Source organism: Corynebacterium sp. H128, from assembly GCF_037482625.1.
Taxonomy (GTDB): Bacteria; Actinomycetota; Actinomycetes; order Mycobacteriales; family Mycobacteriaceae; genus Corynebacterium.
Map to the genome: position 1 here is coordinate 56,131 of NZ_JBBHKW010000009.1, position 50,119 is coordinate 106,249.

Here is a 50,119-nt window from a genome sequence, read left to right on the forward strand (position 1 = left end):
GCGTACTGCTTAGAAGTAGTCCCACCTGCGGAGAACAATGCAATATCAATGCCTTGCAGCGACTCCTCAGTCACCAGCGCCAAATCTTCAACAACTACATCGGTGCCACGGAACGGCAACATCGATCCCGCCGAACGAGCGGAAGCGAAGAAGCGAACCTGATCACAAGGGAAATTGCGCTCCTCGAGGAGCGTGCGCATGACGCGACCGACTTGGCCGGTTGCGCCGACAACTGCGACGACAGTCATGGGAAAGCCTTTCTAGAATGCGAGATTTCCATCTTCAGATGCTGCAAGGTGTGGACCAGCTGAGTATGGAAGTTCGAGACGGTTTTTAGCGACCACTACCAGCGTAGACAGTGGCTTCCTCTTCGCCCCCAAGCTCGAAAGCTTCGTGGAGAGCACGAGCGGCTTCTGGCAACTCCGACTCGCGAATCAGGACAGAGATGCGGATCTCGGAGGTTGAGATGAGCTCCATATTGATGTCTTTATCGCGTAGCGCCTCGCAGAACGTCGCGGTAACCCCCGGGTGAGACTTCATACCGGCGCCAACAAGGGAAACCTTGCCGACTTGGTCGTCGTACAACACATTTTCCCAGCCCTCTTGAGTCTGAAGCGTCTTGAGGAGTTCCATGGCGCGCGGGCCATCAGAGCGAGGGCAGGTAAAAGTGATGTCGGTTTTGCCGTCTTCCACCGAGGAGATGTTCTGCAGCACCATGTCAATGTTGATTTCGGCGTCGGCAATCGCGCGGAACACGGTTGCTGCAGCACCTGGCGAATCTGGAATACCGAGGATGGTGACTTTTGCTTCGGAACTGTCGGTGGCGACGCCGGTCAGGATTGCTTCTTCCACTGGGATTTCCTCCATAGATCCGGCGATAAGGGTGCCGGGGTCATTGCTATACGACGAACGGACGCGCATCGGCACGTTGAATGCGCGGGCATACTCAACGCTGCGCAGGACAAGAATCTTCGAGCCGACGGCCGCGAGTTCCAGCATCTCCTCAAAGCACAGTTGATCAAGCTTGCGTGCGTTAGGGACGATGCGTGGATCGGCGGTGTAGACCCCGTCGACGTCGGAATAGATTTCACAGACGTCGGCCCGCAACGCAGCTGCGAGGGCGACGGCAGTGGTGTCGGAACCGCCACGACCCAGGGTGGTCACGTCCTTGGACTCGCGGTTGACACCCTGGAAACCAGCGACGAGGCAGATCTTGCCTTCGTCGAGAGCTTCCCGCACGCGCCCCGGAGTCACATCGACGATTCGCGCATTGCCATGACGCTCCGTAGTAATGACGCCTGCTTGAGAACCAGTAAAGGACTGCGCCTTCGCGCCGAATGACTCAATAGCCATTGCCACCAGGGCATTCGAGATGCGCTCGCCGGCAGTGAGCAGCATATCCATCTCACGCGCTGGAGGCACTGGGTTCACCTGGGCGGCAAGATCGAGCAGCTCATCGGTCGTGTCCCCCATCGCGGAGCACACAACTACGACATCATTACCAGCCTTCTTGGTAGCGACAATCCGCTCCGCCACCGCCCGAATCCGTTCTGCGGACTCTAGCGAAGAGCCACCGTACTTTTGCACTATGAGTGCCATGCGTCGCCACCTTTCCTTATCCGTTGGAAACTATCGTACCGCGTCCACCTTTTTAAGCAATCCTTACGTTAGTTAACATTTAGTTAATCAATGCCTGTACCGGGATTTTCCCATTTTCCAGTACCCTAGAATGCGTGCAAAATAACCTTCTGGCGGTGCTCTTCGCACTACTCTCAGCCCTCACCATCGCGTGGGGGACTGTTGTGCGCCACCGCATCGCCGAAGCTGCACCTCAAGGCGGGAAATCGCCAATCCTCTCCGCAATGAAACGCCCCCTCTGGTGGGCTGGCATGTCCACGGCCATCATCGCCTACTTCCTACAAGTGGTAGCCCTCGGTTTTGGGCCATTGCTGGTGGTACAGCCCATTTTGGTGATGTCGCTGATGTTCACTCTCCCCCTCTCCGCGCGTTACGACGGCCGGCGCATCACCGTCTCAGAGATGTCGTGGTCCACAGTTCTTACCCTCGCAGTGACCATCCTCGTCCTTCTCGGACGCCCCCTGCCCGGCATCTCGCACCCGCCTCTCGAGCGCTGGTTCATTCCTGTCGGCGTCGGCGCCCTAGCCCTGTTCACACTCGATCGCTTCGCTGCGCGCCAGATCAGGCGAGAAAAGGCGCTGATCCTCGGAATCGTCACGGGCGCGGTCTTTGGCTACGTGAGCGTGTTCTCAAAGGCAGTGGCAGACATCTTCGTGCTCCAGGGAGTAATTGGCCTATTGAACAACTGGGAGCTCTACGCACTGATTGCAGCATCGACGCTCGGCACCATCGTCCAGCAGTCGTCGTTTAACGCCGGAGCCCTGAAAAACTCCCTGCCCGCGATGAAGAGCGCCGAACCCGTCGTAGCGTTCTCTTTGTCCTATCTGGTGCTGGGTGAGAAGTTCCAAGCCACTGACCTCGAATGGTTGTGGATGGCCCTCGCGCTGGTGGCCATGATCTTCTCCACCGTGATGTTGTCCCGGCGCGAGGTTGGTTAACGCTATGCTTGCAGTCCGCTATGGCTCGAAGTCGGATCATGGAAGTCGGATTTCGGGGCCACAGTCTTGCAAATAGCGGTCCCCGACCCGATTACTGCCGAAATCCGACTTTCATGAGCCGACTTTCACGAGAAGGCGTAGCCACCGAACCGAAGGCGGAGGCTACCGGGTTAGGGGTACTGCGGGCGTCGAGAAGCGCGGGCCAAATAGTCCCGCAGTTCCGGAATGAACCGCCCTTCCCGGAGCATCCCCCAATCGACTCGGAAAACTGAGAGCCCGAGCCGCACCAACTCTCGTTCGCGACGTACCTGCTCCGCAAGCACCAATTCCTCCGGCCCGTAGCTGCCGGAATACTTGATCGCGCCATCTACCTCAATGACCAGCCAACCATCCAGCACCATGTCCACAACGAAGCGCTCTCCCTTCGTCATGAAATCCTGCTGCGTTAACAAAGACGCGTACTGAATATCCGACTCGAGCAGTTGCGCCCGCGCCCAAGACTCAGCTGCGGATCCGATCTTGGAGCGAGCCTCATTCACAACTCTTCTAACCCTGCTCACACCTTTGGTGTGGCCAATCGTGCCCAGCTCGTCCCGCAATACCCGACGCGCCTGTGCCTCACGATTCATGAACCCATCCGCTACCGCCAATGCCTGCGCAAAACTGTGCCAACGTGCGGAATCAATCACCGTACGGGCGAGAGTGGTCACCCGCACCCCAAAATGCCAGGTGATCGCCTGCTCGGGCAGATAGTTCGAGCGATACACCACTGATTTCGGCCACTTCGATCGCGCAGAAGGCTTCCTATTACCTGGCAGGATCAACTCTGTCGGTCCTCGATAGGACAGCACCGGCAACCCCCAAAGACTGGCGGCAGACAGACCACACACCACCGCCTTCGAACTGCTCATACCCGCAGCGACAGCCTCTGCCCGCGCACGATCCCACGGCGCAAGCGACCCGTAAGCCTTTGGGTCGGCGTATATGTGGCCCGCAAGCTTCACGACGTCCCCAGCATTGACTCCCCGCCAGAACGAGCTCTCCCCCAGATTCATTTTCCTGCGGTCAATAAACTTCATGATTCCCCCCCGGTCTCATTGTGACCACAGCTTATGGGAGTTCAGCGCCGAGGTACAGTGCTGCGCAACGTTAGTCGGATCATGAAAGTCGGATTTCGGGAGTTTTAGGCGTGTCAGGCCTCAACGTTGGCAGCATCCGGCCCGAAATCCGACTTTCATGATCCGACTTTCGCGAGAAAGCAGCCGCCCGCTAGATGGCCCACACCGTCGCGATCAATGGGTGCACCGAAATCACAGCGCCAAAGACCACCCAAGAAACCGCCAGCAGGGCAAGGCGCAGCCGGTCAAAGGAGCGTGCAGCGCCAATTGCCAGTGGCAGGAGACAAATGATCGCCGGAAGTAATAGGCGCGGGCGTGAGGTGATGGTGCCGTCGGAAAGCAGCACGTTAGCCGTGACACCGGCTGCGAAGAGCCAGACCAGCCAGGGCAATTTACGAAATGCGAGCACCACCGAAAGAGCGGCAACAATCATCGCGAGTCCGACCACTATCAGCCAGGAATCACTGTTCCGGTTGAAGGACCAGGACAGGAAATCCAGGGAGGCCACACCGAAGTCAAAGGCGGATCCCCAGCCCTTTTCTTGTAACCCGAAGTAGCCGCCAACATCGGCAGTATACGAGTTAGCGAAGAGAAGATAAGCGACCATGCCGAGGGGGGACAGCACGACGCCAAGCCAAGCGCGCCAATCTTTGAGCGCGTACACGATCACTGCGATGAAGAACACAAGCCACAGGTCAACGCCTGTTATTCGGGTAAGGCAGGTGAAAAACACCAGCCCTCCAGCTAGCACCCACCGGTGGCTGAGCATCGCCCACAGCGCCCAATAGGCGAAGGCTGCGAACAGCGCTTCGGTGTAGGGCATGTTGTAGGTGAGACTCATGGGGGCACCGGCAAGGAGAACTCCCGCAGCAGCCGCGCCCCACGTTCCAGCGCCCATGTACCTGGCGATCGCTATGACGGCAGCGACCATCGCGGTACCGGCAATGGCATTGACTAGAAGTGCTGCTCCCAAGAAATCGAGCCCCGTGACCTCACGCACGGTGCGCAGCAGCAGGGGGAAGAGCGGAAAGAATGCGAGGCGTGCCTGGTAACCATCGAGCGCATTCGGGTCCATGTTCTCGAAGTAGCCGCCGTTGGCCACTCCGATGTAATGGACTGCATCCCAGCGGGTGAGCACTCTGTCGAGGGGGATCCCCTTGGCGTCGGCAAGCAGGTGTACAACAAAGAGTCGGATCGCGGTTACCCCCGCAAAAACGGCGGCCGCCAGCCCCCAGTCAGCCAGCATGTTGCTGCTGGTGAAGCCCACTTTCTTCCGTGCGGGCACAGAGGCTGCATTTTCGACGACCATAGTTATCAAGCCTAACCCAATCCACAAAAACCGATGACGCAGGGCACAGTTTGCGGTAGCGTGCATTACATGCAGCGAGCATTCCTCCTTCTTTGCCGCGGCGGGCTTTAGGTCAACGAGATGTGGCCGGCGCCCCGTCGCGGAGTTTGTCGTTGCCAGCCACGCCCCACCTGAACCCACTCGAGGAATTTAGCTATGTCATTCATCTCCGCACCCGCTCAGCTGACCAAACCTAGCGGCGAAATCCCCGCCGACCAGCCCACTTGGAATAGGCAGCGCCCATCGGCCATGCCAAGTGACCGCTACCAGCCTTATGACGTAGAGGTCCAAGATTTCCAGCTTCCTGACCGCACGTGGCCGGAGCAGCGCATCACCAAGGCCCCGCAGTGGTGCGCGGTGGATCTGCGCGATGGCAACCAAGCACTGATTGACCCGATGAGCCCCGAGCGCAAGCGCCGCATGTTTAACCTGCTGGTGAACATGGGATTCAAGGAAATCGAGGTCGGCTTCCCGTCCGCGTCCCAGACCGACTTTGATTTCGTGCGCGAGATCATCGAGCAGAACATGATCCCGGAAGACGTCACCATCCAGGTATTGGTGCAGGCACGCGAACATCTAATCCGCCGCACCTTCGAAGCCTGCGCCGGCGCGAAGAACGTGATCGTGCACTTCTACAATTCCACCTCGATCCTGCAGCGAGAGGTGGTGTTCCGAAAGGAAAAGGAGGCCATCAAGCAGCTGGCCACGGATGCCGCAGAGCTGATCAAAACGATCGCCCAGGACTACCCCGACACCAACTGGCGCTGGGAATACTCCCCGGAGTCCTACACCGGCACCGAGGTCGAATACGCAAAGGAAGTCTGCGACGCCGTCAGCGCCGTCATGCAGCCCACCCCGGACAACCCGATCATCATCAATCTGCCCTCCACGGTGGAGATGACCACTCCGAATGTCTACGCAGATTCCATCGAGTGGATGTCCCGAAACCTGAATAATCGCGAATCCATCATCCTGTCCCTGCACCCGCACAATGACCGTGGCACCGGTGTCGCCACTGCGGAGCTGGGATACCTGGCTGGCGCCGATCGCATCGAAGGCTGCCTCTTCGGCAACGGCGAGCGTACCGGCAACGTCTGCCTGGTCACACTGGGGCTGAATATGCTGACTCAAGGTGTGGACCCGTGCCTGGACTTCTCAGACATTGACCTGATTCGTCGCACCGTGGAGTACTGCAACCAGCTGCGAGTTCCTGAGCGCCACCCTTACGGCGGCGACCTGGTTTTCACCGCCTTTTCCGGCTCTCACCAGGATGCCGTCAACAAGGGGCTGGAAGCGATGCAAGCTCGCAACGACAACACCTGGGAGGTTCCGTACCTGCCGATCGACCCGAAGGATGTCGGCCGTTCTTACGAAGCTGTGATTCGTGTGAACAGCCAGTCCGGCAAGGGCGGTGTCGCCTACATCATGAAGACCGACCACGGCATGGAACTGCCGCGACCGATGCAGGTGGAGTTCTCCTCAGTGGTACAAGCCGTCACTGATGCTGAGGGCGGGGAGATTAACTCCAAGAACATGTGGGACATTTTTGCCACTGAGTACTTGGATCGTTCTGAGCACTTGGTACTGGAATCCATCCACGTCGACGGCGCGCACGTCACCGCCACCGTGCTTATCGACGGCAACCGCCGCGAAATCTCAGGCACCGGCAACGGCCCCGTCGCGGCGTTCGCACACGCGCTGGAATCCATCGGCATTGATGTAGAAGTGCAGGAATACTCTCAGCATGCTCGCACTGCCGGCGATGATGCCGAAGCAGCCGCTTTCGTCTTTGCTACAGTTGGCAACTCTGAAGCTTGGGGCGTAGGCATTGATTCCAATATCACTGAGGCATCGCTGAAGGCGATCGTCTCCGCAGTGAACCGGGCTTAGTGCCCACCAATTTGAGGGATCCTGCCCCGCTTCGGTGATATCCGCGCGTTTAGCAGTGCGGGTTTCACCGGTAAGCGGGGTGTTTTCCGACATAAGGGCAGCAAAGCTCTCTTTCCCGTCTACGATGTGTAACTAATGACTACTCAAGACACCCAAACCCCGGAGGAGCGCGAGGCTGCGAAACAGGCGCGCCGCGAGGAGCGCGAAGCCGCCATCGCCGCCGCCCCCTATGCCGTCGTGCACGTGGAAGCCACCGGGATCCACCCCTCGACCTCCCGCATGGTCTCCTTAACCATCCTGACTCTCACCCCCGAGGGCGAGATCGTGGATGAATACTTTGAGATTTTCAATCCCGGCGGCGACACCGGTCCCCGCCATCTCCACGGCATCACCGATGCGGAATTCGAGCAAGCCCGCACCGTAGAGCGTTCGCTGCGCAAGATCAACACGTTGTTGGACGGGCGCACTCTCATCATGCATAACGTCCCCCGCACCTGGGGTTTCGTCCTAGGTGAAGCCAAGTCGGCGTTGCGAACAATGCAACGCCGCCAGCGGAACCGGAACCGGAATCGTCGCGGACGTCGTCGCGTCGGCAGACCTCCCCGCCCCATTGCGCTTATCGATACGCTGGCCTCCGCACGGCGCCTCGGGCTGCCGCTGGAGGACTCGCGGGTACGCGCAGTAGCCAAGGAACTAGGAATCGATGCGCCTTCTCCTATCGCATCCGTGGCGCGCGCCCAGCAGCCCGCGACGGCGACTTCCCAGGAGACCGCCGAACTCATCGTGGATATTTATGAGGCCGAGGTTGCGCGCGGGCAGATTGCATCATACGACCCCAGCACCCTGCGCGCCGATAGATTCGGTCTGCAACGCTCCATCGTGCGTGTCGACGCCATGGAAGCCGCCGCCACGACTGAAAACCCCGGCACATTCACCCCAGACCACGGCCTGAAGGCCGGGATGGAATTCGTGGTCAGCCCGGACATCGAGCTGGACCCCGATGTCATCATCGCCCAAGGCGTGGCTGCCGGCCTGAAATACAACGAGAAGGTGACTCGCCAAACCAGCTTGTTGGTGTGCAACCGCACCTCAGTGCTGCGTGGCAAGGCGATGCACGCGGACCGCAAGCAGATCCCACTGATTCCCGACGCGGAGTTCCTGTCACTGTGCGAGCAGTCGGCTTCCTAGCGACTAGAATCTTCCCCATGAAACTTCCCGCTCCCCTCGCACGCGCCCGCACGGCGCTCGCAATGACGGCTGCAGGCGCTGCTACCAGGGCGTCTCAAGCCACCGGCCGTGGCGCCGGCGGCATGATCGGTGGCCTCATCGCAGGCGCAATCGATCCAACAATCATGGAGCAACTCGGCAACAACCGTCCGGTAGCTTTGGTCACTGGCACGAATGGCAAGTCCACCACCACGCGCATGCTCGTCGGGGCGTTGCGTTCGCAGTACACGGTTGCCACCAATGACGGCGGCGACAACATGGACGCAGGCATCATCGCTGCGCTACTCAAAGGCAAGGAAGCCAGCCACATCGTGCTGGAATGCGATGAGCTGCACGTTCCTGCCGTCGCGAAGCGGCTGCGCCCCAGCGCGCTGGTCCTGCTCAACCTCACCCGCGACCAGCTAGACCGCGTCGGCGAGATCAATAAAATTGAGCGCACGCTACGCCAGGCGGTAGCGGACAACCCTAAGATGATGGTGATCGCGAACTGCGATGACGTTCACGTCACCTCTGTCGCCTTTGATGCCCCCAACGTGGTGTGGGTTGCGGCCGGCGCGGGATGGACTGGTGATTCCGTGAGTTGCCCGCGTACCGGTGGCCACATCATCCGGGAAGGAGACGACTGGTACGCCGCCAAGCAGCTTCCCGACGGCCGCGAGTTCCGTCGCCCTACCCCAACCTGGGCCATCACTGATGACGGAATCGAACACGCCGGCACCACCACCGCCCTCGCCCTGAAACTCCCGGGTCGTGCCAACCGCGGCAATGCCACCCAGGCCATCGCCTGCGCAACCGAAGCCTTCAACATTCCGCTAGCATCGGCTACCTCCGCCACCGAGGCCGTAGATAACGTGGCTGGCCGCTATTCCACCATCTCCTTCAAGCAGTGGGAAGTCCACATGATCCTGGCGAAGAATCCGGCCGGTTGGCAAGAGGCCCTGTCCATGCTGGATCGCACTGCTGATGGCCTGGTCATCGCGGTCAACGGGCAAGTTGCCGACGGCGAAGACCTATCGTGGCTCTGGGATGTTTCCTTCGAGGACTTCAAAGATTCCTTCGTCCACGCGGCCGGCGAACGCGGCACCGACTTAGCCGTCCGATTGACTTACGCCGCCATCGAACATTCACTGTCCAAGGACCCCATTGAAGCCATTCGCGCTTGCCCGCCGGGCCGAGTTGAAGTCCTAGCTAACTACACCGCTTTCCGCGATCTTAAGAAGGCTCTGTCATGATCAACATTGGCCTCATTCTGCCCGATGTGCTGGGAACCTATGGCGATGACGGCAACGCCCTCGTGCTGCGTCAACGCGCCCGCATGCGTGACCTCGACGCTGAGATCGTCCGGATCGGCCTCGGCACACCGGTCCCCGCCGGCCTCGACGTATACTGCCTCGGAGGCGGCGAGGACACCGCACAGATTTTGGCGGCAGAGCATCTCATCACTGATGGCGGACTGCGGCGAGCTGCAGCAGCCGGGCGGCCTATCCTAGCCATTTGCGCTGGCCTGCAAGTACTCGGAGAATCCTTCCGCGCATCTGGTCGCATTATCGACGGCGTCGGCCTCATCGATGCCACCACCTCCATCCTCGGCAAACGCGCCATCGGCGAAGTAGTCTCCACCCCAACGGGAGCTGGCTTCACCGCGGATTTGAGCGAACCACTGACCGGATTCGAAAACCACATGGGCGCAACGGTACTGGGTGCGGACGCTGCCCCACTGGGTACTCTCACGCGAGGGGTCGGCAACTGCGATGAAGTAGGTGCCGCCGATCTGGAGTCCGCAGCTCAGCAGCGGATGGCCGAAGGCGCGGTCCAAGGAAATGTGGTGGCAACCTACATGCATGGCCCAGTTCTGGCTCGAAATCCGCAGCTCGCAGACCTACTACTGGCACAGGCCATGGGTATCTCGCTAGCGGAGCTCGCTCCTCTCGAATTGCCAGAGGTGGCACAACTGCGCTCGGAGCGACTGCGCTAATTGGCTGCGGGCGGCTGTTAGATCTTCAGCCGCCCCGACAGGGCGCGGGAGAGCGTGAGCTCATCCACAAACTCGAGATCGCCGCCCAGCGGCATGCCGGAAGCCAAGCGCGAGACGGTCAGCGACGGGAAATCACGCAACAACCGCGCCAAATAGGAAGCTGTGGCCTCGCCCTCGGTATTCGGGTCTGTAGCCAAGATGACCTCCGCAATATCTGGTGCGGAGTCAGAGGTATCCGGCAGCACACCGGCAATACGCTGCAACAACGGCGCGATGTGGAGGTCCTTGGGACCAACATTGGCCAGCGGATCCAGCGCCCCACCAAGTACATGGTAGCGACCGTGATACTCGCCGGTACGCTCGATGACCTGGATGTCTTTGGGCTCCTCCACCACGCAAATGGTGGTGGAATCTCGGCCGGAATCAGCACAGATGCGGCAGAGTTCTTCACGCGAGATATTGCAGCAGATGCGGCAGAAAGTCACGCCATCGCGCACCGCATCCAGCGCTGACTGCAAGCGCGAAATATCCTCAGGCTCTACCTGAAGGAGGTGGAAAGCAATGCGCTGCGCGGATTTGGGCCCAACCCCGGGGAGCCTGGATAGCTCGTCAATGAGATCTTGGAGTGGGCCTTCAAACACCTGCGCAGCTGCTTTCTAGTGGTAAAACAATGGACGTCAATAAGCCCTAAAGCTTAGCCGAGCATGCCACCGAAAGGATCGCCACCCATGCCCTGGGACAGCGGACCCATCTTCTGCTGTGCGAGCTCGCCGATCTGGCGGTGGGCATCCATGAACGCGCCCTGAACGAGGTCCTGCAGAGTGTCTACGTCCTCAGGATCAACGACCTGTGGATCAATCTCCACACCGGTCACGTCGCCGGAGCCCTGCAGGGTCACCTTGACTAGGCCGTTGCCAGCCTCACCCACAACGGTGGAGGCGATGAGCTCGTTCTGAGCCTGCTGCAGCTGAGCCTGCATCTGCTGGGCTTGGGCGATGAGCTGGGACATATCTGGCTGAGACATCTAAAAACCTTTCGTTGCTTTAATTAATCCCCACTAGTCTAGCGATAACCCCAGACCGCTGCCGATCTGGGCATTGCTGCGCGAAGCACTACAGGGGACGAGCACCAAGCTGGGATTGCAACATATCCATCGCGATCGTCTTGGCATCCCGATGATCATAGTTTGCGGGGCCACTGGCGGCCTCGATCATCTCTTCCTCTTCCGAGTCCTCGGGTTGTTCAACTTGTGCCGGCACAGCAGCACGTTCCGCAGGCGGCACTGGGGATGGCGCAGCTTCGACCGGCGGCGGTGCCCACTCTGGCTCGGCGTCCGCTTCATCCGGTTCCGGAGGCAAGGGCACCCCACCGCTGAAACTGTGTTTCATCGCCTCCCGGCCCCGCTCAGCGGCTTCCTTCCACTTCGGTTTCGGTTTTGCTACCGGCTCCGGAGCCTTCTGGGCAGGCTTATCGACGGCCACAGCCTCCGGCTCCCCACCGCCAAGCGGCGCAGGTGTGCCCCAACCAGATGCTGGTGCCGCGGCAGGCTCAGGCTCTGGTTCTTCGGCTGGTTTCGTCTCCTCTGGCTTCCAGGTAACTCGCTGCGGCTCGCGCGCAAAACCGATTGCTTCAGGACTCGTTCCCACCTCAACACGCACCGTGAGGTCCAGGTTTGTCACGGTCTTGAGTGCTTTTGTCAGCGCAGCGTTGTTTGTAGCGGCGTTCAGCCGAGCTGCGAGCGCGCCGGTATTGTGCCCGATGAGCAGCTCGCCGTCCCGCACCCCAAGCACCTTTGCTTCGGTGAGCATGATCTCAGCGACCGGGTTATGCTGCCCAACGATCTTGCGGATTTCCTGCCATTTGGCACGGATGACATCGCTCGAATCTGCAGTCGGCTGTGGCTGAGCTACGGGGGCTACGGGCGCTACGGGGGCTACCGGTGTTGTCGGTTCCGGCGCGGCAGGTTGCGCCGGTTCCGCAGGAGGGGCGGTATGGACCGGCTGAGTTGGAGCAGCAGGTTGCACCGTCGTGGTGGCACTTGCTGCGGCTTTCGCAGCCTCGCGCTTGGCACGCCATTTTGCCGCGCCTTGCGCAGCACCAACCTCGGCGGGCGCAGCCGAAGCAGCGGTAGGTGCTGGGGCCGATGTTGCCGCCGGGGCAGCCAGCGATAGCATCATCCGGGCACACATGATCTCCAAGAGCAGCCGGGGCGAGGTGGCACCACGCAGCTCATCCACCTGGTCATTGACCAGCGCGGCGAGAGAAGAAAGGCGTCGGGCGTCGAAAAGCGCTGCCTGTTCGGCCAATATCGGCTGGTGGTCCGCAGGCACATCGACTAAGCCGAGGGAGATGGCATCGGGTACGGCTTGCAGCACCATGAGGTCGCGCAATCGGTCGAGCAGGTCGTGTGCGAAGCGACGCGGGTCATGGCCTGCGTTGATGACATCGTCCACGGTGGTAAACAGCGCGGCCTGATCACCAGCGGCCACCGCAGAAATAGCGGAATCGATAAGGGAAGAATCAGTAACGCCCAGCAGTGGCACCGCCATCTCATAGCTGAGCCCCTCCGGCCCGGAACCAGCGATAAGCTGATCCAGGATCGAAAGCGAATCACGCGGAGAGCCACCGCCGGCACGAATGACCAGTGGGAACACTGCATCTGCCACGGTCACGCCCTCGGATTCACAGGTGCGCTGCAGCAGACCACGCATGTCCGGCGGTGTGAGCAAGCGGAACGGGTAGTGGTGCGTGCGGGAACGGATCGTACCGATGACCTTCTCGGGCTCCGTGGTGGCGAAAATGAAGATCAGGTGCTCCGGCGGCTCCTCCACGATCTTCAGCAAGGCATTCGAGCCTTCCTTAGTGATCATGTGGGCTTCGTCGATGATGAACACGCGATAGCGTGACTCTGCAGGGGCGTAAAACGCACGGTCACGCAGCTCACGCATATCTTCAACACCGTTATGGGAGGCAGCGTCCAGCTCGGTCACATCAAGGTTCCCTGGTCCGCCCGGCGCGAGCGAGACGCAAGATGGGCAGACTCCGCACGGGGTGCTAGTCGGCCCTTCGACGCAGTTGAGCGAACGCGCCAAAATTCGCGCCGATGAGGTCTTGCCACAGCCGCGGGGCCCCGAAAACAGGTAGGCGTGATTAATCCTTCCGCTATCCAGTGCGACGGAAAGCGGTCGGGTTACCTGTTCTTGGCCGACAACCTCTGCGAAGCTGGCCGGCCGATACTTACGATAAAGAGCCACGCCCTAAACACTACCGCGTGGCCCAGATTCCGGGCAGGCTGAACTCACCGCTGCAGATCCAAAATGTCCACGCCCTCCGCGACCAGCGCAGATTGCAGCTCAGCCAGGCCATACGCTTGCAAGTGAGCCAGTTCCGCATCAGTGATCGGCAGCACTTGCAGCATCAGCACTAGCTTATCGACGCCATCTGCACCGGTTTCCTTAAAGTTCGGCACATCTCCGCCCCACGGGAACGGCACCACTAACAGGCAGTGCGAGGTGGTTATTCCAACGTTCGCCAGCGCCCCAGCACCGGGAACCAGCACTCCTGGCTGTGGCTGGATCGCCATGCTCTTGATGAGCCCCGCCGTTGATTCGAGGAGCTCCGGCAGCCCCGTCGCCTGCTGCGCAACAGTGAACAGCTCGACCCGGACGTCCCGCCCATCGGCTTCCAGATGCGTGTCTACCTGCTGAAAATCCAGCGTCACGGCGATGTGCTGGCCGTCAGCGGCGAATGAGGCTACGTGAAAATCACCGACTTGATCGATGTCCATCTCCCCAGGGAACAGTCCATCGATCCAGACGGCAGCTTCTTGCAGATTCAATTACTTATTCTCTAGTGCGGCTAGCAGGACACAGGTGGCAACGCCATCCATAGCGATTTCCAGCTCCTCCACCGGCGGCAGTGAGGGCGCTAGGCGAATGTTCTTGTCCTCGGGGTCTTCCTTATGTGGGAAGGTCGAGCCTGCAGCGGTCAGCACAATGCCGGCTTCCTTCGCCAGCTCAATGACGCGCTTGGCGGTACCCGGAACCACATCCATGGAGATGAAGTACCCGCCAACCGGCTTCGTCCATTCGGCAACCCCGTATGCGCCGAGCCGGTTTTCTAGGATATCCAGCACCTTCGCAAACTTTGGCGCCAAGGACCCAGCATGCTTGCGCATGATCATGCGTACTCCCTCAGCATCTCCGAAGAACTGCGCGTGCGCCAGCTGGTTGATTTTGTTCGGCCCAATTCCACGCACAAAGGCATGTTTGTTGTACCAGTTCAAGTTCTCATCACTGGCGTTGAAGAAGGCCACGCCAGCGCCTGCCTGCGTGATCTTGCTTGTCGACGACATCGCCCAGAATCGGTTACCACCCTGCTTCACCACATCCACAACCTGCGGAAATTCCTCCGTGAGGGTGTGAATCGCGTAGGCGTTGTCCCAGATGATGCGGAAGTCCGGTGCTCCAGTTTCCATGGTGGCTAGGCGATTGATGGTCTGGGTATCGAACGTGACACCGGTCGGGTTGCCAAAGATCGGCACTACCCACATGCCCTTGACCTGCGGATCCTGCACGAGCTCTTCAACCAAGTCCATGTCCGGGCCGGCTGGAGTCATAGGCACGGTGATCATTTCGAAGCCGAAGTGCTCGGTGATGGTGAAGTGACGGTCATAACCCGGTACTGGGCAGATCCACTTGACCTTCTCCTCGTCTTTCCATGGCTTTTCAGAGTCGTTAGTGCCCCACATGTAGGCCCAGCTGATCAGGTCGAACATGACGTTGAGGCTGGAGCTGTCCGCCGCAATGAGATTGTTGACGTCCACACCGAGCACCTCTGCCCAGATCTCACGGAGACTACGCAAGCCAATAAGGTTGCCATAGTTCCGGCAGTCGGTGCCATCCTCATCGAGGAAGTTCTCACCTGGAAGGCTCAGCAAATCGGCGCAGATATCTAACTGCTCACTCGACGGCTTGCCACGGGTCAGATCCAGCTTCAAATTTCGGGACTGTAGCGCACCATATTCCGCTCGGATCTCCGCCTTCAGCTCGCTCATCTGCTCAGCAGTCAAATCTTGTAGTGCCACGTCGGTACGCCTTCCCTTATGAGGTGTGTTTAACCGAGTCCCACTTTAACCCGCAGCAGCCACCTAAGGAAACGAAAAAAGGGCAATCTTCCGATTGCCCTTTTTTGCTAAAGAATTTAAGGGGACCCCGCGCACCCGTAAGAGCTCGCTGACCCTTGCTGCATTCCTGCCCTGGGGGAGTTCACAAGATAGACGCCGCACGGGATCCTGCCGTAAACCTTAGCCGTTCTTCGGGTTTGCGGCCAAACCGCCCAAACTGACCAGCTGTTTTGTTTCTTTGCCCAAGGTTTAGTACAGTTCTTCTTCGTAGCAAACACACGTTGTTTGTCGCGCTGGAGGATTCGACTAGCGGCCTATGTCACACGCCTGGAACGCGTGCGGGGAGAAATCCCCTCAAGGGTTCAAATCCCTTATCCTCCGCAGAATTTCAGTTGGGAAACCGGTTTGAAATGGTTAGTAAATGACCGTTTCAGGCCGGTTTTTCTGCGTCTCGATAGCGAATTTGCACAGCTCAGCGATCTCCGCTGCAGTATGGCGGTGACCGGCGGTATGCACTACCAGCCCCTGCAACCTAGCCACTTCCAAGCGCATCGCTTCCTCTTGGGGCGAATCTGCAAACTTTAAGGTCGCACCAGGGAGAAGCTCTGCTTTGAACAGCGGCGCCGTGGCCGAAACGTCGAAAAGCGCGATGCTTTGCCACGGCAAAAACACACCGCGGGTGAACAGACCGGCTGCATCAATGCGGATCACCTGATCGTCGCGGTTCTCGCAGCCAGTCCGCCAACAGCGCCAGACAAAGAAGGCAGTCACGGGTAGGAGCATGCCACCCATCATCAGGCCGAACAGTCCCATTTCGTAGTACAGCACACCGCTAGCCAGCAGGTTTCCAAGAGTCATAGTCGCCCCCAGCATGACAATGACGTTGCGGTTTGGCACCTCACCTTGAAGAATCACAGTCTCACCGGCACGGATCCGATCAAAGTAGCTATTCATGTTTTCCTCACTTCTTGCGGTTGATTGCTTCGTAGGTGAGATGCGCGAGCGTGTGAGAATGTTCCCGCATTGTTACAACCGCTCGAAGTTGAGGTCGCAGCACTCATAAGGGAACGGTCCAGCACACTCATGACGTGCCCACTTCAGGAACGCAAGGAGAGTCGTGTGCCGCACGTTCAGGTCATGGGTGAACAGCCGCAACATTCGCGAGTCATTGGCTGCTGTAGCGAGCTTGACGCCTTCCGCAGCGCCGTCATCCCACACCGCCTGCAGCACGCGGCTCTTCGGGGGCAACGTTATTTCCGTGTGGTAGTTCCTGGTTCGCCTTCTATAGCTCACCCGGAACGTGCTGAGCGCTGCGACCATCTGCCACGGCACACGAACATGCGCCATCTCAATTCCCGACCGCGTCACCCGCATACGGTGCACATCGCGGTAGCTCCGCCGAAACACCGTCACCAAAAATACCGCGAAGAGGAGAAACCCCAACGCACCCCAGAGGGCAGCCCAGACGTGGCCTGCCGCAGACTCGGCCCCACTAATGCCCACCCACGCCACACCCGCGCAGAGGGCGCCGAATGGGATGCACATCATGATTTTGAGCCACCAGCGCACGCCAAAACCGAAATTCACCTCACCTTGCTCGGTGAAGCGCTGTTGAAGATTCTTGAGAGAATTCATGTGCATCCTTTCGTCTTAGATTGGATGCACGGACCCGCAGGCAATGTTCCCGCTACGTGTAGTACCGCCCCATGAACTCCTGTTTGAACTCCCAGTAACTTCCATCCGCCATGGTCTCACGGATGCGATCTACGAGCGTGATCATGAAGTACAGGTTGTGCATGGTGCACAGCGTGCCTGCGAGAAATTCCTTAGCTTTCAGCAAGTGGTGGATGTATGCGCGGCTATAATTCTCCGACACATAGCCACCTAACTCTTCGTCGATGCCGGTGAAATCGCGTTTGAAGCGGGCATTGGTGAGTGTCATGCGGCCATCCAGCGTGTACACCCCGCCCCGCCTGCCCAGCCGAGTCGGCGCAACGCAGTCAAAGGTGTCGGCACCAGCCTCGACGGCGGTAAAGATGTCGTCAGGCTCGCTGATGCCTAGCAAGTGCTTTGGCTTCTCGACGGGCAGTTCATCATTTACCCAGCCCACAATGGTGCCCAGGTTCTCCTTCTCCAAGGCGCCACCGATGCCGTAGCCGCCGAAGCCCCGTTGGCCGTTGCTTTCCGCTTCCTTGCTCAGCTCGACGAGACCGCGGGCAGCTTTCCTTCTTAGATCTTCGTATTGCGCGCCTTGCACCACTCCCCAGAGGGACTGTAGTGCTTTGCCTTTTCTCGCTTCGGTGAGACGATTGTGCTCATCAATGCACCGCTTAGCCCAACGATGGGTGCGGTCAACGGACTCTACCTGATACTGCTTAGTGTCCACGATGGTGGTGAGCTCGTCAAAGGCGAACATGATATCCGCACCCAGCTGGTGCTGGATCTGCATAGACACTTCCGGCGTGAAGCGGTGCTTTGAGCCGTCGATGACGGAGCGGAAGTCGACACCATCTTCGTCGACATGCGCCATGCGATCTTTGCTACGCGCCTTCACCTCCCCCTCGGCGATGTTGGCATCCATGGAGAGCACCTTCTTAAACCCAACCCCCAGGCTCATCACTTGGAATCCGCCTGAGTCCGTGTAGGTGGGGCCGTGCCAGTTCTCGAACTGCGCTACTCCCCCTGCCTCATCGACGATGTCCGGACCTGGCTGCAAGTACAGGTGGTAGGCATTGGACAGGATGGCCTGCGCCTTTGTTTCCCGGATCTGTTCAGGGGTGAGCGTCTTTACCGTCGCCTTCGTAGCCACCGGAATAAACGCAGGCGTCTGGATATCACCGTGTGGAGTGTGGATGATACCCGTGCGGCCATGCTTGGTGCTATCTAGAGTGGTGCGCAGCTCGAAGGTCGTGTCAGTCATGGTTAACGATTGTATCTGGATGGATGCCTTCTTTAGGCACTGCGAGCGCACCGCAGAGAAAGCAGCGCCCCTAAGCGCGTGCTCGCAACTCCTCGATTTGGAGTTCCGCGAGTCGCTCCTCTTCAAGGCGACGCCGCTCCCATTCCTTTTCCAGGGCTGCACCTTCGATGTCCAAATGTGGCAACAGCCGGTCGAGCCACCGGGGCATCCACCAGGTTGCGCGACCCAAGAGGAACATGGACGCTGGTACGAGCGCCATCCTTACAAAGAAGGCGTCGAATAGCACGCCGGCGCCGAGCGCGAATCCGAAGATCTTGATGAAGGGCAGTGGCTGGTCAATGAAGGCCACGAAAACAGCGATCATGATGAGCGCCGCGGATGTGACCACGCGGGAGCCGAGGGTGTAGCCCTCGATCACGGATTCGTCGACTGCCGAATAGCGCGAGCCTGGCGTCGGCACGCCGCCGTGGTGCGCATAGTATTCGCGCATGCGGGAGACGAGGAACACCTGGTAGTCCATCGCGAGACCGAAAGTGACGCCGATAAGGAAGATCGGCATGAAGGAGATCAGCGGCCCTGGGGTTTCCACCAGACCCCACAGCCCCTCCTGCCAGACCATCACCGTGACGCCGAAAGCCGCGCCAACAGAGAGCAAGAAACCCAGGCCAGCGATCAACGGCACCATCAGCGAGCGGAAGACCATCAGCAGCAAAATCACCGCCAGGCCAACGACGACGCCGAGGTAGATCGGCATGGCGTCGGAAAGCTTCTGGGTAACATCCCGCTGGATCGGGGTCAGTCCGGTGATACCGATGGTGATGCCCGTAGCGGACTCAGCTTCAGTCTGAGAGGCACGGAGCGAGTGCAGCAGCTTCGTGGTCATCGGGTCATTCGGTCCGGCGAACGGGGTGATCATCAGCTGCGCTGCAGTCCCGTTCTCAGACATGCCTACGATCTGAACATGCTTGATATCAGCATTGGTATTGAAGCGTTCAACCACGTAGGAAAACGCGGCGGTGGCTGCGGCCTTCTTCTCGTCGAATGGCTTCCCCTCCGCCGCAGCCATGTCGCGCTGGGCTCGCACCAGTGGCTGCAACGCTGGTGCTTCCGGATCGACATCTGCCGCATCGACCACGCCGAGCATCAGCGAGTTGTGGCCGTCGCCAAAGCCCTCGGTGAGCAGGTCGGCGGACTTACGCTGAGTCGAGCTGAGAGAAGAGGTGGAGTCATTGGGCAAGGAAAGCTCCAGGCGCAGCGCCGGGAGAGTCAACAAGCCGAGGCCAAGGATCACCACTGTGAGGACCAATGCCGGGACTTTCTGCACGAAAGTTACCCAAGCGTGGCCCTTGGACAGCCGGGTTCCGCGGCGCGGCTCCTCACCTGGGCGACGCGGATTGCCAGCCAGCCACGGGATCTTGGCTCCGAAAGCGTACTTACCCATCACGCCTAGCATCGCAGGAACCAGGGTCAGCGCCACCAACACTGCGATAAACACCGTCAACGCCGCCGAAAGGCCCATGTAAGTCAGGAAAGGAATTCGGACCAAGGAGAGTGAAATGAGGGCAATGATGACCGTCAGCCCTGCAAAAACCACTGCGGAACCAGCGGTGCCGACGGCAATGCCCGCGGCATCCGGACGCGGCGACTTGCGATACTCTGCCCGGTACCGCGCCAAGATGAATAACGCGTAGTCAATGCCCACAGCCAGGCCAAGCATTACCGCGAGTACCGGGGTGGTGTTATTCAGCGTGACAAAACGCGTGGCCAGGACAATGGACAGCGAACCGATACCAATACCCACCACAGCGGTGATCAGCGGCAGACCCGCAGCTGCGAGGGAGCCGAAGGTGAAGATCAGCACGATGAATGCCACGCCCAAGCCGATAATCTCTGAGGTGGTCTTAATCTCCAGCGGGTCGCCAAAGGCAGCACCGCCGCCCTCGACGATGAGATCTTGGGACCGGCCAATCTCCAGCGCTTCCCGGATTGTGGCACGGTGCTGTTCTGTGACATCGGTGGGGGAAGGTACGTCGATACCGAAAGTGGTGAAACCGATGCGCCCGTCCTCGGACATGAGAGTGAGGTTCGCGGCGTCGGCACGCGCGGTCTCCTCCGGTAGCCCCGAGGCAACCTCCTGATCGATGATGCCCTGCTGCAACTGCGGGTTGAGCTTGACCGGGTTACCGAAGCGCATCGTGTCATTCATGTCCGGGATGCCGGCTTCAATGTGTGCCACCACGTCGTCGATAGCAGCCACGTACTGCGGCTCTGAGAGACGGTGACCTTCGGGAGCGGCGAACACAATGTTGACACCCGCGTTGTCGAGGGGGTTCTTCTGCTCCGGGAAGTTCTTAATTAGCAGTTCAGCAGCTTCTTGGGAAGGCGTCCCTGGAATGGAGAACTTGTCTTCGAAGCCTTTCTGCAAACCCAACGCAGATCCGCCGACAGCTACCAGCACGACTAGCCAGATGGCGACCACTGACCATTTATGCAGGTAGGACCATCTGCCAATTCGAAACAAGAACTTCGCCATGCGGGTCTCCTATGGATCTGGATGCACTTTCGACCTTATAACGAAAACACCCCGGAAGAATCCGGGGTGAATTTCACTTTGGCGGTGGCGGCGGGATTTGAACCCGCGGTTGGGGGTTACCCAACACTCGCTTTCGAGGCGAGCACCTTCGGCCGCTCGGACACGCCACCGCGAATTAGATTAGCGGGTGCGCACTGCAGCGACCAAATCGCGTTTTAGTCGTCCTTCTTGAAAGCGCCAAGGATCTTGTCGCCGGCTTCCTTAGCAGCGCTCTTGATGTCGGACTTAGCTTGATCAGCGCGACCTTCGTTAGCCAGCTTCTCGTTTCCGGTTGCCTCGCCGATTTCTTCCTTGGCGTGGCCTGCTGCGTCTTCGAATTTGTTCTTGAAATCAGACACGATGGTCTCCTTTGCGTTGGGAACTGTCGAGCCTAACAGAAACGAAAAAGTCCGTCAGAAGTGTTGCGCACTCCTGTTCAAGAACACCGCCACGTACTTCAACTCTGTGCAGTTGGGCTGGCACGCGCAGGACGTCAATAAGAGAGCCGCACGCACCCGTCTTGGGTTCCCAGGAGCCAAAGACCAGGCTTTTCAGCCGCGCACCGAGCAGCGCACCGGCGCACATCGTGCAGGGTTCGAGCGTGACTGCGAGGGTGCAGCCGCTCAAGCGCCAGCCATCGCCATGCTTAGCGACGGCTGAACGAATTGCTAACACCTCCGCGTGTGCGGTCGGATCTTGGTCGGTTTCCCGGCGGTTCGTGGCATGAGCTAGCTCGCGGCCATTGGCGTCGAAAAGCACGGCCCCTACCGGCACATCGTCTGGGGGCGTGGTGCGGGCCACCTCGATGGCGCGGCGCATCATCTCCTCGGCCGCGAGCTCCGGCAGCGGTTTGGGCAAAACCATTAGTCCAGGTCGAGGGTGTCGGCGAATTCATCGCCGCAGCCGAGCTCGTCTGCGATGCGCTGCAGTTGCTCCGAGGCCCATGCTTCATCGTCATCGGCGATCACGGACATGACCTGCTCGGAGGCCCCCAGGTCTTCAAAGATGTCGAAGTCACCTTCTGGATAGGAGTCTTCCTCCTCAGCTGGGGTCTCTGCACCCACAAGTTCGAGGGCAGAGGCAGCGTAGTCATCATCCAGGGCAGCGGTCGCATCAGAAAGCAGCACCTTCACCCGTCCCGGAGTCGGACGCACGATGATGAAATAGTCATCTTCCACACAGATCAACGCGAAGGCGGGTCCTTCTGCGCGCAGCTTGCGAACTGCAGAAACTGCATCGGCAACGTCTTGGAACTCATCGTCATACTCGGCGACGGTCCACGTGCCCTGAACCGAGGTGACAGTGACCGCAAAGCTCAGATCTTCATGGGTGCTCATAGCCTGTAACCGTAGTCGGTGTCACACGTTTTGTGCCACACTTGAGTGGTGACTAACGCGAAGATTTCCCGACCAGTATGTATCCTCGGCCTCGGACTTATCGGGGGCTCGCTGCTCCGCGACCTTTCCGCCGCCGGCGTTGAGGTCTTCGGCTTCAATCGTTCCCCCTCCGGCGCCACCGCCGCCGCGAAGGAAGGATACGACGTCACCTCCGACTTCATCCCAACCCTGCAACGAGCGGAGGCCACCGGTGCCCTCATTGTGATGGCCACCCCGATGCCCGCCATCGCCTCCCTACTCAGCGCCATCGCCGAACACGCCCCCAGCTGCGGGATCACCGATGTAGTCAGCGTCAAAGCTGAGGTATACAAGCAAGTCTGCGAAGCAGGCATGCAAGACCGCTACGTGGGCAGCCATCCTATGGCTGGCACCGCAGACTCCGGCTGGCCCGCCTCCATGACCGGGCTGTTTAAAAAGGCAGCATGGGTGGTCACCTTCGACCACGCCTACGATTCCCCCTCCGACAGCTGGGTCGAACTATGGCTCGATGTCGTCCAGATGGCGCTGCTCGTTGGGGCGGAAGTTATCCCGGCGCGGGTCACCGCACACGACCAAGCCGTAGCGCGTATCTCCCACCTGCCGCACATCTTCGCGGAAGTCCTCGCGATCACCGGCGACAACGGTGGCGCACTGGCGCTCTCCCTCGCCGCCGGGTCCTTCCGGGACTCCACCCGCGTTGCTGGCTCCACCCCGTCCCTGGTTCAGGCGATGTGCGAAACCAACCACGAGGCTCTCCTCCTGGCCCTTGATGAGGCGCTCGCTCTGCTTTCTGATGCGCGCGCCCACCTGGCTTCCCCGGAGGATGACCTCGGCATGCTTATCGACGCCGGGTACCGCTCCCGAATCCGCTTCGAAGCCCGTTCCGCATCCTCCGCAATCACTGGGATCTCGGGACGCCCAGTCCTCAGACTGCACCCTGGAGCCAAGGGGTGGATCTCACAGCTCGAGCAGGCCGAGAATCTGGGCGCCCGGATCGAGGTCTTTTAGAGAACAGCCGGAGACTACTCGGCGCTGCGGCTGGTGCCCATCTCGGCGTCGATACGCAGCAGTCCGGAACCGTCGTCGCCGACGATACGCAGGCGGTCCAGGATTTCCTTAACGGTGGCAACTTCTTCAACCTGCTCCGCAAGGAAGGAATCGATCAACGGGCGAGAATCATAGTCCTTGACCTCGAAGCCCAGCTCGGCCAGGTTGCGGATCTTGTCGGAGATTAGCTCCTCGTGTGCCAGTGCGGCTTCAAACACCTCAACAACGCTGGTAGCGGAGACCTGTGGCGCGTTGATGGTCTGGATCTGTGGCACTACGTCGCGGGCAGCCAGGTGATCCGCAAACATCTGGGCGTGGGTGTTTTCCTCGGCAGACTGTGCACGCAGCCAGTCACGGATGCCGGCCAAACCAAAGCCATCAACAACATAGGACAGCTGGAGGTAGACCAGGGCAGCTTCGAGTTCAGCAGTTACTTGTTCGTTGAGGGCCGCAGCCAATTTATCGTTGATTTTCATGTTCGCTAGGCTACACGAAAACTATCGCTTACAGCGAAAACGAAAAAACTCCGTGCCTGTGGCCGGAGTTTTCTTTTGGTGCGCCCGGAGGGATTCGAACCCCCAACCTTCTGATCCGTAGTCAGATGCTCTATCCGTTGAGCTACGGGCGCATGTTTTCAGCATTGCTGCTGTGCAACGAGAATTTACTCTACACACCGAGGTTAATTTTTGGCAAATTTGCAGGTGGCGGCTATTTTGCCTCGTAGCTTGAAAGCAGTAGCTCACTGCGCTTTTACTAAACCCAATGACCTCGAAGCCAGCTGATTCAAACTCTGAAGCCTTTTCAGTGATACATATCCCTCGAGAGACAATCAAAGTATTTGGTTAGCTGTCATTTAAGATCGTATTATTGATACGCGGCAAGCTTTCCGCCGAAATCTTCCCCGAAGGATACCTATGAAAAACACCATGACGTTTGCATTCGCTGGCATGTTTGCCGCGTTTATCCTTGCCTCAACCTTTGTTCCAGATTGGCTACTCATCGTTCCTGGAGTTCTCATTCTCTCCGAGATAGCACTGAAGACTCGTCAAGAGCGCACACAGCGCCGAGAGAGCTAAGGAAGCCTTAGCAAATAACAGAGACAACCAAGCTCGCGCACCTCATCGACGGCACGCCACATATCCCCCGCTTTGGATCGCCCAATAACGGGCAGCACGATCACGGCAACGTTTTGATTCCAGTGCAAGCCCCTCAAAAGCAAAGAAGTCTCGAGACATCGAATAGGAACGATGTCTCGAGACTTCACATGGTGCGCCCGGAGGGATTCGAACCCCCAACCTTCTGATCCGTAGTCAGATGCTCTATCCGTTGAGCTACGGGCGCAAAATTCCACCAGGCCCGGTGAAATCCCCTGTTTCTAAAAAAACAAGGTGAGCGGAGATGACAGGATTTGAACCTGCGGTCCCAAGAAGGGACAACTCCTTAGCAGGGAGCCCCATTCGGCCACTCTGGCACATCTCCAGCAGTTATCACACGAGGTGCGAAAACCTTAAGCAATCCTACAGGGCACCTACGGGAACTTCCAAAACCCAGAGTAGGCTTATGTTCATGATCCGCGCTGACCTGTCCAAACTGCAGGCGTACAAGCCTGGCAAGAAGCTCCCCCACGCCCTGAAGCTCTCCAGCAATGAGGTGACCGCAGGCCCGTTGCCTGCAGCGCTGGCGACTATGCAGGAGGCGTTGGCGGAGTCGAACAGGTATCCAGACATGGGGTGCATGGCGCTGCGCGAGGCCTTGGCCACACATTTGAGCACTAGCGTGGCCCATATTGGCGTCGGCACTGGCTCTTCTGCCCTATGTCAGCAGTTGGTCCAGGCCACCGCACTGCCAGGCGATGAAGTGATGTATGCGTGGCGCAGCTTCGAGGCCTACCCACTCTTCGTGGCGATCACTGGAGCCACCTCGGTGCAGGTCCCGCTTGACGACGCCCACCGCCACGACTTTCCGGCGATGCTGCGCGCGATCACTGAGCGAACGCGGTTGATCTTTGTATGCAATCCTAATAATCCCACCGGTACCACCATTACTCATTCCGAATTCGTCGAGTTTATGGATCAGGTCCCAGCACAGGTCACCGTAGCTTTAGACGAGGCCTATTTCGAGTACAACCGGGGCGATGATCAGCCGGATGCTGCGCAGCTAGTGCAGCAGTATCCAAACTTGGTTGGCTTGCGCACTTTTTCTAAGGCCTACGGATTAGCTGGCGCGCGAGTTGGCTACGCCGTTGGCAACCCGGAGATCATTGCGGCGATGGCCAAGGTTGCGGTTCCGTTTGGAGTCAGCAGCGTCGCACAGGCGGGAGCCTTGGCCTCCCTGCAGGCGCGGGATGAGCTGCTGGCGCGCACCGATGACGTCGTCAAGCAGCGTGCTCGAGTGCAGGAACATGTAGCCGCGGTGCCCTCGGAGGCTAACTTCTTGTGGGTTCCACGCGTGGATGCCGAGCAGCTTGGCACAGAGCTTGCGGCTGCTGGCGCTGTGACGCGTGTGTTTCCCGGCGAAGGCGTGCGCATCACTGTGACCAATGAGGAAGAAATGTCCGAGTTTCTGCGCATTTGGGACAAAGTTGTGAATAAAACACAATAGGCGATCACCCCCTCGAACTGAACAGACCAGCACTTATAGCTGTTGAGCATGAATGACATTTGGGCTTGGAGGGGAAATGCTAACCAAAGAAATGTACGGTAAATCTGACCACTGATTTACTTAGGAGCAATAACCGTGCATTCCAAAATGTCAGCCCGACTCTTCGCAGAGTTCCTCGGCACCTTCGTCCTCGTCTTCGGCGGCTGCGGTTCCGCAGTCTTCGCGGCATCCGTCCTGACTGATGACAAAGCCGTCAACATGGGCATCGGCTTCGTGGGAGTCTCCCTCGCATTCGGTCTCACCGTCCTCACCATGGCCTACGCTGTCGGCCATATCTCCGGCGGCCACTTCAACCCGGCCGTGACCTTGGGTGCGGTGCTCGCTGGCCGTATCGAGCCGAAAGCAGTGCTGCCGTACTGGATCACTCAGCTCGTCGCTGGCGCTGCTGCCGGTGGCGTTCTCTACGCAATTGCTTCCGGCAAGGAAGGCTTCGACGCTGTCGCCTCCGGTTTTGCCACCAACGGCTACGGAGACCTCTCCCCTAATGGTTACTCTCTCGTGGCCGTCCTGATTGCAGAGCTCGTCCTGACCGCGATCTTCCTCTTTGTCATCTTGGGTGCCACCGATGATCGCGCACCAGAAGGCTTCGCGCCGATCGCGATTGGCCTTGCGCTGACCCTGATCCACCTGGTTTCCATTCCGATCTCCAACACCTCCGTGAACCCGGCCCGCTCCTTGGGTGTGGCGCTGTACGCTGGCTCCGAACCACTGACGCAGGTGTGGGCGTTCTTCGTTGCACCACTGATTGGCGCCGCAATCGCTGGTATCTCCTACAACATCGTCTTCCCTAGCGACTCTGATGACCTCCTAGAGAAGTAGCACAACAGATAAGCCTCTGCCCTGAACATGTTCTCAACGAGAAAGTCCAGGGCAGAGGCTATTTTTGACCCTTGCAGTTACCTAATGGTCACCTGACGGGACTTGATGTTCTCCAGTGCGCGTCGAGCATCCGCAGACAGTTCCTCATCGGAGTCCATGGAAGCGGCAATCTTCTTATCCAGCTTCTCTAGAATCGGGCCGTAGGTCTCATGGGAGACTCCGACCGGCAGGTCCCACACTGGGACGGCAACACCGTGGGTACGGAAAACACCGGCGAATTTGGTATCTTCACCGAGATTCAGGGCACCCGCTGCAGAGATGCGAGCAAGGGCGCGCAGGAGCTTTTCTTCCTCATCGGGCCGTACCCAACGAATGTGGGCCTTCTCGCCTGGATCAATCCACCACGCCACGCCGGCAAAGTCACCCTCTACCTGGTAGGACGGCATGATGGTGTCATTGGCGGCCTGCAGGGACTGGGCGGTACCTGGATCGAGCTGGGTGCCTTCTGGTAGCCACCAATTGAAGTCTTCACGCGCGGTTACGTCGAGTTCGCCCGCTGCATCGAGCAACGAGGTCAGCTCCGGCTGTGAACCGTCGTTTGCGGTGCTTTGCAAGGTGTCCCCTGGCTGCGCATCCTTCGCCCAGGCGATTGCGTATGCGAGGTCTCGGCCCGGATTGTGGGTGTGGGATTGGGTTTGCAGCGCCACATAGGCGGTGCCATCTTCCTGCACAATTGCGCCTGCGGCACCTGGGAGGACAGTGGCAACGTAGATGTCGCGCTCGCAGTCTTTAACCGGGAGCTTCGCAAATGCGGCCGGAACGAATTCCTGGAGAGCCACTAGGTCGGCCTCCATTGTCAGTCCGGCGTATGGGCGTGGGTCGCGTTCTAGGGCAGCACGCTCGGCGGCGCGGGCGGCGAGCTTTGCTTGACGACGGCTCATGCCCTCCGGCAACTGCTCTTCGTTCTTCTTCTTTTTAGCCATGCCCCTAAGATACCGTGCCCAGCGCCAATGCTGGGTAATTAGTTGCCATCATGTCGACACCGTGCTCGCGGGCCCAGATCATGTCCGCGGGATCATCAACGGTCCACAGATACATCCGCTGCGCTAGCTGCAAGTCCGCTGGGTTCGCTCGAGCAGCGTCAATAGAGATTCCGATGCCCATTGGTTGGCACCAGCGGGCGGCGGCGCGCCAGGTCAGCGAAGGGGTGTCCTCGCGCAGCAAGATCCGGTCCAGTTGTGGTGCTAAGCGCTCGAAGTTGCGGATTGCAAGCGGGCTGAAGGAGATTAGGTGGATGCGCGGATCTTCTAGAAGACCTGCATAGCGCAGCCGGTTGGCTACCTGTTCTTCAACCATCTTGCCGTAGCGGCTGGGGTGCTTAGTTTCTATGTACAGGTGCCGGTCAGGGTACTGGGTGACCAGCTTTAGCAGGTCGTCAAAAAGCAATGGTGGTTGCGGATACTGGGCGGTACCGAAGTTGAATTCGCATAACTCGTCATAGCTGAGGTTTTCCACTTTTCCGGTGCCGTCGGATACGCGCGCGATCGAAGAATCATGCACGCAGACCACAGCGCCGTCGCTGCTGAGGCGGACATCGCATTCAACGGCCGGGGCGCCCTGCAGCAAGGCCTGCTCAAACGCGATGTGGGTGAGTTCCGGGTAGGCGCCGGAATCTCCACGATGCGCAATGATCTGCATGTGTCCCGCCTTAGTCGTCCCAGGAATGGATGTGGCGCAGCAGCATCCGGTTCTTACGCTGTGAGCGTCCCAGACGGCGGCTGAGTTTATTCAGGATCTCGATCGCATCAGTGATGTGCGGCCCCTTGTTCAGCATCACGGACTCCGCCCGCAACGCGAACGCAGCGTCGGTCATCTCCGCGCGGGACGGCAGCCCATTCTTCGCCATATTTTCCAAGATCTGCGTACCCACGATCACCGGGATATGCGCAGCTTCGGCGATCACCATGAGCTGCCCAGGCACCTCAGTCATGCGGTCGAATCCCAGTTCAACCGCAAGGTCTCCGCGCGCAATCATGATTCCGAAGTTCGGATGGCGCATCCCTTCCAACAAGATTTCAGAAATGTTCTCGAAGGCCGGTACTGTCTCAATCTTCAAGACCACACCCAGCTGACGAACCCGCTCCCCCAGTTCCGGGGACTCCTCATCGAACTTGTTGGCAAGACGATCCATTACCTTCCACAAGTAATGCACGTCCGCGACGCTGCGGATGAAAGAAATAGCCGCAATGTCACCATGTCGGGCCACAAACTCAAGGTGTTCTTCATCCTCGGCGGTGATGCTCGGCAACGACAGCTGGGTATCCGGCAGGTTGATGCCCTTGTGAGCTGCCAGTTTCACGCCACCCTCTTTGGCCCGAGTGATCTCCAAGACTGCTTCCTGGCCGCCGTTCGGGCTTTGCCTACGCTCTACCACTACGGCAGCAATGGAACCGTCGTCGAAAAGCACATTGTGCCCGACCTCCAGCGCGGCGACAGCTTCTGGCAGGCTGCAGGAAATCGTGGAGATTTTGCCGGGCGCGATCTCGCACACTACATCTTCACTGGTCAGAATCAGTTTGTCCCCAACATGCATTCGCAGCGCCTGCACCACATGGGGAATCCCGTGGGCACGCGCACGCTCATAGTCGCATTCGAGCAGCGTCCCCTCAGCGATGTAGGCGTTCCGATCCCCTTCAGCTAAAACCGCACCCTCTCGCTTCTCGACGACCTGAAACTCCCGCTTAGAGCCCCGGCTGTCATGCAAGGAAATGATGCTGTCTACCTGCAGGCCTTCCAGCCATTCCTTCGCCACCTGCACGGGCAGCGCCGGACGCCCCTCGAATTCTGGCGCCTCCGGCCCATCCTCGCCCACTGCGGTTAGCCACAGTTTGGACTTGCAGAGCACCTTGCCGGCATCATCACGGGTAACTCGAGCTCGCCCCACAGCAGGGCCCGGCGCGATCTCTCCCGTGCGGATCTTAGGTCCCGCCAGGTCCATATTGACGCGTACTTCACGTCCTGCGGCTGCCCCAGCACGGTGAACATTCGCGATCATGCGCTGCCACACCTCGGGTCCGTCATGAGCACAGTTGATGCGCGCAATGTCCATGCCGGAGTCAACAAAGGAAGCGACCATGTCAAAGTCCTCCGCTGCCTCCGTCGGCAGGGTCACCATGATGCGAGAGGGTGTGTTCTCATCGGTAGGGCCCAGTAGGCGTTCCGTGTGCTCTTCCAGGATTTCGTCGGCACGAGCGAAACTATCGGCGATCGTCTGAAAGTCATAGGGCGCTCCGCTGCCTTCCAGCATGCCGACCACATTGCGAGCCGCCTCCAGCTTGGCCTTCACCCCCACCTCAATGGTGGACATGCGAGTAACTCCTAAGTCCGACAAGTGCGCTTGTAGCCGTCGCAGATCCTGGGAACGCAGGTACTTGTAGTGCACGAGGTTGCGGGCACCTTCAGCGTGGGTTGGCGCTACCCGGTCGATCTCCGCCTTTCGATGCTCGGCGCATTCGCTGATTCCCTGCAGCAAAGAATCAATTTCCGGTACTAGCTGCTTCTTAGCCATTTAAAACTTCCCAACACTGCTGTAGCTGTTAAAACTTAACACCAATTATTCTGCCCTGAACCGCGCGGTTTGGCAGCACGAGACAGCTTTGACTCATTCGTGGCGGACGCCGTGGCCGTCGAAAAGCGCGGTTCCAGCCGGGCGGATCGCCGATCCAGCAACTGTCACATCATCTACTCGCATGAAACGCATACTGACCTGTGTGGCGGTGATTCGCACCAAGCTGTATCCGTGCGCATCTAAGTCCACATGTTTGACGTGGGGATTGGTGCGCAGCAGGTGAGCTTCCGCCTCAGTACTCACGGGGGAGTTCGCTGGCACGCCGAGTCCATCGTCAATGTTCGCGGCGGACACGGAAGTGCACACGAGCTCAGCGCCGACTCGCACCCCCTCATACTCCAACTCCGCTGCCCACTCGGAGTGGATGTCGCCCGCCAGAAAAACGGTGCTGACATCCGGGTGCTCGGTTTTACGGCGATGCAGGGACTGGAACAACCGCCGCCGGTCGGCCACATAGCCGTCCCACTGGTCGAGGTTATACGGAACCCCTTCACAACCCTCCCCGATCAGGTTCTGCACCGCATTTCCAATCGTCGAATCCATTTCGAGCAGGCTGATCGGAGTGAGCATCACGGAGGTGCCCACCACATTCCACGTAGTTTGGGGGTTCTCCAGCTTCCTTTGCAGCCACGCGAATTGTTCAGCCCCCATGATGGTGCGCTCTTCGGACAAGGACCGCTTGATGTTGAGCTTCTCGGGACGGTCACGATAGCTACGCAAATCGAGCATTGTCAGCTCTGCCAGAGTGCCAAAACGCAAGGAGCGGTAGATGTGCCCGCCTTGCGACGGCGCCTGCCCCCGCACCGGCAGCCATTCCAAATACGCCTGCATTGCCGCAGCCCGGCGCAGCTGCCAGTCCCCATTCCAACCGGTATGCCCCGGCGCGCCATGCTCCCAGGCATTGTTCGCAATCTCATGATCGTCCCACATCACTACCCAAGGCGCGGCTGCGTGGGCTGCTTGAAGTTCAGTGTCCCGCCGGTAGCGGCCGTAGCGAGTGCGATAGTCCGCCAAGCTCACGATCTCCCAGGTCGGTTCATGGCTCCGGACTACGCCATACTTACCGGCATGAGAACCAGAGGCATATTCATAAATGTAATCCCCTAAATGGACAACCACATCGATGGCATTATCCGCCGCGCGATGTGCGATATCCGAATAGGCAGAGAAATAGCCAGATTCAAAGTTGGCGCACGAGCATACCGCCACATTCAATTCCGTTGGGGTGTCTTCTGGGGCGGGAGCTGTTTTTGTGCGACCAATTCTGGAGTAAGTCCCATCGAAATCACCGCCCTCAATTCGAAATCGATAGAAGTATTCGGTTGCTGGCTGCAAATTCCACGGATCTACATGAACAGTGTGATCGTGTTTCGCCTCCGCAATTTCCACACCCGAAGAAACAATATCGGCGAATTCAAAGTCAAGTGCAACTTCCCAGCGCACTTTAACTGGCTCCCCCTTGCCAGAGCCTGGGACCGCCTCTAGGGACGGCGTCACGCGCGTCCATAACACCACGCTGTTAGGCAGTGGATCCCCTGAGGCGACTCCGTGTAGAAATGGTCGAAACTCTGCAGGATTCAGTGGGTTAGGTTCATGTCGCTGCTGTAGGTCAAGATCAATGAGTTCGGCGAAGTTCCCTGCGTAGGCGGTATTGAGGGAACCGGGCAGCAAAGTCAGCGTGCTAACGCCTAGCGCGCCCCACAAAAAGCCTCTTCGAGATAACCGCGATTCCAGCCCCACTGCACGCGCAATTGCGCTCTTCAGGATCGCCATATCTAGAGATCATGGTCGCTTCGCCTAATGGTCGCGACCGCTAGGCCGCATTGTTGACAAGATTTCACGCCTCGTTCACTGCGAGTTTTCCAGCCTCGAACCCCCCGAACGCAAACAAAACCAATCTTGAAATATACTTTAATTAGGTTTATTATTGGAACGTATTTACCACCATTAAAGGAGAACATCATGGCACGTCGTGAAGTAATTCAGTTTTTTGATGATTTAGATAACTCCCCTCTCACCAAGGACGAGGTAAATGTTATCAAGTTTTCTGTAAACGGTAATAGCTACATTATGGATCTTTCGGAGCAGAATGCGAAGACCTTCCACGCAGCGTTAGCACCGTTTATCGAGGTCGCCCGAAAGGACACGAATACGGCCCGCAAAACCGCTAACAATCCAGATCCCAAGGCGGTTCGCGAGTGGGCGCAGTCCCAAGGCATTGAGGTAGCGGCGCGCGGCAAGCTCGCCAATGACATCATTGAGAAGTACCTCGCCGCGCACTAAAACCTAGAGATATCCCAGTTCGCGGGCCGCTGCCACAGCGGAGGTCCGCGAGCGAACCCCCAGCTTGTCGTAGATGTGCACTAGGTGAGACTTCACCGTTGCCTCCGAAAGCTCCAGGTCAAAACCGATGACACGGTTGGAATGCCCCTCGGCGACCAGCGTGAGGACCTGCAACTCGCGTGGCGTGAGCGCGCCCTGTGGTGCCTCCTCGCGAATCAACAGGCGATCCGCTACCACCGCCGACATCGCAGTATCACCGCAGGACGCAGAGCGAACCGCCGCAATCAGTTCTTTCGGTGGGGCGTCTTTCAGCAGATAGCCCACAGCGCCAGCCTCAATCGCGCCGAGAATGTCAGCATCGGTGTCATAGTTCGTCACCATCAGCACATGGGGTGGGTTTGGCACCGTCCGACGAATCTCCGCCGTCGCGTCCGCACCGGTAGCCACTTTTCGCCCTGTTTCCCCGGCACCGAAGCGCAAGTCCATCAAAATCAGGTCAATCCCCCCTGCCTGAGCAGCGGCAATGGCATCATCAGCGGTTGCAGCTTCCCCAACGATGGTGATGTCAGGTTCGGCCTCGAGTACGGCACGCAGGCCTAGGCGGACGATCTCATGGTCGTCGGCAAGCAAAATGCGAATCATTCGGATCCCTTCAAGTCAGCCTTGTTTGAGTCTACCGAGCGAATCGGAATCGCCACACTCACCGCCGTGCCAAGTCCGGGTTCGGATTCCACCGATAGCGTCCCGCCCACTTCTTTGGCCCGTGAGCGCATCGCATCGAGGCCAATATGCCCTAATCCGGCAGGGCGAGCCGCAACGTCTGCCGGCACGAAACCCACCCCGTGGTCCACTACGTCAAGGCGGACTTCATCCGGCTCATACGTCAGCGTCAGCTTCGCTCGCGTTGCCTGAGAATGCTTTTCCACGTTCCCCATTGCTCCTTGTGCGATCCGCAACAGCGTAGCCTCCACCCGCATCGGTAGTGGCTGCACCGCCCCCTCCAGAGTGACCGCTACCTCGGGGATGCTGCAGGACTCGGCAATTCTTTGCAGCGCGTTCTCGAGGGAGCTTTCCGTCAGGCTCGCTGGTTGCAGCGCCGCGATCATGGCCCGCGCCTCAGAGAGATTCTCCGCTGCCGTGCCACGCGCCAATTCGATATGCCTGATGGCGTTCCCACTCGCCCCAGAGTTCACCTCCTGCTCCGCTACATGGAGCAACATTTGAATGCTCGACAGGCCTTGGGCAAGGGTGTCATGAATCTCATGTGCGATGCGTTGACGTTCCGCGACCATGCCAGCCTCGCGCTCCGTGGCAGCCAGCTGATGCCGGGTCTGCAAGAGCTCACGGAACAGCTGCTCCCGCTCCATGTGGGCCAGCCACATCCGTCGAAAGGAGAAGAAAATTGCGATGGTGACCAGCGCAGCCAACGTCGGCCCCACCACCGTGCCTGGGGTGAGAAGCGGCCACTGGGCGAAGATCGCCACCAAAGTGGCTCCCACTACCGCAGTGACACCCCGATAGTCGGGAAAGGCGTTCAAGTAGAGGAAGAACATCGGGAACACCAGGTACACAGCGAGTGGCTCAATGGGCAACAGCACCACCCAAAGCAGTGTGAGCACCAGGAGCCACACGAATATGGACCAGGTAGCGGCAGGGTCGAGGAAAAAGGATCCCCAATAGTAGAGCGCAGCGAAGCCAAAGAGTAACCCCAGCACGAGATAGGGCTGCTCGGAGCCCTCCGTGATGACGATTGCCCCAGCCATGACCAGGAGGGTGCCCAGCACAAAGTCGACACTGCGCCTTAAAGTTTCCGCCCCAGGCATACCGCCCTCAGGGATAAGTTCCGTATCCATCACTTAACTACTTTAGGCTTAACACTATGAAGCGCCTCGTGTTCAGTCTTGTCATGCTCACCTTTCTCAGCGCTTGCGCTGGCAATGTCGAGGGCGGGAAGGGTGAAATCGCGAATTCACCTATGGCGCAAAGCGACGCACCGCTTGCGAGCTCCGACCAGGGCCTGCCTCCCAGCGCCCTTCCCGAAGTAATCGGTGGCCGGCAGCAGCTTCAGGAATGCCCTTATCTTGACTCCCAGTGGGTCGCAGACACCAACGGGCAACGCGTACTGGGAGCAGGCATTGACGAACGCTTTGATACTCCAGCCTGTGTCTTTTGGTCCTATGCTGAGGAGCCACAACTGACCGTTTTAGTGCGCCGGATGTCCACCGAGGCGGAAGCTGAAGAGGTAGTGAATTGGGCCGCGCCCATCGCAAGCACCGAACCAGCTGAGGAACCAGCGGGCTGGACCGGCGGCAGGATGGGCTCCCCCGGCCGGTCTCTCTATGCCGTCTATCGTGGCAATACTGCAGTGGTGACCATCAGTAATCAGGATCAATCGTTCAAAGCAGAATTGGTTGCTAAAGAAGTAATCAAGAACCTCGGGCTGTAGCACCCACTACACTGCTACTTCTTGATAGGGCATCAAGTCTGATAGCTGCGGAAACACCACTTCCATCAGCAAGAAGAAGATGCCGACCACGATCGCCACCGCGATCAATATTTTCACCGGCAGTGGCCCCGGCAGGTGACGCCACAGGTATCCATACATGAGCTAGCCTTCCTTGAATTCTGCGGGACGATTGTCCCCGGTCTTCGGCTCCGAACGCACGAGCATCGCATGGACAATCATGCGCTCCGCGTTGGAGAACTGCGGGTGACAGGTAGTCATCGTCATGAGTGATCCCACCCCAGGGGCCGATGCAGCCGTGTCCTGCCCAGGGACCGGTTGGACCACCGCATAGTCGCCGGGAACAGTAATATGCCGACCCGCAACCCCCTGGTAGCGGCCTTCGCTGAGCTCCGCGACGTGCTGCTGGTCAAAACACGAGGCCGCTTCGGCCCGGCGCGTAGCACCGCTGGCATCAATCGGCAGGACGCGATAGATGTGCCAGTCAGTGCGCGTCTCGACGACGATAGCGTCGCACTCCTGCAACTGGCCGAGGTCATTAAACGGCGCTCCCTTGCCTACGCGGTGACCCGCGACGGCGAAGTTCCCAGGCTCCCCAGGCAGCTGAGATTCCTCGTAATGACCGGGGCCAGTGAGGAGATCTGCGTCGCTAGTGCCCTCAACTATGGCGAATTGAAAATCCGAGCCGAAGGCCGGAATGTACATGCGGGCGAATGCTTCACCCAGCTCCGGCACTTTCTTTTCTCGCGGGTTCTTTTTCCATTCTGATTCCAACTGTTGGGCTGCCGCGTCTTGATTCTTGCCGGCTTCCACATTCGTCCAGTACGCCTCATAAAAGGCAAAGGAGAACAGCAACAGGCTGATGGTGATGAAGAGCTCACCGACTACTTGCACGGCAGAAACCTTCCGCTGCGTAGAAGTAGCCGTTGTGCTGCCCGAATGCCGTGCTGCGTTCATGCCGACAATCCTATCCACTTCGCATCTGTGTTGGCTATTTCCTTTCCTTGCTCGTGCACTAGAGTTGATTCGGTTGAAATATCCCCCTAGTGAAAGCCCACCCATGATCGAATTTATGATTTACCCGGTTTCGGCGATCATGAAGTTTTGGCATTACTTGCTGCACTCACTGCTTGGTGTCGACCCGGCTTTGTCCTGGCTTCTATCAATCTTCGCCTTGGTTGTCACTGTGCGTTCCATCATCGCCCCAACAACCTGGATCCAGATGAACAATGGGCGAGTAGCACAACTCCTTCGCCCGAAGTACCGGGAATTGCAGGAGGAATACGAGTCCCGCACCGACGCAGATGCTTACTCGTGGCACCAACAGCAGCGCAAAGACCTGCACAAAGAGAACTCCTACAGCCCGATGGCTGGTTGTGTGCCGGCCTTGATCCAGATCCCGGTATTCCTCGGACTGTACCAAGTGCTCCTACGCATGGCCCGCCCCGCGGAAGGCCTCGACGCTGCGCACCGCGCGATCGGCTTCTTAACACCAACCGATGTGAGCGAATTCCTGCAAGTTCGTTTCCTCGATGTGCCGCTACCGGCATACATCGCGATGTCAACAGAGAAGCTTGCTGAGCTAGGGACAACAAAGGAGATGACTGTCGGAGTTATTACTCCCTTGGTGCTCGCAACTTGTTTGTTTACCAGCGTGAACATGGCATTTTCCACCTGGCGTGGTTACCGCACCTTGGATTGGAGCCAGTCCTTTGGCGTTTGGCTGACCAAAATGCTGGGAGCTTTTGTCGTCCTCGTCCCAATCATGCTGTTGAGCTCAGCTTTCACCGCCCCGCTTCCACTTGCAATCATGCTCTATTGGTTCGGCGGGAACCTGTGGACCATGTCCCAATTCTTCATCATGACCTACCTGCTAGAACGCAAGAATCCCCTCACACCGGAGTTCCTCGCCTACCGGGAGGAAACCAAGGCGGCATACAAGGTGAAGAAGGCGGAAAAGAAGCGACACAAGCGATTCATCAACAAGCATCGCGCACTGATGCTGTTGCAGCCGCACAAGATTGGCGAGCACTACAAGACAATTATCGGCGCGAAAGCGGAGCGCCGCGAAGCAAAGCTCGCGCTCAATGCAGAAAAGAAGAACAACGCCGAGCTGCGCCGGAAGGCCCAACGTCAGCAGGCAAAGGAGCGTCGAGAAGCGCGGTTGGCGGCAAAAAGAGCCAAGGCTCCCAAGAATCAATCAGACGAGGATCAGATGGAGTAGTCCGCCGGTGGCGCAGAAATCAGCTCATCGGCGAGGTTGCGGCCAGTACGCAGCGGTTCCACGGAGAGCGTCAACGTACTGCCCACCAGGCCTCCCTCCAGGAAGATGAGGATCTGGTCCGCTAATGTATCGCCCGGAAAGCCGTTGAGCTGAGTCAGTAGCTGCGAAAGCGTGGCGTGGCACCAGCGGCGATGTTCCATGGCTGCAGCCACAATCTTCTTCTCGGTGTCCGTCTCCGCACGTGGATACTCAGTGGCCGCGTTGAGAAAGTGCGAGCCACGGAAGTTCTGCTTTGGCTCCGCCTCAATGCATTGGTCAAAAAACGCCAGGATCTTGTCTTTCGGTGAGGACATTCCCGCCGTGCGCTCCGACCACTCTGCCCGCCATGCGGCATCAAGCTGTTCCACATAGGCTACGACCAGCGCATCCTTGGAACCGAACAGAGAGTAGAGCGACGCCTTAGCCACGTCCGCCTCCCGCAGGATTCGGTCAATACCGATCACTCGGATGCCCTCGGTGGTGAACAGTTCAGTGGCGCTGGTGAGCAAACGCTCCCGGGGGCTCGGACGCCCCTTGCGCCGAGAGGATGCTTTTGATTTTGGTGCTGCCTGCTGCGCAGGTGAGTCAGCCGCCATCGCTATACAGTCCTTTCTGCTGATTACGTCTCTGCCGAGTTTATACGAACAGACTGGTTCGTTTTAAGTTCTGTCCACTTAGCTAACATAACGCAGCCCGAAGACACAAAAAGCTGGGCCCCACAAGGGGACCCAGCTAGATGTAGACCTTTAGCGCTAACTTACTTGCGCTTGGTAACCAGTCCGACCAAGAACAGCAGGATACAAGCACCTACCAAGCAGGTCAGGAAGCTCATAATGAGCCCGGAGCCTTCCATAGACATGCCGAACAAGCCGAGCATCCAGCCACCAAGCAAGCCGCCAATTACGCCGACGATGATGTTAAGGAAGATGCCCTGCTGAGCATCGGTGCCCATGATCTTAGATGCGATCCAGCCTGCGATGCCGCCGATGATGATCCATGCGATGAAACCCATTGTCTTATTCTCCTTAAAATGTTTAACCGTCAACTTACATTCACTACGGTATGCGCTTTCCGGCCAAACAGCCACATTTGAGCACTAGTGCTACCCAATCCGTCACCATGCCGTTATAGAGCCGTAATCGTAGTTTTGGGCCACAAAAGACCCGCCTTCCACATTTAAGCCGGAGGGCGGGTCTTGCTGAAACGTGCTTCGCGCTTAGGCGTCTTCGCTGGTAGGGCGAACAACCATCATCGGGCAAGGAGCAGACTGCAGCAGGGCACGCGAAGTGGAACCGAGCAGCATTCCCTTAAAGCCACCGCGACCGTGGGAGCCTACGACCAACAGCTGCGCGCCTTCCGAGGCATCGCACAATGCACGAACCGGGCGATCGCGAGTCACGATCTTTTTCACCACGACCTCGGGGAACTCAGACTGGTATCCGGCCAAGCGCTCCGAAAGCAGTGCGTGTTGCTCCTCCTCCACTACCTGCCATTGCTGCTGCGCTGCTGCCAGACCAGCAAGGGAAGCCTGCACCTGCATATCCATCCAGGTGTGCACAGCGTGCAATTCAGCACCGCGCGCCGAGGCCTCAGCAAAAGCGTAGCGAGTGGCCTTCTCCGATACTGCGGAGCCATCAATACCGACGACGATCGGGCCATACTTAGTCTTTTCGTCCACGGTGTTGTCCTCACGCACAACCACAACCGGGCAATCGGAGTGGCTGACCACCGCGGCAGAGACAGAACCCATGACCATGCCGGAAAGGCCGCCGAGCCCGCGGGAGCCCATGACAATCATGGTGACGTCCTTGGACATATCTAAGAGCAGGTCAATGGGGCTACCCTCGGCGATGGTGTGACCGATCTTGATGTCCGGCGCCATCTCGTGTGCAATGGCTCGGGCCTCTTCGATCTTCTCCATGGTTTCGGCCTGCAGGTCATCGTAGATTTCCTGTGGCGGAACCATGCCCTCTGCGTACAAAAACTGCGGCATAGCGTATGAAGAAGCCAGTCGAAGTGGAATTTCGCGCTTCATAGCCGTGTTCGCTGCCCAGCGAACGGCAACCTTGGAAGCATCGGAGCCATCGACGGCAACGACGACAATGTTCTCTCTCGGCATTTTGCTGATTCTCCTTCAGGGCGCTTGCGCGCTTGGTGTCACGACCCCTGACGCGAATCCAACAATAATCGTGCCCGCAGTCCTGGGTCGTTTTTGTTTTCAACTTCATTCTACGCCGTAAGAACCGGTTTCGGCAGTGGTTAGCACCACTGAATTTTTCACCCAGAAACAAAACGCCCCTGCAGCTCCGACCCTTCCGGGCCCGAGCACAGGGGCGACTGAGCTTTGTCTTAAGCTGGCAGCTCGACTGGATGAGCGGCGCCAGCATTCGATGGGTACATCACCTGATAAAACACGCGCATGACATTCGCAATGATTTCGCCAATGCCGTGGCTGAAGAACTCGACTGCCTGGGCCATGAGAGAATTGATATCCATGGGGAACAGACTAGTACACCGCAGGCCACCACTGCCCGTTCGTGACGGCCTCAACCCTTCTCGCGTCCGCTTTCCCGACGATGCCCCCGAGATGACCGCTTATGAGTTCCTCCGATTTCTCATCTCCACCCAGCGCCATCGACATCCCGAGGATAATGAGGCCGCGTTGCAGCAGCGCTTCGCCAACAACGAGGTGCGCAACCAGCGTGGCATCCCCTTCCAACCCGAGGACGCCATGAAGGCCGGGGTAGATATCTGGTTTTATCGCATTCCCGCGCCCGAGCCCGCTGTCCCCTATGAAATTGGGATCATCCACGAGGATGCGCACTTGTTGGTCGTCGATAAGCCACCCTTCTTGGCCACCTTCCCGCGCGGCAGCCACATCACGGAGTCGGTGCTGGTGCGGATGCGTCGCCAGACCGGCAACCAAGACCTTTCTCCCGCCCATCGCCTCGACCGGCTGACATCGGGCGTGCTGGTACTGACGAAGCAACCGGAGATACGCGGCGCCTACCAGGAGCTCTTCGCGGCCCGCGCCGTGGATAAGGTGTACGAGGCGATTGCCCACACGAACCCGGAGATCACCCCCGGAACAGTGTGGGAGCACCGGATGGAAAAGGAGCGCGGCGAATTCAAAACCAGGATCGTCGCCGGGCCAGTCAATGCACGCACGGTAGTCAATGCCACTACGCCTATCGACGCCACCGAGCACGCCCAACTGGAGGCCGCACACGGCCACCAAGAGCCGCTCACGCGTTATGAACTCCATCCCCTCACCGGCCGCACGCACCAGCTCCGGCTACACATGTTCTTGGCGGGATCCCCAATCCTGGGCGACCCAATCTACCCTGATGTCCTCCCCGTCGACGCAGAAGACTTCGGTGTACCAATGCACCTACTTTCCAGGCGCTTGAGTTTCACGGACCCCTTGAGTGGGGAGCCACGGCAGTTCATCTCACAGTTGTAGCGGTTAGGGGAACTCTGCTAAGCAGTCTGTAGTTAACTAGAGTGACGTATGTTCCTAATCGGCGAGATAAGTAAAGGACCCATCCATGGCTGAAGTTGCCGCCAATGCGGTAGACCTGATCAAACAGTACGGTTCCGGCGAAGCCACCGTGCGTGCACTCGATGGCGTAACCATCACGTTTGAGAAGGGTAAGTTCACCGCCATCATGGGCCCATCAGGTTCCGGCAAGTCCACCCTCATGCACTGCATGGCGGGCCTGGATGCCCCTTCCGCCGGCCTGACTTTCATCGGCGATACCGAGCTCTCCAAAATGAAGGACAAAGAGCTGACCGCGCTTCGACGTGACCGCTTGGGCTTCGTCTTCCAGTCCTTCAACCTCGTACCCACGCTAAACGCGCGGGAAAACATCACTTTGCCAGTGGATATCGCAGGCCGAAAGGTCGATGAGGAATGGTTCGAGGAGGTCACCAGCCGACTGGGACTGACTGCCCGTTTGAACCACCGTCCGGCCGAGCTGTCCGGTGGCCAGCAACAGCGCGTCGCCGTGGCACGCGCACTCATTTCTCGCCCAGACATCATTTTTGGTGACGAACCCACCGGCAACCTGGATTCCAATTCCTCTGCCGAAGTCCTCGATATCCTGCGCACTTCGGTCACCGAGCTCGGGCAGACCGTGGTGATCGTTACGCACGACCCCAAGGCTGCTTCCTACGCGGATCGCGTGGTGTTCCTTGCTGACGGCAAACTCGTCGAAGAATTGCAGGACCCCACAACCGAATCCATCCTCGGTGTGATGGCCCGAATCGAGGACAACTAGTCGCATGGCCAAAAACGCAATGCGCACCATTTCTCTGCGCAACATCGCAGCCCATAAGGTTCGGCTCTTCCTCACCATCCTCTCGGTGGTACTCGGCACCGCCTTCATCGCCGGTTCCTCGATGATGACCACGAGCCTGCAAAGTAGCATGGACGAACTGCTCAGCACCGCGTTTGATGACGTCGATGTAGTGATCATGCCCGGCAAAGATGCCCCACTTGGCATGTCGATCGCGGATGTTACCGCGATCCGTGGCCGCGAGGACACCGCTACCGTCGATATTTCCGCGCAGCAGTCCGCCGTTGTGCTCACCGGCTCCGACGGCAAACCGCTCCAGACAGGCGCCTCCGCAGCCCAGGCCTTCGCTCTTGCTCCTGGCCAGGACTTCGCCACCGGAGCCTCGCTCGCTGAAGGCACGAAGCCGGCAACCGAAAATGAGGTTGCTCTGAACCGCGGCGCAATGTCGAAGGGCAACCTCAAGATTGGCGACAAAACTACAGTCGTCACCCCGATCGGCAAGAACGAGATGACCATCACCGGCATCTTTGACTCTGCTGCCGTCAACGATTCACAGGTGGGGGTTGCCTTCACCGAGCCAGACTTCCTCAAGCACTTCACTGATGGCACCCACGCCCAAATGGTTACCATCGCGCTGAAAGACGGTGTGGATGCGAACGTCGTCCGCGATCAGCTCGCAACCGAGTATCCAGGTTCTACTTTCAACACCGGCCAAGCCTTGGTGGAGCAAACCACTAAGGCGGTTAAAGAAGGACTGTCCTTCATCAACTACATCCTGTGGGCCTTTGCTGGTATCGCGCTGCTCGTAGGCACATTCATTATCTCCAATACCTTCGCCATGATCGTGGCCCAGCGTGGGCGGGAGCTCGCACTGTTGCGCGCCGTGGGCGCAGCCCGGAAGCAGATCACCAGCTCGGTTGTTTTCGAGGCCGTCGTGGTGGGCCTGATTGGTTCGGTGATCGGCATTTTCGCCGGCATGGGCATCGTCAAGGGGCTGTTCGCCCTCATGAACGCCAGCGGCATGAAGCTGCCCGATGGCGGACTCGGTCTTGATACCAAATCCATCCTCGTGCCGCTCATCGTCGGCGTGCTGATTACCGTGCTGTCCGCATGGGCACCCGCGAAACGCGCGGGCGCCACGCACCCTGTCCAGGCGATGCGCGCCGGCGATCAGTCGAGCAACAACTCACTGGCTGGCCGTTCACTCGGCGGTTCCATACTCATTGTGTTGGGCGTCATGGTGACCTTGATCGGCACTCTCGTGGACACCATGGGTGGAGTTGGGCTGCGGGCCGGCACGATCGGCGCGGGTGCAGTGCTCCTCATCGTTGGCCTGTGGCTGGCTGGCCCGGCGTTCGCAGGGCCACTGGTGGGTGGCTTAGGACGGGTCGTCGGCAAGCCCTTTGGCGCTGTCGGCAAGCTTGCCGCCACCAACTCGCGGCGCAACCCACGACGTACCGCGGCCACCGCTTTCGCGCTGACCTTGGGGCTGATGATGGTGTCCTCCATCGGCATGCTCGGTGCAACGATGCGCGACTCCATGTCGGACATGATTGATGATTCCATCAACGCCGACTACGTACTTTCCGGCTCCGCAGGCTCCGCTCTCGGTGTGCCTAAGGAAGTCCCGGAGAAGGTTGCGGGTGTTGAAGGCGTAGACTCCGTCACCACTACGTACACCGCCCCGCTCCTGCTCAATGGCCAGGTCATGAGCGACTCCATGGGGCAGCCGCATATGAAGGTACTGCGTGGCGACGTCACCAAGGCAATCAAAGCGAACCCCATTTCCGGATCCCTGGAGCTTCCAGAGAACGAACCGGGCGTTCTCATCGCCGAGTCCACCGCCAATAGTTTCGGCCTCAAGGTGGGCGATGAGGTCACCCTGAAGTCTCTCGCCGGCGGGGAGGCGAAGGCACCGGTCAAGGGAGTGTACGAACAAAACGCCACCCTCGGGCGCGCGATGGCCTCGTTCACCACCGCCACCCAACTTGCCGACGCCCAAACGATCCAAATCGACAGCATCTTCGTCAACTCGGCGGAGGGGCAAACCCCCGAGATGCGCACCAAGCTGATCGACGCCACCGCAGAATTCCTAGTGGTTGCGGTCAAGGATAAGAATGAGTTCATCGGTGAGACCACCAACGTCATCACCCAGATGCTGAACATTCTGTACGGTCTGCTGGGTCTCTCCGTGATCGTTGCCATCCTTGGCATCGTGAACACTTTGGCGCTATCGGTGATCGAACGACGTCAAGAGGTGGGCATGCTACGCGCCGTCGGTACGCAGCGCGGACAGATCCGGCGCATGATTTACATCGAGTCCGCCGTCATCGCGTTTTATGGGGCGCTTCTCGGTGCCGTCATCGGGTTGGGCCTCGGCTGGGCATTCATCAATGTGCTCAGCGGCAAGGGCATGTCTGGGGCAATCGTGCCATGGGATCAGGTGGCGTACATGCTGCTGGCCTCCATCGTCGTGGGGATCATCGCAGCCGTGTGGCCAGCACACAAGGCTGCTGCGACGCGGCCGTTGGAGGCGATTACTGATTAGCGCTATCCAAAAGTCAGGGTTCCCCCTGATTTACCACTGATCTTTATTGCTAGGCACTGCTTAATGTGCTGCGCAGGGCGATACTGAGATTGATCACAGCAAAAGTCAATCAAGGAGTAACCATGCAGGTAGCAGCACGAGCAGTGAACCTCGTTAAGGAATACGGCGCCGGGACGAACGTTGTACACGCCCTCGACAACGTATCCGTGGAGTTCGCCCAAGGACAATTCACCGCCATCATGGGACCTTCGGGTTCCGGAAAATCAACACTGATGCATTGCATGGCGGGGTTAGACGCCATGACATCAGGCCAGGCGCTCATCGGAGAGACCGACCTGGCCACTCTCAAAGACAAAGAGCTGACTCGGCTGCGCCGCGATCGCCTCGGGTTTGTCTTCCAGTACTTCAACCTCGTGCCCACCTTGAACGCAGAGGAGAACATCACTCTCCCGCTCAGTATTGCGGGCAGAACCGCAGACCCATCGTGGTTCGAGGAAGTGACACATCGGCTCGGCTTGGTGGAGCGTTTGAAGCACCGCCCTGCCGAGCTTTCTGGTGGACAGCAGCAGCGAGTCGCCATCGCCCGCGCCCTGATTTCGCGCCCCGATCTGATCTTTGGCGACGAACCGACCGGAAATCTGGACTCGAATGCGTCAAAAGAAGTCCTGGACATCCTGCGCGCTGCGGTGGATGACATGGGCCAGACCGTTGTGATTGTGACTCACGATGCCAAGGCTGCCTCCTATGCGGATCGCGTGATTTTCCTGGCAGACGGCAAGCTCGTCCAGGAACTGAACCACCCTACGACCGAGGATATTCTCCAGGTCATGGGCAACATGGAAGGCCTCTAAGCCATGAACAACGCAATGCGCACAATCTCGCTGCGCAACCTCGGTGCGCACAAACTCCGACTTGCGCTGACGTTGCTGGCCGTAGTGCTCGGCACCGCTTTCATCGCGGGCTCCAATATGCTCTCCGCCAGCATGTCCAATAGTTTTGAGGAAATCTCAAAGTCATCCTACGGATCCATCGACCTGCAAGCATCGCCGAAGGAACAAGCTTCTGCGGGCATTCCGATGTCTGTTCTGGAAGAAATTCGCAAAAATCAGCAGGTAGTTGCCGCCGAGGTAGGCGCGCAGAATCCGATGATCGTTGTCGCAGGTCCTGACAAGAAAATGATACAAACTGGTGGCGCGCCTTCCATTGCGTTGCCACAGGCAGCTGACGGGAAAGCAGTCGGCAACGTAGCAACGCTGAAAGAGGGGTCCTTGCCAACCGAGTCCGGCCAGGCAGCGATCAACATCACTGCTGCTGACAAAGCTGGCATCAAAATCGGTGATGAGGTCACGATGGTCTCCGCCACCAACCGCAGTACTTTCCACATCGTCGGCCTGTACGAAACTGAGATGGCAGTCGGCGGATTCATCGGCCTCCTCATCCCAGAAGCCGAGTACCTGGCCAACTTCACCGATGGCGAACACGTCGCCAACATTCCGATCGATATCAAGGGCGACGTGCCCGCTGCCCAGGCTGACCTCGAAGCACAATACCCAGAGCTGAAGTTCGAGACCGGCAAACAGCTTGCCGACGAAATGAACAAGTCAATCAAGGACTCGCTGGCCTTCATGAACTACTTCCTCTGGGCATTCGCTGCTATCGCGCTGCTCGTAGGATCCTTCATCATCTCCAACACCTTCAGCATGATCATCAACCAGCGCCTCCGCGAGTTCGCCCTGCTGCGCAGCCTCGGCGCCGCACGTAGCCAGATCACTCGCACAGTGGTGTTCGAGGCAATTGTGGTCGGCATCGTCGGATCGATTCTTGGCATTTTTGCTGGCATAGGAATCGTGAAGGCAATCTACGCAATGATGGAAGCACAGGGCGTCGGCATGCCGGATGCTGGACTGTCGCTGGACACTGCCTCGATCGCTGCGCCACTCGTCGTGGGCATCGTAGTCACAGTGTTCTCAGCGTGGGCCCCAGCCCGACGAGCCGGGCGAGTCCACCCAGTACAGGCGATGCGCTCGGGCGATCAGACCTCCGCGGATTCTCTAAAGGTTCGCACTGCGGTGGGTGTCCTGCTCATGGCTGCGGGTACCATCGCCGCAGTTGTCGGCGCGTCCTTTGAGAGCATTGGTGGCACCCAGCCGCGCGCCATCACCGTCGGCGTCGGTGCGTTTGCGCTGATCCTCGGACTATGGCTCGCAGGTCCCGCCCTCTCGATTCCGTTTGTGGGATCTATTGGTCGACTCGTGGGAGTGCCATTCGGTAACGTCGGCAAGCTGGCGGCTACCAACTCGCGCCGTAACCCCCGTCGTACTGCCGCCACCGCATTCGCGCTGATGCTAGGCCTGATGCTGGTATCTTCCATCGGCATGATGGGAGCGACGATGAAGGAGAACGTCAATGACCTGGTTGATAGCTCCTTCAGTGCCGACTACGTGGTCAAGAAGCCACAAAACCTACCGATGTCACTGCCGCAATCCGTAGTGGACAACGTGCGCAAGGTAGAAGGCGTCGAGTTAGCCACCCCACTGTATGTCGCGCCGATCGCACTCGGTGCCGCGCCAGATAACCCGATGATGGCGGACTTTTACGGCGCGATCGATGGCGATCTTTCAACATCGATGAATATAGAAATGACGTCGGGAAGCGCCGACCTTAGTGCGCGCGACGGCATCGTCGTAGACGAAAACGCAGCACGAGATCACAAGGTTGCAGTGGGCGATAACCTGAAGATTTTCTCCTTCACTGGCGAGGAGGTCGATGTTCCGGTGACAGGCATCTTCAAGCCGAACATGTCGATCGGCACGGGCGTGGTCTCAAAGCAGAGCGTGCTGAAGATCGTTCCAGAACAGCAACTGCAGCTGCTCAACGTCATGATCGATGCCAAAGAAGGCGCAGACCTAGCCAAGATGCGCACCGACCTGGAAAACGCGACCGCTGATGATTTGATCGCGGAAGTGCAGGACCGCGAAGATCTGAAGGGCGCCGTCGGGCAACAGATCACCATGATGCTCAACGTGCTCTATGCACTGCTCGCGCTCTCTGTGATCATCGCGGTGCTCGGCATCATGAACACCTTGGCGCTCTCGGTATCTGAGCGCCGCCGAGAGATCGGTATGCTGCGCGCCGTGGGCATGCAAAGATCCCAAGTCTCCCGCATGATCCATCTGGAAGCTATAGTGATTGCCCTCTACGGCGCAGTAATTGGCTCGCTAGTTGGCTTGGGCCTCGGTTGGGCATTCATCAAGTGCCTCTCCGAGCTCGGCCTCACCACGATCAGTGTCCCATGGCTGCAAGTTGGGGTTGTGGTCCTCGCCTCTGGGATAGTTGGGTTGATTGCCGCACTGCTCCCAGCGCGGGGTGCAGCCCGTACTCAACCCCTGGAGGCTATTGCAGAATAGCTCCTACTAGGAACCTGGGGCCGGTGGCGGTTATTTCCCACCGGCCCCTCGGCACGGCGCCCCGCCTCATGCGGCCGGCAGTTGGGCTCCTCTATTTCTTCAGTGCAGGGCCTAGAACAACGCTCCAACGATGACGCTCGAAGCAATGAGATTATTTACGCCGTGGGCGATGATAGGTGCCCACAGATTCTTGTGCCACAAACGCAGCGCCCCGAAAAACACACCAATCGTAAATTGGAACGGGAAAACTGGGAACGCAAAATGGATCAAGGCAAAGAGCAACCCCACCCGCGCCACCGCTGCGAGCACGCGATAACGACGGCGGAAGTAATGCAACACCAGTCCACGGAACCACAGCTCTTCCACGATAGGAACCTAAACGGTGTAGAACAGCAACAGGCACAGAATAGCCGCCTGCGGCGCCGACTCCGAGGACGCCCAGTCGTCATAAGCTGCAGGATCATTCGTGGTATCCGCTTTCATGCCGGTAATGAAATTGAATACTGCCAAGCACCCACCCTGGACCAGCGCCGCAGAGAAAACAACTACCGGTATCTGCCACAACAGGTGCCACATCTTTCTACCGGGAGCCACCAGTCCGAGGTTTAGCGCAGTCACGCCTTCGCTGCGTGCGAGCCGAAACAGTGCTAACAAACTCACTGTGTAGGCCAGCGCAGCTGAGACGGCAAGCCCTGGAACAACAACGTTCCAGCCAAGGTCCAGCGCCCACGCTGCCACACCAAAGGAGGCCATCGTAAGTACCGTGATGGCTCCGAAAGTCAAAATGGCCTTAAGCGCCGGCCCCCAAACTTTTGGCACAGCTTTCACTCGTACGGATTGTGCATGCCGATGTATTGCACGGAGGTGTACTCCTCAATGCCTTCGGCACCGCCCTCCCGGCCCATTCCAGACTGTTTCACGCCACCAAATGGCGCGGCTGCGTTGGAAATTACGCCTGAATTGAAGCCCACCAGACCGAATTCCAAGGCATCGCTCATTCGCCACAACCGGTCAGCATCTTTGGTGAACACATACGAAGCCAAGCCGTATTCGGTGTCATTAGCCAGTTCGATTGCCTCTGTTTCAGTGTCGAAGGTGAAGATTGGCGCGACGGGGCCGAAAATTTCTTCCCTAAAGGCGCGCGCATCGCGCGGCACGTTCGACAGCACCGTCGGTTCGAAGAAATAGCCAGGTCCTTCAACTACTGAACCGCCTACAATCACTTGAGCACCACGTGCTGTTGCATCGGCGACAATCTCCGCGGCATGGTCCACCGCATCCTGCTCAATCAAAGGGCCGCAAGTCACCTCGCTATCCAAGCCGTTACCGACCTTTAAGGAGCCAATTGCTGCAGCGAACTTTGCGGAGAACTCCTCCACGACAGAGCTGTGCACTAGGAAGCGGTTCGCGGCGGTGCATGCCTCGCCCATGTTGCGCATCTTGGCACCCATCGCGCCTTCAACTGCCTTTTCTAAATCGGCATCCTCAAAGACGATGAAAGGCGCATTCCCTCCGAGCTCCATTGACGTTCGAAGCACGTTGCCAGCAGCTTGCTCCAGTAGCTTCTTTCCGACAGCTGTTGATCCGGTAAAAGACACCTTGCGCAGGCGCGGATCCGCAAGGATCGCTGCGCTGATGGTGCTGGCAGACTTTCCAGAAACTATATTGAGTACGCCCTTCGGTAGTCCCGCATCCAGCATCGTCTGGCCAAAGTACTGTGCGGTGAGCGGAGTTAGGCGTGCAGACTTGAGCACCACGGTGCACCCTGCCGCCAGCGCTGGCGCTACTTTGCGGGTGGCCATCGCAAGGGGGAAGTTCCACGGCGTGATGAGAAAACAGGGCCCGACTGGTTTGCGACGGGTAAGAATTGGAAAGCCAGATTCAGGGGAGGTGTGGGTGCGACCATAGAGGCGCACGGCCTCCTCGGCGAACCAACGCAAATATTCAGCACCATAAGTGACCTCGCCGCGAGCCTCGGCCAGCGGCTTGCCCATCTCTAGGCTCATGAGGCTAGCGAACTCTTCTTCGCGCTCCTTAAGCAATTCGAAGGCACTGCGCAGCAACTCAGATCTTTCGCGCGGAGAGGTTTTAGCCCAATCCTGCTGGGCTCCACAGGCAGCGTCGAGTGCTCTTTTCGCATCTATCTCTCCGGCAGACTGCAGGCATGCGATTACCTCTTCGGTTGCCGGATTAACTACTTCATAGGTTTCATTAGCCTCGGCATCGACCCAGGCGCCATCAATAAGCATTCCGGTGGGGACTTGAGCAACAAGAACCTTGATGTCCACAGTCATGAAAAACGTCCTCTCGTTGTGAATGCTGATCCTGGTCCCAAAGATACCTGGCTAGGTATGACACTGGTGATGCACCTGCAAAGAGGGCCAAATGACTAAGGGCGGGAGCGACGTTGCCACTCCCGCCCTTAAGCGGCTCTTCAGTTTTTGTGTAGTATAGGAGAATCGAACTCCTGACCTCCTGCTTGCAAAGCAGGTGCTCTACCAATTGAGCTAATACCCCAAAACACACGAAAAACACGCCCCACACCCCACAACCGGGGCATGCGACGTGCTCAAC

Annotated in this window: 49 protein-coding genes, 6 tRNA genes and 1 other RNA gene (1 of these 56 cut by a window edge); 18 read left to right on the plus strand and 38 right to left on the minus strand. The window is 58.7% G+C overall.

The window, feature by feature from the left end:
• Together WG915_RS09160 and WG915_RS09165 are read right to left on the minus strand one after the other, a co-directional pair.
• On the minus strand, window positions 1-248 hold the start of the coding sequence (locus WG915_RS09160; RefSeq protein ID WP_339565078.1) for an aspartate-semialdehyde dehydrogenase. Its footprint begins 781 nt before the window's first position; 248 of the gene's 1,029 nt are visible here — the first part of the coding sequence; it begins with the start codon at window positions 246-248; the stop codon falls past the left edge of the window.
• A gap of 85 nt (window positions 249-333) precedes the next feature.
• Window positions 334-1,599, minus strand: coding sequence for an aspartate kinase (locus WG915_RS09165; protein WP_339565079.1), 1,266 nt, complete (start codon window positions 1,597-1,599; stop codon window positions 334-336).
• Between the two features lie 134 nt (window positions 1,600-1,733).
• Here WG915_RS09165 and WG915_RS09170 point away from each other — a divergent pair, with 134 nt between their 5' ends.
• The gene (locus WG915_RS09170; RefSeq protein ID WP_339565080.1) at window positions 1,734-2,576 is read left to right on the plus strand and encodes a DMT family transporter; all 843 of its coding nucleotides are present in this window, start codon (window positions 1,734-1,736) and stop codon (window positions 2,574-2,576) included.
• A 170-nt stretch (window positions 2,577-2,746) separates the two neighbouring features.
• On the opposite strand, the gene WG915_RS09175 is transcribed toward WG915_RS09170, so the two are convergent.
• A complete protein-coding gene (locus tag WG915_RS09175; RefSeq protein ID WP_339565081.1) occupies window positions 2,747-3,655 on the minus strand; it encodes a hypothetical protein in 909 nt (302 codons plus the stop codon).
• Window positions 3,656-3,845: 190 nt separating this feature from the next.
• Window positions 3,846-5,003 (minus strand): hypothetical protein, encoded by a 1,158-nt coding sequence (locus WG915_RS09180; protein WP_339565082.1) that lies wholly within the window; start codon window positions 5,001-5,003, stop codon window positions 3,846-3,848.
• Between the two features lie 195 nt (window positions 5,004-5,198).
• Here WG915_RS09180 and leuA point away from each other — a divergent pair, with 195 nt between their 5' ends.
• From leuA to WG915_RS09200, 4 genes are all read left to right on the plus strand, one after another.
• Window positions 5,199-6,932 carry a 2-isopropylmalate synthase gene (leuA, locus tag WG915_RS09185; protein WP_339565083.1) on the plus strand — a complete coding sequence of 578 codons (1,734 nt, stop codon included), beginning with the start codon at window positions 5,199-5,201 and terminating at the stop codon, window positions 6,930-6,932.
• 135 nt (window positions 6,933-7,067) lie between these two features.
• Entirely contained in the window at window positions 7,068-8,120 is a 1,053-nt protein-coding gene (locus WG915_RS09190; protein ID WP_339565084.1) for a DNA polymerase III subunit epsilon, read from the plus strand.
• Window positions 8,121-8,137: 17 nt separating this feature from the next.
• Window positions 8,138-9,391 carry a Mur ligase family protein gene (locus tag WG915_RS09195; RefSeq protein ID WP_339565085.1) on the plus strand — a complete coding sequence of 418 codons (1,254 nt, stop codon included), beginning with the start codon at window positions 8,138-8,140 and terminating at the stop codon, window positions 9,389-9,391.
• Window positions 9,388-10,134, plus strand: a complete 747-nt coding sequence (locus tag WG915_RS09200; protein ID WP_339565086.1) for a type 1 glutamine amidotransferase — start codon at window positions 9,388-9,390, stop codon at window positions 10,132-10,134. Before WG915_RS09195 ends, WG915_RS09200 begins: the two co-directional genes overlap by 4 nt.
• Before the next feature lie 17 nt (window positions 10,135-10,151).
• On the opposite strand, the gene recR is transcribed toward WG915_RS09200, so the two are convergent.
• From recR to ffs, 6 genes are all read right to left on the minus strand, one after another.
• Window positions 10,152-10,775, minus strand: coding sequence for a recombination mediator RecR (gene recR / locus WG915_RS09205; protein WP_339565087.1), 624 nt, complete (start codon window positions 10,773-10,775; stop codon window positions 10,152-10,154).
• A gap of 53 nt (window positions 10,776-10,828) precedes the next feature.
• The gene (locus tag WG915_RS09210; RefSeq protein WP_339565088.1) at window positions 10,829-11,158 is read right to left on the minus strand and encodes a YbaB/EbfC family nucleoid-associated protein; all 330 of its coding nucleotides are present in this window, start codon (window positions 11,156-11,158) and stop codon (window positions 10,829-10,831) included.
• Window positions 11,159-11,246: 88 nt separating this feature from the next.
• Window positions 11,247-13,388: a DNA polymerase III subunit gamma and tau gene (locus tag WG915_RS09215; RefSeq protein ID WP_339565089.1), complete on the minus strand. Its 2,142-nt coding sequence runs from the start codon at window positions 13,386-13,388 to the stop codon at window positions 11,247-11,249.
• A gap of 44 nt (window positions 13,389-13,432) precedes the next feature.
• Window positions 13,433-13,972: a suppressor of fused domain protein gene (locus WG915_RS09220; RefSeq protein WP_339565090.1), complete on the minus strand. Its 540-nt coding sequence runs from the start codon at window positions 13,970-13,972 to the stop codon at window positions 13,433-13,435.
• The gene (locus tag WG915_RS09225) at window positions 13,973-15,220 is read right to left on the minus strand and encodes an aminotransferase class I/II-fold pyridoxal phosphate-dependent enzyme (protein ID WP_339565091.1); all 1,248 of its coding nucleotides are present in this window, start codon (window positions 15,218-15,220) and stop codon (window positions 13,973-13,975) included.
• 113 nt (window positions 15,221-15,333) lie between these two features.
• Window positions 15,334-15,432: signal recognition particle sRNA small type (ffs, locus tag WG915_RS09230), an RNA gene on the minus strand.
• A gap of 122 nt (window positions 15,433-15,554) precedes the next feature.
• Between ffs and WG915_RS09235 the strand changes: the two genes are divergently transcribed.
• A tRNA-Ser gene (locus WG915_RS09235) sits at window positions 15,555-15,640 on the plus strand.
• 33 nt (window positions 15,641-15,673) lie between these two features.
• Here WG915_RS09235 and WG915_RS09240 read toward each other — a convergent pair.
• From WG915_RS09240 to WG915_RS09275, 8 genes are all read right to left on the minus strand, one after another.
• On the minus strand, window positions 15,674-16,213 hold the full coding sequence (locus tag WG915_RS09240) for a hypothetical protein (RefSeq protein WP_339565092.1): 540 nt from the start codon (window positions 16,211-16,213) through the stop codon (window positions 15,674-15,676).
• Window positions 16,214-16,285: 72 nt separating this feature from the next.
• Window positions 16,286-16,894: a hypothetical protein gene (locus WG915_RS09245; protein ID WP_339565093.1), complete on the minus strand. Its 609-nt coding sequence runs from the start codon at window positions 16,892-16,894 to the stop codon at window positions 16,286-16,288.
• A 52-nt stretch (window positions 16,895-16,946) separates the two neighbouring features.
• Window positions 16,947-18,179 (minus strand): tRNA guanosine(34) transglycosylase Tgt, encoded by a 1,233-nt coding sequence (gene tgt / locus WG915_RS09250; protein ID WP_339565094.1) that lies wholly within the window; start codon window positions 18,177-18,179, stop codon window positions 16,947-16,949.
• A gap of 70 nt (window positions 18,180-18,249) precedes the next feature.
• Complete coding sequence (locus tag WG915_RS09255) at window positions 18,250-20,712, minus strand: MMPL family transporter (RefSeq protein WP_339565095.1); 2,463 nt, start codon at window positions 20,710-20,712, stop codon at window positions 18,250-18,252.
• Window positions 20,713-20,791: 79 nt separating this feature from the next.
• Window positions 20,792-20,882: transfer RNA gene (locus WG915_RS09260), tRNA-Ser, on the minus strand.
• Window positions 20,883-20,927: 45 nt separating this feature from the next.
• On the minus strand, window positions 20,928-21,110 hold the full coding sequence (locus WG915_RS09265; protein ID WP_339565096.1) for a CsbD family protein: 183 nt from the start codon (window positions 21,108-21,110) through the stop codon (window positions 20,928-20,930).
• On the minus strand, window positions 21,103-21,615 hold the full coding sequence (locus tag WG915_RS09270; RefSeq protein WP_339565097.1) for a nucleoside deaminase: 513 nt from the start codon (window positions 21,613-21,615) through the stop codon (window positions 21,103-21,105). Before WG915_RS09270 ends, WG915_RS09265 begins: the two co-directional genes overlap by 8 nt.
• A complete protein-coding gene (locus tag WG915_RS09275; RefSeq protein ID WP_339565098.1) occupies window positions 21,615-22,088 on the minus strand; it encodes a tRNA adenosine deaminase-associated protein in 474 nt (157 codons plus the stop codon). Before WG915_RS09275 ends, WG915_RS09270 begins: the two co-directional genes overlap by 1 nt.
• Before the next feature lie 48 nt (window positions 22,089-22,136).
• On the opposite strand from WG915_RS09275, the gene WG915_RS09280 reads away from it, so the two are divergent.
• Window positions 22,137-23,135, plus strand: a complete 999-nt coding sequence (locus WG915_RS09280; RefSeq protein ID WP_339565099.1) for a prephenate dehydrogenase — start codon at window positions 22,137-22,139, stop codon at window positions 23,133-23,135.
• Window positions 23,136-23,149: 14 nt separating this feature from the next.
• Here the strand turns inward: WG915_RS09280 and WG915_RS09285 are convergent, their stop codons facing one another.
• Entirely contained in the window at window positions 23,150-23,650 is a 501-nt protein-coding gene (locus WG915_RS09285) for a ferritin (protein WP_339565100.1), read from the minus strand.
• Window positions 23,651-23,726: 76 nt separating this feature from the next.
• Window positions 23,727-23,802, minus strand: a tRNA-Arg gene (locus WG915_RS09290).
• A gap of 298 nt (window positions 23,803-24,100) precedes the next feature.
• Between WG915_RS09290 and WG915_RS09295 the strand changes: the two genes are divergently transcribed.
• Window positions 24,101-24,250 (plus strand): hypothetical protein, encoded by a 150-nt coding sequence (locus WG915_RS09295; RefSeq protein ID WP_339565101.1) that lies wholly within the window; start codon window positions 24,101-24,103, stop codon window positions 24,248-24,250.
• A gap of 189 nt (window positions 24,251-24,439) precedes the next feature.
• Here WG915_RS09295 and WG915_RS09300 read toward each other — a convergent pair.
• Window positions 24,440-24,515, minus strand: a tRNA-Arg gene (locus WG915_RS09300).
• Between the two features lie 52 nt (window positions 24,516-24,567).
• Window positions 24,568-24,653 (minus strand) — tRNA-Ser (locus tag WG915_RS09305).
• Window positions 24,654-24,740: 87 nt separating this feature from the next.
• Between WG915_RS09305 and hisC the strand changes: the two genes are divergently transcribed.
• The gene (gene hisC, locus WG915_RS09310; RefSeq protein ID WP_339565102.1) at window positions 24,741-25,775 is read left to right on the plus strand and encodes a histidinol-phosphate transaminase; all 1,035 of its coding nucleotides are present in this window, start codon (window positions 24,741-24,743) and stop codon (window positions 25,773-25,775) included.
• 147 nt (window positions 25,776-25,922) lie between these two features.
• Window positions 25,923-26,654, plus strand: coding sequence for an aquaporin Z (gene aqpZ, locus WG915_RS09315; protein WP_339565128.1), 732 nt, complete (start codon window positions 25,923-25,925; stop codon window positions 26,652-26,654).
• 77 nt (window positions 26,655-26,731) lie between these two features.
• Here the strand turns inward: aqpZ and WG915_RS09320 are convergent, their stop codons facing one another.
• From WG915_RS09320 to WG915_RS09335, 4 genes are all read right to left on the minus strand, one after another.
• Entirely contained in the window at window positions 26,732-27,637 is a 906-nt protein-coding gene (locus tag WG915_RS09320; protein ID WP_339565103.1) for a DUF5926 family protein, read from the minus strand.
• A gap of 4 nt (window positions 27,638-27,641) precedes the next feature.
• Window positions 27,642-28,352, minus strand: coding sequence for a glycerophosphodiester phosphodiesterase (locus WG915_RS09325; RefSeq protein WP_339565104.1), 711 nt, complete (start codon window positions 28,350-28,352; stop codon window positions 27,642-27,644).
• Between the two features lie 10 nt (window positions 28,353-28,362).
• A complete protein-coding gene (locus WG915_RS09330) occupies window positions 28,363-30,222 on the minus strand; it encodes a pyruvate kinase (RefSeq protein WP_339565105.1) in 1,860 nt (619 codons plus the stop codon).
• A 93-nt stretch (window positions 30,223-30,315) separates the two neighbouring features.
• Window positions 30,316-32,055: an alkaline phosphatase D family protein gene (locus WG915_RS09335; protein ID WP_339565106.1), complete on the minus strand. Its 1,740-nt coding sequence runs from the start codon at window positions 32,053-32,055 to the stop codon at window positions 30,316-30,318.
• 189 nt (window positions 32,056-32,244) lie between these two features.
• Here WG915_RS09335 and WG915_RS09340 point away from each other — a divergent pair, with 189 nt between their 5' ends.
• Window positions 32,245-32,565, plus strand: a complete 321-nt coding sequence (locus tag WG915_RS09340) for a histone-like nucleoid-structuring protein Lsr2 (RefSeq protein WP_339565107.1) — start codon at window positions 32,245-32,247, stop codon at window positions 32,563-32,565.
• A gap of 3 nt (window positions 32,566-32,568) precedes the next feature.
• Here WG915_RS09340 and WG915_RS09345 read toward each other — a convergent pair whose 3' ends face one another.
• Both WG915_RS09345 and WG915_RS09350 read right to left on the minus strand, forming a co-directional pair.
• A complete protein-coding gene (locus WG915_RS09345; protein WP_339565108.1) occupies window positions 32,569-33,207 on the minus strand; it encodes a response regulator transcription factor in 639 nt (212 codons plus the stop codon).
• Window positions 33,204-34,418, minus strand: coding sequence for a sensor histidine kinase (locus WG915_RS09350; RefSeq protein WP_339565129.1), 1,215 nt, complete (start codon window positions 34,416-34,418; stop codon window positions 33,204-33,206). The genes WG915_RS09345 and WG915_RS09350 overlap by 4 nt, the downstream gene beginning before the upstream one ends.
• Window positions 34,419-34,444: 26 nt before the next feature.
• On the opposite strand from WG915_RS09350, the gene WG915_RS09355 reads away from it, so the two are divergent.
• Window positions 34,445-35,011 carry a DUF2020 domain-containing protein gene (locus WG915_RS09355; RefSeq protein ID WP_339565109.1) on the plus strand — a complete coding sequence of 189 codons (567 nt, stop codon included), beginning with the start codon at window positions 34,445-34,447 and terminating at the stop codon, window positions 35,009-35,011.
• 6 nt (window positions 35,012-35,017) lie between these two features.
• Here the strand turns inward: WG915_RS09355 and WG915_RS09360 are convergent, their stop codons facing one another.
• Together WG915_RS09360 and WG915_RS09365 are read right to left on the minus strand one after the other, a co-directional pair.
• A complete protein-coding gene (locus tag WG915_RS09360; RefSeq protein ID WP_339565110.1) occupies window positions 35,018-35,170 on the minus strand; it encodes a hypothetical protein in 153 nt (50 codons plus the stop codon).
• Between the two features lie 3 nt (window positions 35,171-35,173).
• Window positions 35,174-35,986, minus strand: coding sequence for a class E sortase (locus tag WG915_RS09365; protein WP_339565111.1), 813 nt, complete (start codon window positions 35,984-35,986; stop codon window positions 35,174-35,176).
• 115 nt (window positions 35,987-36,101) lie between these two features.
• Between WG915_RS09365 and yidC the strand changes: the two genes are divergently transcribed.
• A complete protein-coding gene (yidC, locus tag WG915_RS09370) occupies window positions 36,102-37,253 on the plus strand; it encodes a membrane protein insertase YidC (RefSeq protein WP_339565112.1) in 1,152 nt (383 codons plus the stop codon).
• On the opposite strand, the gene WG915_RS09375 is transcribed toward yidC, so the two are convergent.
• From WG915_RS09375 to WG915_RS09390, 4 genes are all read right to left on the minus strand, one after another.
• On the minus strand, window positions 37,241-37,888 hold the full coding sequence (locus tag WG915_RS09375) for a TetR/AcrR family transcriptional regulator (RefSeq protein ID WP_339565113.1): 648 nt from the start codon (window positions 37,886-37,888) through the stop codon (window positions 37,241-37,243). The two genes, yidC and WG915_RS09375, sit on opposite strands and share 13 nt — an antisense overlap.
• Window positions 37,889-38,049: 161 nt before the next feature.
• The gene (locus WG915_RS09380; RefSeq protein WP_339565114.1) at window positions 38,050-38,304 is read right to left on the minus strand and encodes a GlsB/YeaQ/YmgE family stress response membrane protein; all 255 of its coding nucleotides are present in this window, start codon (window positions 38,302-38,304) and stop codon (window positions 38,050-38,052) included.
• Window positions 38,305-38,508: 204 nt separating this feature from the next.
• The gene (locus WG915_RS09385; protein WP_339565115.1) at window positions 38,509-39,411 is read right to left on the minus strand and encodes a universal stress protein; all 903 of its coding nucleotides are present in this window, start codon (window positions 39,409-39,411) and stop codon (window positions 38,509-38,511) included.
• Window positions 39,412-39,641: 230 nt separating this feature from the next.
• Window positions 39,642-39,788, minus strand: coding sequence for a hypothetical protein (locus WG915_RS09390; protein ID WP_339565116.1), 147 nt, complete (start codon window positions 39,786-39,788; stop codon window positions 39,642-39,644).
• Between WG915_RS09390 and WG915_RS09395 the strand changes: the two genes are divergently transcribed.
• From WG915_RS09395 to WG915_RS09415, 5 genes are all read left to right on the plus strand, one after another.
• The gene (locus WG915_RS09395) at window positions 39,724-40,755 is read left to right on the plus strand and encodes a pseudouridine synthase (protein ID WP_339565117.1); all 1,032 of its coding nucleotides are present in this window, start codon (window positions 39,724-39,726) and stop codon (window positions 40,753-40,755) included. The two genes, WG915_RS09390 and WG915_RS09395, sit on opposite strands and share 65 nt — an antisense overlap.
• 85 nt (window positions 40,756-40,840) lie before the next feature.
• Window positions 40,841-41,572 carry an ABC transporter ATP-binding protein gene (locus WG915_RS09400; RefSeq protein ID WP_339565118.1) on the plus strand — a complete coding sequence of 244 codons (732 nt, stop codon included), beginning with the start codon at window positions 40,841-40,843 and terminating at the stop codon, window positions 41,570-41,572.
• A gap of 4 nt (window positions 41,573-41,576) precedes the next feature.
• On the plus strand, window positions 41,577-44,138 hold the full coding sequence (locus tag WG915_RS09405) for an ABC transporter permease (protein WP_339565119.1): 2,562 nt from the start codon (window positions 41,577-41,579) through the stop codon (window positions 44,136-44,138).
• Window positions 44,139-44,260: 122 nt separating this feature from the next.
• Complete coding sequence (locus WG915_RS09410) at window positions 44,261-44,989, plus strand: ABC transporter ATP-binding protein (RefSeq protein ID WP_339565120.1); 729 nt, start codon at window positions 44,261-44,263, stop codon at window positions 44,987-44,989.
• A 3-nt stretch (window positions 44,990-44,992) separates the two neighbouring features.
• The gene (locus WG915_RS09415) at window positions 44,993-47,545 is read left to right on the plus strand and encodes an ABC transporter permease (RefSeq protein WP_339565121.1); all 2,553 of its coding nucleotides are present in this window, start codon (window positions 44,993-44,995) and stop codon (window positions 47,543-47,545) included.
• Between the two features lie 111 nt (window positions 47,546-47,656).
• Here WG915_RS09415 and WG915_RS09420 read toward each other — a convergent pair whose 3' ends face one another.
• The 4 genes from WG915_RS09420 to WG915_RS09435 form a co-directional block, all read right to left on the minus strand.
• Window positions 47,657-47,911 (minus strand): CPBP family intramembrane glutamic endopeptidase, encoded by a 255-nt coding sequence (locus tag WG915_RS09420; RefSeq protein ID WP_339565122.1) that lies wholly within the window; start codon window positions 47,909-47,911, stop codon window positions 47,657-47,659.
• Window positions 47,912-47,920: 9 nt separating this feature from the next.
• Complete coding sequence (locus WG915_RS09425) at window positions 47,921-48,373, minus strand: hypothetical protein (protein ID WP_339565123.1); 453 nt, start codon at window positions 48,371-48,373, stop codon at window positions 47,921-47,923.
• On the minus strand, window positions 48,370-49,839 hold the full coding sequence (locus WG915_RS09430) for an NAD-dependent succinate-semialdehyde dehydrogenase (protein ID WP_339565124.1): 1,470 nt from the start codon (window positions 49,837-49,839) through the stop codon (window positions 48,370-48,372). The genes WG915_RS09425 and WG915_RS09430 overlap by 4 nt, the downstream gene beginning before the upstream one ends.
• 150 nt (window positions 49,840-49,989) lie before the next feature.
• Window positions 49,990-50,062 (minus strand) — tRNA-Ala (locus WG915_RS09435).
• Between the last annotated feature and the right edge of the window lie 57 nt (window positions 50,063-50,119).

Bases quoted from the DNA above. Each gene is read 5' to 3' on its own strand.
- WG915_RS09175 (WP_339565081.1), bottom strand. From the start codon at position 3,655: ATGAAGTTTATTGACCGCAGGAAAATGAATCTGGGGGAGAGCTCGTTC.
- WG915_RS09270 (WP_339565097.1), bottom strand. From the start codon at position 21,615: ATGGTTTTGCCCAAACCGCTGCCGGAGCTCGCGGCCGAGGAGATGATG.
- WG915_RS09325 (WP_339565104.1), bottom strand. From the start codon at position 28,352: ATGCAGATCATTGCGCATCGTGGAGATTCCGGCGCCTACCCGGAACTC.
- WG915_RS09360 (WP_339565110.1), bottom strand. From the start codon at position 35,170: ATGTATGGATACCTGTGGCGTCACCTGCCGGGGCCACTGCCGGTGAAA.
- hisC (WP_339565102.1), top strand. From the start codon at position 24,741: ATGATCCGCGCTGACCTGTCCAAACTGCAGGCGTACAAGCCTGGCAAG.
- WG915_RS09340 (WP_339565107.1), top strand. From the start codon at position 32,245: ATGGCACGTCGTGAAGTAATTCAGTTTTTTGATGATTTAGATAACTCC.
- WG915_RS09355 (WP_339565109.1), top strand. From the start codon at position 34,445: ATGAAGCGCCTCGTGTTCAGTCTTGTCATGCTCACCTTTCTCAGCGCT.
- WG915_RS09380 (WP_339565114.1), bottom strand. From the start codon at position 38,304: ATGGGTTTCATCGCATGGATCATCATCGGCGGCATCGCAGGCTGGATC.
- WG915_RS09335 (WP_339565106.1), bottom strand. From the start codon at position 32,055: ATGGCGATCCTGAAGAGCGCAATTGCGCGTGCAGTGGGGCTGGAATCG.
- WG915_RS09350 (WP_339565129.1), bottom strand. From the start codon at position 34,418: ATGGATACGGAACTTATCCCTGAGGGCGGTATGCCTGGGGCGGAAACT.
- WG915_RS09165 (WP_339565079.1), bottom strand. From the start codon at position 1,599: ATGGCACTCATAGTGCAAAAGTACGGTGGCTCTTCGCTAGAGTCCGCA.
- WG915_RS09195 (WP_339565085.1), top strand. From the start codon at position 8,138: ATGAAACTTCCCGCTCCCCTCGCACGCGCCCGCACGGCGCTCGCAATG.
- WG915_RS09210 (WP_339565088.1), bottom strand. From the start codon at position 11,158: ATGTCTCAGCCAGATATGTCCCAGCTCATCGCCCAAGCCCAGCAGATG.
- WG915_RS09245 (WP_339565093.1), bottom strand. From the start codon at position 16,894: ATGAATTCTCTCAAGAATCTTCAACAGCGCTTCACCGAGCAAGGTGAG.
- WG915_RS09375 (WP_339565113.1), bottom strand. From the start codon at position 37,888: ATGGCGGCTGACTCACCTGCGCAGCAGGCAGCACCAAAATCAAAAGCA.
- WG915_RS09415 (WP_339565121.1), top strand. From the start codon at position 44,993: ATGAACAACGCAATGCGCACAATCTCGCTGCGCAACCTCGGTGCGCAC.
- WG915_RS09330 (WP_339565105.1), bottom strand. From the start codon at position 30,222: ATGGCTAAGAAGCAGCTAGTACCGGAAATTGATTCTTTGCTGCAGGGA.
- yidC (WP_339565112.1), top strand. From the start codon at position 36,102: ATGATTTACCCGGTTTCGGCGATCATGAAGTTTTGGCATTACTTGCTG.
- WG915_RS09365 (WP_339565111.1), bottom strand. From the start codon at position 35,986: ATGAACGCAGCACGGCATTCGGGCAGCACAACGGCTACTTCTACGCAG.
- WG915_RS09345 (WP_339565108.1), bottom strand. From the start codon at position 33,207: ATGATTCGCATTTTGCTTGCCGACGACCATGAGATCGTCCGCCTAGGC.
- WG915_RS09395 (WP_339565117.1), top strand. From the start codon at position 39,724: ATGATTTCGCCAATGCCGTGGCTGAAGAACTCGACTGCCTGGGCCATG.
- aqpZ (WP_339565128.1), top strand. From the start codon at position 25,923: ATGTCAGCCCGACTCTTCGCAGAGTTCCTCGGCACCTTCGTCCTCGTC.
- WG915_RS09240 (WP_339565092.1), bottom strand. From the start codon at position 16,213: ATGAATAGCTACTTTGATCGGATCCGTGCCGGTGAGACTGTGATTCTT.
- WG915_RS09275 (WP_339565098.1), bottom strand. From the start codon at position 22,088: ATGAGCACCCATGAAGATCTGAGCTTTGCGGTCACTGTCACCTCGGTT.
- leuA (WP_339565083.1), top strand. From the start codon at position 5,199: ATGTCATTCATCTCCGCACCCGCTCAGCTGACCAAACCTAGCGGCGAA.
- WG915_RS09295 (WP_339565101.1), top strand. From the start codon at position 24,101: ATGACGTTTGCATTCGCTGGCATGTTTGCCGCGTTTATCCTTGCCTCA.
- WG915_RS09285 (WP_339565100.1), bottom strand. From the start codon at position 23,650: ATGAAAATCAACGATAAATTGGCTGCGGCCCTCAACGAACAAGTAACT.
- WG915_RS09190 (WP_339565084.1), top strand. From the start codon at position 7,068: ATGACTACTCAAGACACCCAAACCCCGGAGGAGCGCGAGGCTGCGAAA.
- WG915_RS09390 (WP_339565116.1), bottom strand. From the start codon at position 39,788: ATGGATATCAATTCTCTCATGGCCCAGGCAGTCGAGTTCTTCAGCCAC.
- WG915_RS09405 (WP_339565119.1), top strand. From the start codon at position 41,577: ATGGCCAAAAACGCAATGCGCACCATTTCTCTGCGCAACATCGCAGCC.
- WG915_RS09320 (WP_339565103.1), bottom strand. From the start codon at position 27,637: ATGGCTAAAAAGAAGAAGAACGAAGAGCAGTTGCCGGAGGGCATGAGC.
- WG915_RS09200 (WP_339565086.1), top strand. From the start codon at position 9,388: ATGATCAACATTGGCCTCATTCTGCCCGATGTGCTGGGAACCTATGGC.
- WG915_RS09180 (WP_339565082.1), bottom strand. From the start codon at position 5,003: ATGGTCGTCGAAAATGCAGCCTCTGTGCCCGCACGGAAGAAAGTGGGC.
- WG915_RS09430 (WP_339565124.1), bottom strand. From the start codon at position 49,839: ATGACTGTGGACATCAAGGTTCTTGTTGCTCAAGTCCCCACCGGAATG.
- WG915_RS09385 (WP_339565115.1), bottom strand. From the start codon at position 39,411: ATGCCGAGAGAGAACATTGTCGTCGTTGCCGTCGATGGCTCCGATGCT.
- WG915_RS09255 (WP_339565095.1), bottom strand. From the start codon at position 20,712: ATGGCGAAGTTCTTGTTTCGAATTGGCAGATGGTCCTACCTGCATAAA.
- WG915_RS09410 (WP_339565120.1), top strand. From the start codon at position 44,261: ATGCAGGTAGCAGCACGAGCAGTGAACCTCGTTAAGGAATACGGCGCC.
- WG915_RS09400 (WP_339565118.1), top strand. From the start codon at position 40,841: ATGGCTGAAGTTGCCGCCAATGCGGTAGACCTGATCAAACAGTACGGT.
- tgt (WP_339565094.1), bottom strand. From the start codon at position 18,179: ATGACTGACACGACCTTCGAGCTGCGCACCACTCTAGATAGCACCAAG.